Source organism: Pseudomonas sp. TH10 (assembly GCF_016651255.1).
In the GTDB taxonomy this organism is placed as follows: Bacteria; Pseudomonadota; Gammaproteobacteria; order Pseudomonadales; family Pseudomonadaceae; genus Aquipseudomonas.
In genome coordinates this window covers 1-44,943 of sequence record NZ_JAEKEG010000028.1, presented here as the reverse complement: position 1 = coordinate 44,943, position 44,943 = coordinate 1, and the positions used below count along the sequence as shown (strand labels likewise).

Below are 44,943 nucleotides of genomic sequence, written 5' to 3'. Positions count from 1 at the left end.
TCCCAGAGCTGATTGATCCACCCCTGAAACTGCAACCGGTACTCCCCATCCTGCTCATAATTCTTGCCGATGAACTCCGGCGGAATTTTCAGCTCCTGGAAGTGCACCACCACATCCTGCACGTTCCCGCACAACAGATCCCAATACCCCGGACGCCCGCCAGGATAGTGGATGGTCACGTTGACGATCGACTCCAGCTGCTCGCCCATCGCATCCAGCACAAACGCAATGCCGCCAGCCTTGGGCTTGAGCAGGTATTTGAACGGTGATTGCTGCTGCGCGTGCTTGCCTTCAGTGAAGCGCGTGCCTTCGACGAAGTTGAATATGCCCACCGGGTTGTTGCGAAACTTCGCGCAGGTCTTGCGCGTGGTTTCCAGGTCTTTGCCTTTCTTCTCCGGGTGCTTGGCCAGGTAAGCCTTGGAGTAGCGCTTCATGAACGGAAAGCCCAGTGCCCACCATGCCAAGCCGATCACCGGCACCCAGATCAGCTCTTGCTTGAGGAAGAACTTCAGCGGCTGAATGCGACGGTTGAGCACGTATTGCAGCACCAGAATATCGACCCAGCTCTGATGGTTGCTGGTGATCAGGTACGAGTGCTGGTAGTCGAGCCCTTGCAGGCCGCTGAGGTGCCAGCGCGTGCGGCGCACCAGGTTCATCCAGCCCTTGTTGTTGCTGATCCACGCTTCATGAGTGTGGCTCATCAGCCAGCCGGCGATGCGCTGGGTGAAGCCGAACGGCAAGGCCTTGACCAGTGCGACGCAGAACAGAAACGAGCAGAGCAGAATCGTATTGAGCGCCAACAACAGTGAGGCGATCACGCCGCGCAGTGGTGCAGGTAGAAAATCCAGCATTTACACATCCATAGGTCGGTTGGCGGCTTGAATCGCGGTGAGGGCGATGGTGTAGACGATGTCATCGACTTGCGCGCCGCGCGGCAAATCATTCACCGGTTTGCGCAGGCCTTGCAGCATCGGCCCGAGGCTGACGCAGTCGGCGCTGCGCTGCACGGCTTTGTGTGTGGTGTTGCCGGTGTTCAGGTCGGGAAACACGAACACCGTGGCGCGACCGGCGACCTGGCTGTTCGGCGCCAGTTGCCGGGCCACGGTTTCGTTGGCGGCAGCGTCGTACTGCAGGGGGCCATCGATCAGCAGCGAGTTCTGCTGTTCGTGGGCGAGCAATGTCGCTTCGCGGACTTTCTCGACTTCTTCACCGCTGGCGGATTCGCCGCTGGAATAGCTGATCATTGCCACGCGCGGAGTGATGCCGAACGCTGCGGCCGAGTCGGCGCTTTGCAGGGCAATCTCGGCCAGTTCGGCGGCGCTTGGGTGTGGGTTCATCACGCAGTCACCGTAAACCAGCACCTCCTCGGGGAACAGCATGAAGAATACGGATGACACCAGCGTGCAGCCCGGCGCCGTTTTAATCAGTTGCAAGGCCGGGCGGATGGTATTGGCGGTGGTGTTGATCACGCCGGAAACCAGGCCGTCGACTTCATCCAGTGCGAGCATCATGGTGCCGATCACTACGGTGTCTTCCAGTTGCTGCTCGGCCATCGGTGCGTTGAGGCTTTTAGTCTTGCGCAGCGCAACCATCGGCTCGACGTAGCGCTCGCGGATCAAGTCCGGATCGAGAATTTCCAGGCCCGGCGGCAGCACGATGCCTTGCGCGCGAGCCACGGCTTCGACGTCTTCCGGTTTGGCCAGCAATACGCAACGGGCAATCCCGCGCTCCTGGCAGATCGCCGCTGCTTGCACGGTGAACGGCTCGCTGCCTTCTGGCAGGACAATGCGCTTGTTCGCCGCTTGCGCGCGTTGGATCAACTGATAGCGGAACACGGCGGGCGACAGGCGCATTTCTCGCGGCGTGCCGCAACGCTGGTGCAGCCAGTTGGCGTCGAGATGGCTGGCGACGAAATCGGTGATGATCTCCGCGCGCTCGCGGTCATCGATCGGGATTTCCTTGTTCAAACCGTTGAGCAGGTTGGCAGTGTCGTAAGAACCGGTGCTCACCGACAACACCGGCAAACCGGCCTGCAAGGCGCCACGGCACAGATCCATGATGCGCGGGTCGGGCAGGGTATCGCTGGTCAATAACAGGCCGGCCAGCGGCACGCCGTTGATCGCTGCGAGACTGACCGCGAGGATGATGTCGTCGCGATCGCCGGGCGTCACCACCAACACGCCGGGCTTGAGCAACTCGACGGTGTTGCGCATGGTGCGCGCGCAAATGATGATTTTGGTCATCCGGCGAGTTTCGTAGTCGCCGGCGTTGAGCACTTGCGCGCCCATCAGGTCGGCAACGTCGCGGGTGCGCGGCGCATTGAGTTCCGGCTGGAACGGGATGCAGCCGAGCAGGCGGAAATCACCGCTGCGCAGGAGCGGCGAATGTTCTTTAAGGCGCGCGGCGAAGGCCTCCATGCTTTCGTCGGTTTTGACCTTGTTGAGGATCACACCGAGGACTTTCGGGTCTTTCGGGCCGCCAAACAACTGCGCCTGCAATTCGACGCGGCCGGACAATTCGGCGAGCACTTCGTTTTCCGGGGCCGAGACCAGAATGACTTCCGCATCCAGACTTTTGGCCAAATGCAGATTGACCCGCGCGGCATAGCTGGCGCTCCGGGTCGGCACCATGCCTTCGACGATGAGCACGTCCTTGCCGACGGCCGCTTGCTGATACAGGGCGATGATTTCTTCGAGCAACTCATCGAGCTGACCGTCACCGAGCATCCGCTCAACGTGGGCCAGACCCAGCGGCTGCGGCGGTTTCAGACCGTGAGTACGCGCCACCAGTTCGGTCGAGCGCTCAGGGCCGGTGTCGCCCGGATGCGGCTGGGCAATCGGCTTGAAGAAACCGACTTTCAGCCCGGCGCGCTCCAGCGTGCGTACCAGCCCGAGGCTGATGGAGGTCAGACCCACGCCAAAATCGGTGGGTGCGATAAAAAAAGTTTGCATGCGAATTCTCTAAGGGTGCATGGCAATGGCTGCCGTCTATAACTGACGATCTGCCGAAATTCAGTCGCCAAGGTTAGCGCTAACCGAGCCTTGTGCGCACCAACCGCAGGCAAAGGGTTGGCCTATTTTTTCAATACGTTGCGCCGGGTCAAGGACCCAGGCGCGCGATTGCCAGGGCGGCTGGTGACGCAGGTGCTGGGTGTGGCCGCAGGAAAGCTCGGCCACCCAATGGCCGTCTGCATCCTGATGGAAGCCGTTAATCGTCGAAACCCGTTTGTCCGGGTTGTGTTCGCTTTCGAGCGATTGCTTCGCTAAACTTGGCCTTTCTATATTCTTATGCAAAAGGTCTCGCCCCATGCTGATCGCCGCCAATAAGGCTGTCTCCATCGACTATACCCTGACCAACGACGCTGGTGAGGTCATCGACAGCTCCGCCGGCGGCGCTCCGCTGGTCTACCTGCAAGGCGCAGGCAACATCATCCCGGGCCTGGAAAAAGCTCTGGATGGCAAAGCTGTTGGTGACGAGCTGGAAGTCTCCGTTGAACCGGAAGACGCTTACGGCGAATACGCCGCTGAACTGGTCAGCACCCTGAGCCGCAGCATGTTCGAAGGCGTTGACGAGCTGGAAGTCGGCATGCAGTTCCACGCTTCGGCGCCGGACGGCCAGATGCAGATCGTCACCATTCGTGACCTCGATGGCGACGACGTAACTGTCGACGGCAACCACCCACTGGCCGGTCAGCGTCTGAACTTCAAAGTGAAGATCGTTGACATCCGTGACGCCAGCCAGGAAGAAATCGCTCATGGCCACGTCCATGGCGAAGGTGGCCATCACCACTGATTTCTGCGCTAAGCTTTCGAGAACTGGAGAGGCGCCCGCGGGCGCCTTTTTAGTCCGCGGCTGTCCTTGGTGGCCTCGCCAAGTGGCTGTTTCGAGAAGAACATCGGAATCCTGGAGTTCGTCATGAGTGCTTTTCACGACCTTAAGTTGACAGCCCTGGATGGTCAGGAGCTACCGCTGGCGCCTTTTAAAGGGCGCGTCGTGCTGGTGGTGAACGTTGCCTCCAAATGTGGCCTGACTCCGCAATACGCGGCGCTGGAAAACCTTTACCAGCAGTACAAGGACAAAGGTTTCAGCGTGCTGGGCCTGCCGTGCAACCAGTTCGCCGGTCAGGAACCTGGAAGCGAAAAGGAAATTCAGGATTTCTGCAGCCTCAACTATGGCGTGACGTTTCCGTTGTCGAGCAAGCTCGAAGTCAACGGTCACGAACGGCATCAGCTTTACCGTCTGCTGGCGGGCGAGGGCGCGGAGTTTCCCGGTGACATCACCTGGAATTTCGAGAAATTCCTGCTCGGCAAGGACGGCCGCGTGTTGGCGCGGTTTTCGCCGCGTACGGCGCCGGATGATCCGACCATTGTTCATGCGATTGAAAAAGCGCTGAGCTGATAAAGCAAGATCAAAAGATCGCAGCCTTCGGCAGCTCCTACAGGTGACCTCAAAACCCATGTAGGAGCTGCCGAAGGCTGCGATCTTTTGCTTTGCGTCTTCTAATCCTTAATCACCCAAATCAATAGTGCTGTTCAAGGGATTCTCGAATCAATATTATCGCCGTCATAAAGTCATTCCCTGTGGAGCCTTCCAATGCCGGTTCAAGCCTTGTTCAAACCGTTCCACCTCGGCGTCCTCGAACTGCCGACCCGTGTGGTCATGGCGCCGATGACTCGCTCTTTCTCCCCAGGTGGCGTGCCTGATTCGAAAGTCATCGAGTACTACCGTCGTCGTGCGGCGGCGGGTGTCGGCCTGATCATCACCGAAGGCACCACGGTCGGGCACAAGGCCTCCAATGGCTACCCGAACGTGCCGCACTTCTATGGTGAGGCGGCATTGGCCGGCTGGAAGAAAGTGGTCGATGCGGTGCACGCCGAAGGCGGCAAGATCGTGCCTCAGCTGTGGCATGTCGGCAGTGTGCGGCGCACCGGCACCGAGCCGGACGCCAGCGTGCCGGGCTACGGTCCCTCGGAAAAGCTGAAGGACGGTCAGGTCGTGGTTTACGGCATGAGCAAACAGGACATCCAGGAAGTCATCGGCGCATTTGCCCAGGCGGCCAAGGATGCACAAAGCATTGGCATGGACGGCGTGGAAATCCACGGGGCCCACGGCTATCTGGTCGATCAGTTCTTCTGGGAGGGCAGCAACCAGCGCACCGACGAGTACGGTGGCAGCCTGGCCAATCGTTCGCGCTTTGCCATCGAATTGATTCAAGCGGTGCGTGCAGCGGTCGGTGAAGGCTTCCCGATCATCTTCCGCTTCTCCCAGTGGAAGCAGCAGGACTACACCGCGCGCCTGGTGCAGACCCCGCAAGCGCTGGGTGAATTCCTCCAGCCGCTGTCCGACGCCGGCGTGGATATTTTCCATTGCTCGACGCGCCGCTTCTGGGAGCCTGAGTTCGACGGCTCCGAGCTGAACCTGGCCGGCTGGACGCGCAAACTCACCGGAAAACCGACCATCACCGTCGGCAGTGTGGGTCTGGACGGCGAGTTTCTGCAGTTCATGGTCAATACCGACAAAGTCGCGCAACCGGCCAGTCTGGAAAACCTGCTGGAGCGTTTGAACAACGATGAGTTTGACCTGGTGGCGGTAGGGCGCGCGCTGCTGGTGGATCCGGACTGGGCGCAGAAAGTGCGCGATGGGCGTGAGGAAGATATCCTGCCGTTCAGCCGTGAGGCGTTGATGACGCTGGTTTAAGCGTCAACCGGGAAGGCCCCATCGCCAGCAGGCTGGCTCCCACAGGTTTTGTGTACACCGCAGACCCCTTGTGGGAGCCAGCCTGCTGGCGATGACTGACTCAATGTCACCCTGGGCTCAGGGTGAGGTTGGTGCATTTGGCACCACGTGCTCCCCCTCACAAGCCCCCGCAACTGCCCCTCAAACTGCTCGATAATCGCCGGCCAGCCCTGGCGACTGGCATGCTGCCTGGCGTTCAGACGCACGCAGCGCAACGTCTCGCGCTCCTCCAGCAACCATGCCGCCGCATCGCAAAACGCATCTTCATCCCCAGGCATCGCCAGCACCCCGTTGTAGCCATGACGAATATGCTGGGCCGCCGCAGCTTGATCGTACGCCACCACGCCCAGGCCCGAAGCCAGCGCTTCCAGTACTACATTGCCGAAGGTCTCGGTCATGCTCGGAAACAAAAACACATCCCCCGATGCGTAGTGACTGGCCAGCACTTCCCCGCGCTGGGCACCGCAGAAGATCGCCTGTGGCAGTTCCTTCTCGAGCGCAGCCCGTTGCGGGCCGTCACCGATCACGATCAGTTTCAGATTCTTCTGTGGATAACTCGCCTTCAAGGTATCGAAACACCGCTTGAGCAGGCCCAGGTTCTTCTCCGGCGCCAGGCGACCGACATGGATCACCGCGATGTCGCGCTCGGCCAGGCCCCACTGTTCACGCAGCGTCGGCAAGCGCCGGGTCGGATGAAACAACTGGCTGTCGACCCCGCGGGACAGTAACGCCAACCGCTCGAAATGCCGACGCTCCAGCTCCATGCGCTGACTCACACTGGGCACCAGCGTCAGGCTCGAACGGTTGTGAAACCAGCGCAGGTAGTGAGTCAGCAGGCGGGTCAGCAGGCCAAAGCCATACTGGCTGGAGTACTGCTGGAAATTGGTGTGAAACCCGCTGACCACCGCAATGCCCAGGCGGCGTGCAGCACGCAGCGCGGACAATCCCAGCGGTCCTTCCGTAGCGATGTAGAGCACATCCGGGCGATGGTGCTGCCAGCGCCGCAGCAACTTGTGCATCGACGACTGCCCCCACTGCAACCCCGGATACCCCGGCAGCGGCCAACCTCGGCACAGCAGCAGCGCTTCATCTTCACTGCGCTGCGGATCCCCGGCCTGACGCGGCCGCACCAGTTCCACCTGATGCCCGCGCGCGCGCAGGCCATCGCACAAGCGGCCAAGGGTATTGGCCACGCCGTTGATTTCCGGTGGGAAGGTTTCGCTGATGAGGGTGATATGCAGAGCTGTCGTCATGACCCCAGTGTCGGCTGGGGCCATGTCGTCGGTGTGACGGAGAAATGATGGATTTGTGAACAGTCAGCGCTGGGTCACCAGGTTTTCCGCGCCACGTTCACGCACCCAGAACAACGTGGCGCCCGCGACGGCCGCCGGCATCATCAGGATATTGACCACCGGAATCAGCAGCATCAGGTAAACACTGCCGCCAAAACTCATGCTCTGCCAGCGCTTTTCGCGCAGCCAGGCAAGCATCTCGTTCCAGCCCAGCTTGTGGTTATCCGCCGGGTAGTCGATGTACTGGATCGCCATCATCCACACCCCGAACAGCAACCACAACGGCGCGGCGATGATGTTGACCACCGGGATGAACGACAGGATGAACAGCCCGAGCGCCCGTGGCAGGAAGTAGCCGAGCTTGCGCATTTCCCGGGCCAGGGTGCGCGGGATCATGGCGATCAGCTCACCCCAGCTGAAAGCCGGGAAGTCGTCGGTGCCGCGCACCACCACTTCGACTTTTTCCGCAAGGAAGCCGTTAAAGGGCGCAGCGATGATGTTGGCCAGCATGGTGAAGGTGAAAAACACCATCAACACCACCAGCACGACGAAAATCGGCCACAGGATGTAACTGAGGAAGCTCAGCCAGTCGGGCAGCGACGGCATCAGCGTATCGACCCAGAGGCTGAACTGGTGGCCGGCCAGATAAATCAATCCGACGAACAGCACCAGGTTGATCGCCAGCGGCAACAACACGAACAGGCGCAGGCCGGGGCTGAGGACCAGTTTTAGGCCTTCGCGCAGGTATTGCGGGCCGGACAGAACAGGGGCGGGCATAAGGTGCTCCGAGCAAAGGAAAACGCGCCGACCTTACCGACTTTGCCCGGGAGGCGAAAGCGCCGTGGCAGCCACGACATCAGCTTTAACAAATTAGTCTATACAGTCGCGGTACCGGATAGAGACGACCTATGAGCTGGATTGTTAAACCGTATTTCCTTAATCTTGCGCCCCTCGATACGCTGCACCCAACTTTTTACAGGACTGTCGAGCTCAAACCTTCCCCAAGGTTTTCCACGGTCCTTTTTTATTCCCGCCGGCAGTCCGGCGATCCGTGCCCGTTTTTCGGCCCGGTCAACAGGAGCAGGTCATGTCTGAAGTCCGTCATTCGCGAGTGATTATTCTCGGTTCCGGCCCTGCCGGTTACAGCGCTGCGGTATATGCGGCCCGTGCCAACCTCAAGCCACTGCTGATCACCGGCATGCAGGCTGGCGGTCAGCTGACCACCACTACCGAAGTCGACAACTGGCCGGGCGACGTCCACGGCCTGACCGGCCCGGCGTTGATGGAACGTATGAAAGAACACGCCGAGCGTTTTGAAACCGAGATCGTTTTCGATCACATCAACGCCGTCGACTTTGCTGCCAAGCCTTACACCCTGACCGGTGACAGCGCGACTTACACCTGCGACGCCCTGATCATCGCCACCGGCGCCAGCGCTCGCTACCTGGGCCTGCCGTCGGAAGAAGCGTTCATGGGCAAAGGCGTTTCGGCCTGCGCAACCTGCGACGGTTTCTTCTACCGCAACAAGCCAGTGGCGGTAGTGGGCGGCGGCAACACCGCGGTTGAAGAAGCGCTGTACCTGGCCAACATCGCCAGCACCGTGACCCTGATCCACCGTCGCGAAACCTTCCGCGCCGAGAAAATCCTGATCGACAAGCTCAATGCTCGCGTGGCTGAAGGCAAGATCATCCTCAAGTTGAACGCCAACCTCGACGAGGTGCTGGGCGACAACATGGGCGTGACCGGTGCACGCTTGAAGAACAACGACGGCAGCTTCGACGAAATCACTGTCGACGGCGTGTTCATCGCCATCGGCCACACCCCGAACACTTCGTTGTTTGAAGGTCAGTTGACGTTGAAAGACGGTTATCTGGTGGTGCAGGGCGGCCGTGACGGCAACGCTACCGCGACCAGCGTAGAAGGCATCTTCGCTGCCGGCGACGTGGCTGATCACGTTTACCGCCAGGCCATCACCTCCGCCGGTGCCGGCTGCATGGCGGCACTGGATGCCGAGCGCTACCTGGACGACCTGCAGAACGCCAAGTTCTGAGAGCGTTGAAATGAAAAAACCGGCTTCGGCCGTTTTTTTGTTCGTGGATCCTGTCAACACCCAACTGTAGGAGCGAGCTTGCTCACGAAAAACCTCCATGCGACACGTTTATCCAGCAAGCCCACATCATCATTGAGGTCCATCGCGAGCAAGCTTGCTCCTACAGTGAGATGCTTTACAGGCTCAACCCTTGATTCGTTCCTGCACGAAATCCATCACCTTCAACGACTGATAAATCGCATTCGCCGCGACCCGCCCAAACAGCCCGCCGTTCCAGTCCAGCAAGTAGGGTTTGAACAGCTCATACCGCCGGCTTTCCCCGCACACCGCCTCAGCGATGACGCGGCCGCCGATCGAGCCGGTATTCAACCCGTGCCCGCCAAATGAAGTACAGGCCCAGACACCCGGTTCCAGCAACCCGAGGTTGGGCATCTTGTTGGTTGAATAGCCCATCAGCCCGGACCAGGCCAGTTCGATTTTCACCGGGGCCAGCTGTGGGTAGACCGAGACCATGTCTGCCTTGAGCATGGCGGCCAGGGCCTGTTCGTTCTGTTCGTTCCGGGTGGTGATGCGTCCGCCCCAGAGCAGGCGATCGCTTTCCACTACCCGATAATAATCCGAAGCCCGACGGTCATCGGAGAACGCTGCGCCGGAATCGAGCACCGATTTGATCGAATCGCCCAGGTGCTCGGTCAGTACCACGTAAGTGGCAATTGGCAGGTAGGCGCGACTGAGCTTCTGCAGTTCCGGGCCACCGTAGCCGCCCGCGCAGAACACCAGGTGCTGGCAGCGTACGCTGCCGCGAGCCGTGCGGATCAACTTGTCCGTACCTGCGTGATGCCAGGCCAGCATTTTCGAGTGTTCGTGAATCTTGCCGCCCGCCGCTTCAATCGCCAGTGCCAGGCCCAGGCAGTAATTGAGCGGGTGAAAATGCAGGGCGTTCGGGTCTTCTACGCCCTGGAAGTAACGTTGGGTGTGAGCCCGCTGGCGAATCTGTGCGGTGTCGAGGTAATTGAGCTCGTAGCCGAAGTCGCGGCGCATCGTCTCGATGTGAGACTTGACGCCAGCGCCGTCGTCGTAGCGCTTTACCCGGATCGTGCCGGCGGACGGCTCGCAACCGCCCAGCGCCAATTCGGCGATATTATGACGCACGATCTGTACGCCTTCGACTGACATCTGAAACAGTGCCTTGGCCTGATCCAGCCCGAGCTTTTTGCGAATGGCCCCCGAGCCTTCAGCCCAGCCTGGCGAGACCACCCCCACCATTGCGTCCGGATGCGCCCCAGGCCACCTGGTGGGCTTCCAGCACGATCACCTCTTTTGCCGCGTCGGGTCAGTTCCAGGGCTGCGGTGAGGCCGGCGATGCCGGCACCGATGATGCACACGTCACAGTTCTCATCGGTATTGAGTTCAGGCCTGGCCGCGCGGGGCAGCGAGGTTTGGGAGTACCAGGTGTTGGGGAAGGACATGGGTCGATCCTTGGAAATAGTTGACTGCACATGCACGCACACATTCAACCCTGTAGGAGCGAGCTTGCTCGCGAGAAACCATGGACACCGCGTTCATTCAGGCTGCCCGCGTTAATCGTTGACGCCCATCGCGAGCGAGCTCGCTCCTACAAGGGAAACGGGTTACTTGACGGTCGAGTAATCGACGCCGTACCACTTGGTCGACAATTTCGTCAGCGTGCCGTCCTTGTGCATCTCGTCGATGATGGTGCCCAGCTTGGCCTTCAACTCCGGATCACCCTTGTCGGTAGCCACTGCCAGCGGCTCATAGAAAGCGACGACGTTGTCCACGGCGCGTAGCGGGTAGCCTTTTTTGACCGCCGCATCCAGGGTGCTGCGCTGGGTAAGGATGGCGTCCAGACGAGCGCCATCGCCCAGGCGCAGATCGTCCAGCGGCCCGACGGAACCGGCGTAGGTCTTCATTTTTTCGGTCTTGACGTCGTACACCACGGGCGGCACATCGCTGGTTTCGATGGCCAATGCCTGGTTGAGGAAGTCCTCGGAAGTGGTGCCCCTTCAACGCCGATCGTCTTGCCGTTCAAGGCTTTGTGGTCCGTGACCGTAGACTTGTCATGCACGGCAAACACGTAAGGCACGTAGTAATAAGTGCCCGGGAAGTCGAGGATGCGCGCGCGGCTTTTGGTTGCCGTCATCGAGCCCACGGACATGTCCCAGCGTCCGTTCCACTTGCCGGCGGTGATCACGTCCCAATCGGGCGTGATGAACTTGACCTCGACGCCCAGGCGCTTGGCGATTTCTTTCGAGACATCGATATCGAAGCCATCGATTTCATTCTTGTCGTTGATGAAGCCCTGTGGCGGCCAGGTGGCCGACGTGGCAACGGTCATCGTCTTGCTGCTCTGGATCTTGTCCAGCACCGCGCCGGCATGGGCGGCGCCGACAAACAACAGCGACATTGCGGCGGCGAGGGTGAGTACGCGTTTACTTCTGACCATGTCCATCTCCATGTCTCGTTATTGTTATGAAGGGCAAAGCGGTGTTCAGTGACCGATGATCTGCGATAGGAATTTCTGCGCACGTTCGGTCTGCGGGTTATTGAAAAATTCGGCCGGGGTGGCCTGTTCGATAACCTGCCCCTGATCCATGAACAGCACGCGGTCGGCGACCTTGCTGGCAAAGCCCATTTCATGGGTGACGCAGATCATGGTCATGCCGTCGGTGGCCAGTTCGCCCATCACGTCCAGTACTTCATGGACCATTTCCGGGTCCAGGGCCGAGGTCGGTTCATCGAACAGCATCACTTTGGGATTCATGCACAACGCCCTGGCAATCGCCACTCGCTGCTGCTGGCCGCCGGATAGTTGCGACGGGTATTTGTCGGCATGCTCGGCAATGCGCACCCGCTCCAGGTACACCTGCGCGCGCTTCTTCGCTTCCCCAGCCGACACGCCTTGCACCAGTTGCGGCGCCAGGGTCAGGTTGTCCATCACGCTGAGGTGCGGGAACAGGTTGAAGCTCTGGAACACCATGCCGATTTCACTGCGCACGGCGCTGACACTTTCTGCCTCGCTGGTGAGGAGGATGCCGTTGACCTTGATCTGGCCTTTCTGGAAATTTTCCAGATGGTTGATGCAGCGAATCATGGTCGACTTGCCCGAGCCCGAGGGCCCGCACACCACCAGGATTTCACCGGTGGCGACGTTCAGGTCGACATCGCGTAGCGCATGAAAATTGCCGTACCACTTGTTCAGGCCGGTGATGGAAATCATCGAGGGATTGGCTGGCGCAGCAGGGGCCAGGTCGAGACGTTCTGCGGTACTGGTGAGAGTCATCAGCCATCAACCTCTTGCCGTGGATCGGTTCACCCGTTTTTCGATTCGCGCCTGCACCCGCTCGAGAATGAACGACAGTGCCCAGTAGATCATCGCGGCGGTGATCAGCATTTCCAGGTGGCGGAAGTCCGCACGGCCCTGGGTCTTGGCCAGGTACATCAACTCCCACACGCCGATCACCGAAACCAGGGAGCTGTCCTTGAGCATGGCGATGAACTGGTTGCCGGTGGGCGGGATAATCACGCGCAGCGCCTGGGGCATGATCACCCGGCTCAAGGTCTTGAACGGGCTGATATTCAGCGCCCGGGAGGCTTCCCACTGACCCACCGGAATGCTCTGGATGCCGGCGCGGAAAATCTCGGTCATGTAAGCGCCGTAGCACAGCGACAAGGCGAGGATGCCCGCCGGGACTGCGTCGACCACATACCCCAGCTGCGGCAGGCCGAGGTAGATCAGGTAGATCTGGATCAGCAACGGCACGCCGCGAAAGAACGAGGTGTAGAACGAAGCGAGGGCGTTGGCCAGACCGTTGTTCGACAGCTTGGCGACTGCGCCGATCAACGCCAGCACGAAGGCAATCACGATCGCCACCGCCGAAATGTACAGCGTGGTGGCGGCGCCCTGGACGACCAGGAAACCGACTTTGTCGAGGATGAAGCTGTAGGACAGGTCGAAGGTGTCGAAGAACGCGAGGAACAGGATCAGCAGTTCAATCCAGACCACCGTGGTCTGCACCTTGAACTTGAGGCGTCCGAGGATGTGGAAGTTCAGCGTCCCCAGCGCGGCGATGGCCAGGCCAATGGCGATGTTGCGGGTAGTCAGGCTGTCGGGGGCATTGCCCAGCAGTGGATGCAGAACGTTACCGAGGGCGCTGTTGCCCAGGTTCATCAGGTAGGCGCCGAGGAACAGTACAACGGCTACGCCGAGCAGGAATTGAGGATCGTTGGACTTCTTCTTATAAATTATATTGTCGTGATACATGCATGCCTCGGCGTTTAAATGGTGATGATCTCGCTGATAAAGTGGGGTTGGTCAGGATTTGAACTGTAGGAGCCGGTGTGCCGGTGATGGCGATTTCAAGTACGCCATCGCCGGCAATCCGGCTCCTACCGTTCGAAATCGGGTGTCTTCGATGAGTATTGCGACGCAAATTCAGGGACTGCAAGCGACCATAATTCGCTACGTCAGTCCCTGAGCTCATTTTGCCATCAGGTCAGTTGTGCCAGGCAGGACTCGAGGATGTCCAGGCCTTCCTCCAGCACGGCGGCCTCGGTGGTCAACGGCGCCAGCAGCCTGATGATGTGGCGCGACTTGCCACTGGGCATCAGCAACAAGCCGGCATCCCGGGCCAGGGCCAGCAATTGGGTGAGCTGCGCGGCAGCCGGCGTGCCGTCAGGATGAGTCAGCTCGATGCCGCGCATGGCGCCGACACCGGTCAGGCGCCCGAGGAAGGGCGACAGCTGGCGCGTGTGCCAGGACTGATAGCGGCTGACGATGGCTTCTTCCTGCTGCGCACCCCAGCTGTGCAATCGGGCGTCGGTCATTTCGTCAAGGGTCGCCAGCGCAGCCGCGCAGGCTATGGGGTTGCCGGAATAGGTGCCACCCAGCCCGCCCTTGGGCAGTACGTCCAGCAGCTCCTTGCGCCCGACCACCGCTCCCAGTGGCACTCCGCCGGCGATGCTTTTGCCCAGCAGAATCAGGTCCGGCTCGATGCCAAGGCGCGAAAAGCCGAAGCGCTGGCCGGTACGGCCAAAGCCCGACTGGATCTCGTCGGCGATCAGCACAATACCCTTGTCATCGCACAAACGTCGCAGCGCTCTGGGCGAACGCCGGGTCCATCGCGAGAAAGCCCGCTTCGCCCTGCACCGGTTCGAAGATGAAACAGGCGACGTCAGCAATGTCGATTTCCACGCTGAACAGACGGTCCATGGCTTTGAGGGCTTCAGCGCAGGTCACGCCATTGTCGTGGCTCGGATAGGGCAAGTGGTAAACAGGCCCGGGCAGCAGGCCAACTTTTTGTTTGTAGGGCGCGACTTTACCGTTGAGGTTGAGGGTGGCCAGGGTACGGCCGTGAAACGCGCCGTCGAAAGCAATCACGGCGCTACGTCCGGTGGCGCCGCGGACGATCTTCAAGGCGTTTTCTGCGGCTTCTGCGCCACTGTTGGTGAGCATTCCGCTGACCGGGTAGTCGACGGGGATGAAGGCGCTGAGGCGCTCCATCAAATCGATGTAGGGCTGGTGTGGGGCGGCGTTGAATGCGTAATGGGTCAGCCGTGTGGCCTGATCGCGAATGGCTTCGACGATGCGCGGGTGGCAATGACCGAGGTTGAGCACGCCGATACCACCGACGAAGTCGATGTAGCGCTTGCCCTCGGTGTCCCAGACCTCGGCATTTTTGCCATGGCTGAGGGTGACGGGATGAACCACGTTGATCGAACGGCTGATGCTTTCGCTGCTCATGGGTGACCGACTCTGAAGAAGGGATGCTTCTTTTTATCTAAGCCGTGAGCGGTGGTGGCGGGCAAACGAAATAAAGTCGCCGGGTCAATCTTAAAAGTCGGGATGTTTTTGAAGATCAAAAGATCGTCCGAACGCGGCCCGATCTTTTGCTTTTGCTGTTAGGTCAACGACGAGTCAGCGGCTGCGCACTGAACTTCACACCCGCCAGCCCGTGGGTAATCAACGCCCGGATATTGCCATGATCACTGCCCTCAGGCGTCGCCACCACCGAGCGGTAATGTTCACCGAACGCCAGCAGAGCCTCTTCATCGCTCAGGCCTTCCAGCAGCGCCAGGCCCAGGGTCTTGCACGAGCCTTCGTTCTGGCCGGCAGCGTTGTCCACGCCGCCGTTGCTGAAGACCTGGGGTTGGTAGTCGTACCCGGCGGCGATAAACGCCAGAGTGTCGGCGAAAGCGTGTTCACCGCTCTTGAGGCTGGCGCGCAGGGTGTTCAGGTCACTCATGGGTTTTTCCTTTGGCGAACGCCGCTTGTTGTTCGGCGCTGGCTTCTTGCTGAAATTGGGCTTTCCACTCGGCGTACGGCATGCCGTAAACCACTTCGCGGGCGTCATCGAGGCTGACGTCTATCTGGCGCTCGTCGGCTTCGGCCTTGTACCACTTCGACAGGCAGTTGCGGCAGAACCCGGCGAGGTTCATCAGGTCGATGTTCTGCACGTCCTTGCGGCTGTCCAGGTGGGCGACCAGCCGGCGGAAGGCGGCGGCTTCGAGTTCGAGGCGTTGTTGCTCGGTCATGGAGGTCTCTTCGAGACAGCTTCAAGCGGCGAGCTTCAAGCTGCAAGTTTGGATTGTGGGTGGCTGTAGCTTAACGCTTGCGGCTCGAAGCTTGAAGCTCAGCGGCTCGCCGCGAGCGTTATTGACACCGACTCGGCAAAACGCAGTGCGTGCGGCTTGTCGACTTCGACTTCGGCGTACAGCACCGAACCATTGCTCATTACCAGATCCAGCAATTCCTGAGTCAGCCGTTCGAGCAGCGCAAAGCGGTTGCCCTCGACGTGGGCGATGATCGCCTTGGTGATCGTGCGGTAATTCAGTGCGTGGTCGATGTCGTTATCGCGCACCGCTTCCTGCGCGGCATACAGGATGGTCAGATTGATCAGCACATCCTGCTTGTTGAGGATCTCGTCCTCGTTGATCCCGATAAAGGTGCGCAAGCGCAGATCCTTGACCCGGATGCGCGCCATTCCCGGCTGAAGTTGTGGCATTTACTTGCTCCGTCCAATCAATTGCAGGAACTCCTGGCGGGTGTTGCTCGACTCGCGGAAGGCGCCGAGCATGACCGAGGTGTTCATCGTCGAATTCTGTTTTTCCACGCCGCGCATCATCATGCACATGTGCTTGGCTTCGATGACCACGGCGACGCCGGCGGCATCGGTGACCTGTTGCACCGCATCGGCAATTTGCCGCGTGAGGTTTTCCTGAATCTGCAGGCGCCGCGCGAACATGTCCACCAGCCGCGCGATTTTCGACAGGCCCAGCACCTTGCCTGTCGGAATATAAGCCACATGGGCCTTGCCGATGAAGGGCAGCAGGTGATGTTCGCACAACGAGTACAACTCGATGTCAGCGACGATGATCATCTCGTCGCTGTCAGAGGCAAACAACGCGCCATTGACGATCTCGTCAACGCTCTGTTCGTAGCCGTGACACAGGTATTGCATGGCCTTGGCCGCTCGCGCCGGAGTATCGATCAGGCCTTCACGGTCGGGGTTTTCACCAATGCCGATGAGGATGTCGCGATAGCTCTGGGACAGGGCGTTGCGGGGTAGCGTTAGAGTCATGCAAGATCCTCTCGGGGCGGCGTTATTTGACGTGCCGTCCGCCGTTGACGGTCAGGGTCGTGCCGGTGACATACGGGTTGTCGAGCAGGTAGCGCAGGCTCTGATAGATCACTTCGCTGCCCGGTTCGATGCCCAGCGCGGATTTGGCCAGGGCTTTGGCGCGGTACGCCGCGTTGTCGTCGGGGTTGAACAATAGCAGGGCCGGCGCGACGGTGTTGACCTTGATGGCCGGCGCATAGCGGGCGGCGAAGGACAGGGTCAGGCTGTCGAGCCCGGCTTTGCTGGCGCAATAGCCGATGTGCTTGCTGCTGCCCTTGCGCGTGACGTCGTCGCTGATATGGATGATGTCGGCAGGCGTCGAGCGTTGCAGCAGCTCCGCGCAGTGCAGGTTGATCAGGTACGGCGCAAGCATGTGCAGATTGAACATGCGCGTGAACGCTTCGGCCTCGCTGTCCGGGGTTTCGGCCAGCCATTCTGAGGCGTTGTGGACGATGGCGCGCAGGCTGTCGGTGTGGGTGTTGAGTTCGCCGATGAAGGCAAGGATGCCGGCTTCGCTGGAGAAGTCGGCGAACAGGCCGATGGCACCCAGATCACGCAGGGCCTGCACACCGGGGCGTTCGCTGCGATAGCTGAAGATGACCGGCTGACCTTCCTCGAGCAGACGCTGCGCACAATGCAGACCGACACGTTGGCCGGCACCGGTGATGAGGATCGGGGCTGCGCAAGAGGTCATGTCGGGCTCGCTTTGCGGTAAGAGCCAAACTATACCAGCGCCGGGGTGGATCTACCTCCGTCCTGTGGACTCAAGGATTGAGGATTGAGGGATTCAGTACTGCGACCTGAGCACTGGGGGAGCAAAGCTTGCTCGCGATGGTCGGCAGGTCGCGGCAGCCACCCTGTTGCCCCGCGTCATCGTTGGCGACCATCGCGAGCGAGCTCGCTCCTACCTCGCAGTGGTGGTGGCTTCAATGATTCTGCGCAGACGCCTTCACCGCCACCCGCCGGGCAGCATTACCACTCAGCCATCCCGCCAGGACTCGCGTCGACAGCGGAATAAAGAAATAAACCATCAACGGCGTCAGGCACAGCGTACTGACCAGCACCCGGGGCAACAGGCTCAGCTCGCCCAGCAACGGCTCCAGCAAAAAGTTGAACAACAACGACACCGGGAAGAACGCCAGCCAGATAGCCACCGCCTGTTTCCAGCGCGGCGGACGTGCGCCTGCGGCGCCGAACCAGCCTTCAATGCCGCTGACCCGATGCTCCTTGGGGTGGGCAAACAGGTCGCTGCCACGCGCCAGCCAGGCTGTGCGGGAAGCCGAATGCTCCCAGGCATGCAAAGTCTGTTCGTCGACGAAGCGGAAAATGATTTGAAACTCGTTATCGCCAGGCGGCGGAGCCAGCACGCCAGAGCCGAGATAGCCGGGGAAGTCGGTGGCCAGTTGTTCGCCTTCGCGCAGCCAGTCCATCAGGTCCTGATAGCGGCCATCGGCGACGCGACGCGCAACCATCAGCGTGACGGGGGAAGTAGACATTGTGTATCTCCGTATTACGAACGCGTTGCTCCGGGTAGGAGTTTCGCCAGACGCAGGCCGGGGTAGTGGCCTGCGTTTTATTACAAGCAAGGATTATTCCTGATTCTGCATAATTCACCAGCGCCTTCGGTCATTCATGAATTTCTTGAGTGGTCGTGGGGCAGGGGAGTTAAGATAAGTACCGATTCGTACACGGACGTGGGCCGCGAAATGCCTGTATTGACTGACATCGCTCCTTCTACGCTGCAAGCCCGTTCGCTGGAGCGCGAAGACCTGTTTCCCATTCGGGAGGTCTCGCGCCTGACCGGAATCAATCCGGTGACCCTCCGAGCCTGGGAGCGTCGTTATGGGCTGCTTCAGCCCACGCGCACCGAAAGCGGGCATCGGCTGTACTCCATGGCCGATATCGAAAAGGTCCGCAGTATCCTCGGCTGGATCGAGCGCGGTGTAGCGGTCAGCAAGGTCGGCAAGATCCTGGCCAAGGCCGAGCCCCTCCAGGCCCTGGCGAAAATCATCCCTGACGAACTGGTGCTCGCCGACTATGCCCAGTGGCAGCAGCAAGTGCAGGCGGCGGTCAGTGGTTTTGATGAAGTGCTGCTGGAACAGATCTACGGCCAGATCTTTTCGAGTTATCCACTGGCGGTGGTCTTTCAGGACATCCTCATGCCGTTATGGCAACAGTTGCTGCTGCGCCATGATGGGTTCGGGCAAACCAGCGAATGGCTATTTCTCGACGGTTTCCTGCGCTCCCGGGTGTTGCAGCGCCTGCAACTGATGCGCGTCATGCAACCGCGCCGGGTGATTGTCTGCGCCTTGGGCGACCAGGCCCGTGAGCTTGAGGTACTGGTCACGGCGCTGTATCTCGGCCATGTCGACTCGGCCATTCAGTTCCTGTCGATCGGCCAGCCTTTTGACGAACTCACCCTGGTCTGCGAGCGGGTCAAGCCGCAGGCACTGGTACTGGTGTCCAATCACGCGCCGGCTGCTGACTTTCCTCGACGTCTGAATCGTCTGGCCCTGAGCCTGGATTGTCAGTTATTCCTGGCCGGTGATGCGTCTGACCTGGCGCAAGAAAGCCTGGCCGAGTCGTCGATCGGTTGCCTGGGCAGTGAAGGCGTAGTGATGCGCCAGCGCCTGAAACAATTTCTGGCGGGCAATCTCGATACGTAGATCAGAGGTGCAGGGCGGGGTGGGTCAGGCGATGTTGCTGAAGGATGAACTGGCGCAGCCGCTCGGTTTCGTCCTTGTCGCTCTGACTTAACTGATAAGCAAAAAAGCCGCTTTCGGTTTCTTTCTCGAATGTTCCGCGCAACGCGATCCGTTCATAGCCGGACGGGCTGAACCACAAGGCGAAGTGTTTCGGCGGTTTGGTCTTGTTGCGCACTTCCAGCAGTACACCTTTGAACGACACCTCATGCACCCACAGGGTACCTGGCTGGCCGTTCGCGTTTTCCAGTGCTACGGGCTCCTCGAGCACCAGGCGCCAAGGCCTGACCATCGGCCCGTCTTCATAGATGCTGGGCACGCCAAGGCGCAGGTGCAGCGCATGGAATTCGTCTTCGACCAGGTGCAACGGAAAAGTCATCTGCTGGTTTTCGAAATTGGCCTGGATGGTGACTTGCTCATGAGCGGCCAGGCGCGTGAGCAGATCACGAATTTGCGAACCGCCATTAACCAGCAGACTCGACGTCGCATCCCGCACGTTTAGCTGCGGGTTGTGCTGCATGGTCTGGATAAAATCCAGCTCATCCTGAGTGAGGAGGGCGTCGCGTTGCATGGCTCGCTCGAAAGAAATAGTTACAAAGTCATTGGTGATTGTAGTTAATGACAATTAGTTCGCTGTTTTGTTTGAACCGTTCGTCGATTTCAGTGCGGCCAGCTCTGACTGCAGGGCTGCAACCTCGGCTTCCAGTTGCGCGACGCGCTGCTGAGCCTTGACCTGAACCGTCACATCCTTTTGCACACCGACGAAGTACGTCATGCCGTCGTCAGCATTTTTTACTGTCGAAAGCGACAGCTCATTCCAGAATGGCGTGCCGTCCTTGCGATAGTTACGCAGGATCTGCCGGCACGATCCATTGTTGCGCAGCACCTCGCGAATCAGCTCAAGCCCTTGCTGGTCGCGGTCTCCGGCCTGCAGAAAGCGGCAGTCCTGATAGAGGATTTCTTCGCTGTTGTAACCCGTCATGCGCTCGAAGGCCGGGTTGACGTAAATCAGGATGTTGTCCTGTTCGCCTTCCTTTTCTGCCACCACGATTCCATCGTTCGAAGCATTGATCACCATTTGCAGCAGATTGGCATTGATCATCTGTGAGTCCATTCAGAATTGCCGAAGGCTCGCATTCTAGAAGAACCGCCGGCGCTGTCTACTGGCCATTAGGGCCAGTTGAGATCCAATCGCAGCTTTGCGGCCCGGGCTGTTACTATCGCCGCTCATTTTTTTCAGTTTCAGGATCAGATTGATGAAAGTCGCCATCCTCTCCGGTTCGGTCTACGGCACCGCCGAAGAAGTCGCCCGCCACGCCCAGAACCTGCTGAAAGCCGCTGGCCTTGAAACCTTCTACAACGCGCGCGCCAGCCTGGCGGACATACAAGCGTTCGCTCCCGAGGCATTCCTCGCGGTGACCTCGACCACCGGCATGGGCGAGTTACCGGACAACCTGCAACCGTTGTACTCGGCTATCCGCGATCAATTGCCCGCCGCCTGGCGCGGTCTGCCGGGCGCGGTCATTGCACTCGGCGACGCCAGTTATGGCGACACCTTCTGCGGTGGTGGCGAGCAGATGCGCGAACTCTTCGCAGAGTTGGGCGTGCGCGAAGTGCAGGAAATGCTGCGCATCGATGCCAGCGAAAGCGTGACCCCGGAAACCGACGCCGAGCCTTGGCTGGCAGAACTGGTGGAGGCGTTACGTAACTGACTCGCTCGGCCATCAAGCTGGCTGCCAATGCAACTACGCGAATCCCGGAGGCTGACTAGACTGCTGTCACGTGCAAAACAATAAGAACAGGAGTTCCTTGTCGTGAGCGTAGCCCCCGTCTCGTCACCGCCTGACGTCAAAGATCAGGTCAGCGCCGCCGAATGGCAGGCTCGTGTCGATCTCGCCGCTTGTTATCGTCTGGTCGCGCTGCATGGCTGGGACGATCTGATCTTCACGCACATTTCCGCGAAAGTGCCGGGCACCGAAGATTTCTTGATCAACCCGTTCGGTCTGATGTTCCATGAAATCACCGCGTCGAGCCTGGTGAAAGTCGACCAAGCGGGCAACAAACTCATGGACAGCCCGTACGAGATCAATCCCGCTGGTTACACCATCCACAGCGCCGTACACGAAGTGCGGCACGATGTGGTTTGCGTGCTGCATACGCACACCGCCTCTGGTGTCGCGGTGTCGGCGCAAAAGCAGGGCGTATTGCCGATCAGCCAGCAGTCGCTGTTCGTGCTGTCGAGCCTGGCCTATCACGCCTATGAAGGCGTGGCGCTGAACCACGAAGAAAAGGCGCGCTTGCAGGCCGACCTCGGTGAGAACAATTTCCTGATGCTGCACAACCACGGTCTGCTGACTTGTGGCGGCACCATCGCCGACACCTTTCTGATGATGTTCACCTTCCAGCGTGCCTGCGATATTCAGGTCATGGCACAGACCGGTGGTGCTGAACTCATCGCCATCGAACCGCAAATTCTGGCGGGTGCCAAAGCGATGATCGCTGGCGTCACCAAAAGTGCGCAAGGCATGGGTGGCGCGCTGGCCTGGCCAGCGCTGCTGCGCAAACTCGATAAACAAGACCCCGGATATAAACTCTAATGCCTCTTGCCGAGATTCCTCTGTGTGTCTGGCGTAAACGCAGCCAGACGTTTGTCTTTCGTGGCCAGCCCATTCGTTACTGGACGACAGGGCAGGGCGAGCCGTTGTTGCTGATCCATGGCTTCCCGACCGCCAGTTGGGATTGGCATTACCTGTGGCAGCCATTGGCCCAGCGGTATCGGGTGATTGCCTGCGACATGCTCGGTTTCGGCGATTCGGCCAAGCCCGCCCAGCATGACTACAGCCTGCTGGAGCAAGCCGACTTGCAGCAAGCGCTGCTCGCGCACCTGCAAGTCGCAGACCCGGTGCATGTGCTTGCCCACGATTACGGTGACAGCGTTGCCCAGGAACTGTTGGCGCGGCACCACGAGACGCGCATCGAGCTGGCCAGCTGCGTATTTCTCAATGGCGGCCTGTTTCCTGAAACCCATCGTGCCTTGCTGGTACAGAAACTGCTGCTCAGCCCCTTGGGCTGGATGATCGGGCGGGCCTTTAACCGAGACGCGCTGGTGAAGAGCTTCCGGCATGTCTTCGGCCCTCACAGTGGCCCGAGCGAGAGCGAGATGGACGACTTCTGGAGTCTGGTGGAAAGCAACCGTGGCCCGCGCATCATGCACAAACTCATTGGCTACATTCCCGAGCGCCGCGCGCAGCGTGATCGCTGGGTCGCCGCCATGCAACGCAACGAAGTGCCCTTGCGGGTGATCGATGGCGAGGCCGATCCCATTTCCGGGGCCACATGGTCGAACGCTATCGCCAGCTGATACCCAACCCCGATACGGTCGTGCTGCCCGGTATTGGTCACTATCCACAAATCGAAGCGCCTGCGCAGGTGCTCAAGCACTACCTGGCGTTCCGCGACAATTGCGTGTTACTGCCGCGCAAGGTCGCCTGTTCGTAAATCTGCGGTAAATATCGCTGTCTGCGTTTCTGCAGGAACTGCCGAAGGCTGCGAGCTTTAACGCATCATCCCCCTGCCTTATCGAGCACTATTCAGCCCCAGCCGTTTTCATTGTGACACGCAGCCCCGTGCCTGACACTCGGGCTCATGTCCCTTTGGCCTGGAGTTGTCCCCCATGAGTGAGTCTGTGCGCTTCGAAGATAAAGTCGTGATCATTACCGGTGCCGGCGGCGGCCTCGGTCGCGCCCACGCGTTGCTGTTCGCCAGTCAGGGCGCGAAGGTTCTGGTTAACGACCTGGGAGGTTCGGCCCAGGGGAGGGCGCCAACGCTTCGGCGGCTGATCGAGTGGTAGCGCAAATTCGCGAAGCGGGCGGCATCGCCGAAGCCAACCACGACTCCGTCACTGACGGCGACAAAATCGTCCAGCACGCCATGGACGCCTTCGGCCGGGTCGATGTAGTCGTCAATAACGCCGGGATCCTGCGCGACAAAACCTTCCACAAAATGGACGACGCCGACTGGGATCTGGTCTACCGCGTCCACGTCGAAGGCGCCTACAAAGTCACCCGCGCCGCGTGGCCGCATCTGCGCGAGCAAAACTACGGCCGGGTGATCTTCACCGCCTCGACCTCGGGCATCTACGGCAACTTCGGCCAATCCAACTACGGCATGGCCAAACTCGGCCTCTACGGCCTGACCCGCACCTTGGCCATCGAAGGTCGCAAGAACAACATTCTAGTCAACGCCATCGCGCCAACCGGCGGCACGCGCATGACCGAAGGCCTGATCCCGCCACAAGTGTTCGAGCAACTGAAGCCGGAACTGGTCAGCCCGCTGGTGGTGTACCTCGCCAGTGAAAACTGCCAGGAAACTTCAGGGCTGTTCGAGGTAGGGGGTGGCTGGATGGGCAAAGTTCGCTGGGAACGCAGCCTGGGCGTCGGGTTTGATCCGCGGGCGGGATTCTCGCCGGAAGATGTGGCGGCGAATTGGCAGCAGATTTGTGATTTCGAGGGGGCCGCGCATCCCAAGGATAATATCGACGCGCTGAAGGAGATGATGGGGAATTTGCAGAAGTACTCGTTGTAAACGCAGGTTTTTTCTCTGTGGCCACACCTGGGGGAGCAAAGCGTTGCTCCCACAAAAACGCCCATAAAAAAGGCCGCTGCAAACGCAGCGGCCAAAGTAAGACGTTCGATTAAGGAGCTACAAATCAACGTCTGTGTACAGGGTGCAACGAACCGAAAAAGCTTCGATTCATCTGAATCTGGTCAACGATGCAGTGGACAACAACACACCGCCATCGATCCGCGCTTCCAGCCTGTTCCCCTGAAAGCCCGCCCAGAATAAAGCCTTGTTCCCAAAGGAAAAATAGCGATTACCGACATGCACTGTTGCAGCATCGGCAACAGTGCATGCGCGGCGCATCCACGCCCCTGATACCGCCCCATCCACCTCGCGCATACCCCGCGCGAAGTCCTGGGCGCTCAGGCTGCCATCTTTTTGGCGGATCACGCCCAGGCGTTCGTGCTGCTGCGCGATGCGGAGCGTTTGATGCAGCAACGGCAGATCGCCGACACCTTTTACCTTGGCGTGCGGTTTCAGGTCAGCAGTCAGTCTGTTGCCTCATCCTGAGGTCACTGGGCAGGGGCGGGCTCAAAGCCCATGCGCCAGCTGACGGCGCGGGTAGCGGCCAGCAATCGCTGCGCTGCGGGGCCGTCTTCATCGGCGTGGAACAACGACGCCGGGCCGACAATGGTCATTACCGCCACCACCTGGCCCACGGCGTTGAACACCGGCGCCGACAATGCATCCACGCCGGGCATCAATAACCCGTGCACGTGATGCAGGCCGCGGTCGCGGATGCGTTCACACAGCGTCGCGTAGGCCTGGTCGTCCGCCAGCGGGTGGGGTTTGCCTGCCTGTAGTTCCATCTCGCGCAGATCCACGGTTTCGCGCTTGGGCAAGAAGGCACCAAATACCAGGCCGGTGGACGAGCTGAGCAGTGGCAACACCGAGCCCAATTGCGTCACCACCGTCACCGCACGCACCGCGGGCTCAATGTGCACCACGGTCGCGCCTTGATTGCCCCACACCGCGAGGAAACAGGTTTCGTTGAGTTCGTCGCGCAGTTCGGCCAACGGCAGGGCGGCAATTTTCAGCACGTCCATACTGTTGAGTGCGGCCAGGCCTACGCGCAGGGCTTCACGGCCGAGACCGTAATGGTTGGTTGCGGCGTTCTGCTCGGCGAATCCCGAGGCGATCAGCGCCTGCAAGTAGCGATGCACTTTACTGGCTGGCATCTGCACATGTTCGGCCAGGCGCGACAGCGAAGTCGACGGTGACAACTCGGCCAGGGCCTTGAGGATGTCGGTGCCGACTTCGGCGGAGCGGACTTTCTGTTTGCCGTTACTGTCGCTGGTTTTTTCCATGGTGCGGCCGTGTTCCAAAACGAATGGGCGTCTTTATAGCTTGACGCTGGATAGCGAGCAAATTACGTTATGCGTAATCGAATTACGATAATAACAACCCCGGCGTGCCGAAACCTCTGAGCCAGAGCGATGGGCCACTGCCGACTCCCTGTTCAGGAGGCTCCATGAACCTCGATTCAACCGCTCAGGCGCTGGCGTATCAGTCCGGTTTCGGCAACGAATTCAGCACTGAAGCGTTGCCCGGTGCGCTGCCCGTCGGCCAGAACTCACCGCAAAAGGCCCCCTACGGTCTTTACACCGAATTGTTTTCCGGCACCGCGTTCACCATGACCCGCAGTGAAGCGCGGCGCACCTGGATGTACCGCATTCAGCCGTCGGCCAATCACCCGGCATTCGTCAAACTCGAGCGACAACTAGCCGGTGGCCCGCTGGGTGAAGTGACGCCCAATCGCCTGCGCTGGAACCCGTTGGACATGCCCGCCGAACCGACCGACTTTATCGACGGCCTGGTGAGCATGGCGGCCAATTCTGGCGCCGAGAAGCCGGCAGGCATCAGCATCTATAACTACGCCGCCAACCGCTCGATGGAACGCGTGTTCTTCAACGCCGACGGCGAAATGCTGCTGGTGCCACAACTCGGACGTCTGCGTATCGCCACCGAATTGGGTGTGTTGGAAGTCGCGCCGCTGGAAATCGCCGTGCTGCCACGCGGGCTGAAATTTCGCGTTGAACTGCTCGACCCACAGGCGCGCGGCTATATCGCCGAGAACCATGGCGCGCCACTGCGCCTGCCGGATCTGGGGCCGATCGGCAGCAACGGCCTGGCCAATCCGCGCGACTTCCTGAGCCCGGTCGCCGCTTACGAAAACCTGCAACAACCGACCACTCTGGTACAGAAATTCCTTGGCCAGTTGTGGGCTACCGAGCTCAACCACTCGCCGCTCAACGTGGTCGCGTGGCACGGCAATAACGTCCCGTACAAATACGATCTGCGTCGTTTCAACACCATTGGCACGGTCAGTTTTGATCACCCGGATCCGTCGATCTTCACCGTGCTGACCTCGCCGACCAGCGTGCACGGTCTGGCCAACCTCGACTTCGTGATCTTCCCGCCACGCTGGATGGTCGCCGAAAACACCTTCCGTCCGCCGTGGTTCCACCGCAACCTGATGAACGAGTTCATGGGCTTGATCCAGGGCGAGTACGACGCCAAGGCCGAAGGTTTCGTGCCGGGCGGTGCGTCCCTGCACAGCTGTATGAGCGCCCATGGGCCCGACGGCGAAACCTGCACCCGGGCAATCAACGCTGAACTGGCGCCGGCGAAAATCGATAACACCATGGCCTTCATGTTCGAAACCTGCCAGGTCCTGCGCCCGAGCCGGTTCGCCCTGGAGTGCCCGCAATTACAGAAAAACTACGACACTTGCTGGGCCACGCTGCCCGCCACTTTCGACCCGACCCGGAGATAACCCATGACTCAGACTTCCACTACTCGCAGCTGGGTTGCTTCGGCCAACGGCCATGTCGATTTTCCGTTGCAGAACTTGCCACTGGGCGTGTTCAGCATCGACGGCGGGGCACCGCGCAGTGGCGTGGCCATCGGCGATCACATCTTCGATCTGGAAGCGGCGCTGGATGCCGGCCTGTTCGAAGGCGATGCCAAAGCGGCGGCCGAGGCCACCTGCGGCGGGCAACTGAATACTTTTTCCAGGCCGGTACGCCAGCGCGCAAGGCGTTGCGTGAGCGGCTGCTGCAGTTGCTGGCAGAAGGCAGCACCCTGCACGGCAAAATCGAAGCCCAGGGCGCCAGGTTGCTGCCGCTGGCGGCAAACTGCGTGATGCACCTGCCGGCGAAAATCAGCGATTACACCGACTTCTACGTCGGCATCGAGCATGCGCAGAACGTCGGCAAATTGTTCCGCCCGGATAACCCGCTGCTGCCGAACTACAAGCATGTGCCGATCGGTTATCACGGTCGCGCTTCCACTGTGCGCGCCTCCGGTACCGACGTGCGTCGGCCGAAAGGTCAGACCTTGCCGGCCGGGCAGACTGAGCCGACCTTCGGCCCCTGCGCGCGTCTGGACTATGAACTGGAACTGGGCATCTGGATCGGCCAGGGCAACGAGATGGGCGACTCGATTGCCATCGCTGACGCCGCTGAGCACATTGCCGGTTTTTGTCTGCTCAACGATTGGTCGGCGCGCGACATCCAGGCCTGGGAATATCAGCCACTGGGTCCGTTCCTGTCCAAGAGCTTCATCACCAGCGTCTCGCCGTGGGTGGTGACTGCCGAAGCGCTTGAGCCGTTCCGCACCGCGCAACCGGCGCGTCCTGAAGGTGATCCGCAACCATTGCCGTATCTGTTCGATAAACGCGATCAGGACGGCGGTGCGTTCGACATCGAACTGGAGGTGTTACTGCTCACCGAGCGTATGCGCGAACTGAATCTGCCGGCCCATCGCCTGACCTTGAGCAACACCCGCTACATGTACTGGACCGTCGCGCAAATGGTCGCGCACCACAGCGTCAACGGTTGCCAATTGCAGCCCGGTGACCTGTTCGGTTCGGGCACGTTGTCCGGCCCTGAAAACGGTCAGTTCGGCAGCCTGCTGGAAATCACCGAGGGCGGTAAAAAGCCGATCGAACTGGCTTCTGGCGAAGTGCGCAAGTTCCTTGAAGACGGCGACGAAATCATCCTGCGCGCCCGTTGCGCCCGCGACGGTTTTGCCTCCATCGGCTTCGGTGAATGCCGCGGCAAAGTGCTGGCGGCGCGCTGACAGGAGCGGATCATGGATCTCTACACGTATTACCGCTCGACCTCGTCGTACCGGGTGCGCATCGCGCTGGCACTCAAGGGCCTCGATTATCAGGCGCTGCCGATCAACCTGATCGCGCCGCCGGGTGGCGAGCATCGGCAAGCGGCGTATCTGGCGATCAATCCACAGGGCCGCGTGCCGGCGCTGCGTACCGATGACGGTGAGTTGCTGATTCAATCGCCGGCCATCATCGAGTACCTGGAGGAACGTTATCCACAGGTGCCGCTGTTACCCGAAGACCATGCGGCTCGCGCACAGGTGCGTGGCGTGGCGGCAGTGATCGGTTGCGATGTGCATCCGCTGCACAACGTCAGCGTGCTCAATCGACTGCGCCAGTTGGGGCACGACGAACCGCAGGTGGTGGAGTGGATCAACCACTGGATCAGCCAAGGGCTGGCGGCGGTGGAGCAGTTGATCGGTGATCAGGGGTACTGTTTCGGATCGCAACCTGGGGTGGCGGATGTTTATCTGATACCGCAGCTGTATGCGGCTGAGCGCTTCAACATCTCCCCGCAGGCCTGGCCGCGGATTCGTCGAGTGGCGGCGCTGGCAGCGGCTCACCCGGCATTCATCAAGTCACACCCGGCCAATCAGCCAGACACTCCTTGACTGCACACGCCAATATAAACATCCGGCAACCTGTGGGAGCACAGCTTGCTCGCGATGGCGGTGTGTCATTCAACATCAATGTCTACTGACACAACGCCCTCGCGAGCAAGCTTTACTCCCACAGGATTGGGTGTCAGTGGACGATGGTGTTTGGCGGCAAGTGCCCCAGCCGTTCGGTCAGGCGAATCCGCTGGATCGGATCTTCGCTGAGCATCAATGCATGCTCCAGGTCGAAGCGTTCGGCATTGGGACAGTCCAGTCTTTGATACAGGCTCGCCCGGGCCAGGTAGTCGGCGGCGCTGGCGTTGCCCAGTTCCAGTACCCGCTCGGCATCGATCAGGGCACCGATATAATCATCGTGAGCCAGATGCAGTTGGCGCAGGTTGCGGGACAGACGTTGCAGCATCTGCTGCGGTTCGGCGGTGACCAGATGCTCGGCGCTCAGCTTCATGTTCGGACCGTATTGGCGATGCAGCAACTCCCGGCAATCATTCGGGTACAGACGCCGCCCGCCGCAAGGATCAAGCAGGTGGTCGGCGCCCGGAACCCGGAGTAGAAAATGCCCCGGGAAATTGACCCCGACCATCGGTATTTCCAGGCGCCGGGCCAGCTCAAGCGCGATCAAGCCCAGCGCCAGGGGTTGTCCGCGTCGGCGTGTCAGCACCTTGTCCAGCAATGCCGCCTGCGGACGCAGCGGCGTGAAGTCGTCCTGGGCAAACCCCAGGTCATTCATGCGGCGCAGCAACAGGTTGCGCCAACTCGCTTACCGGCAACATGGGCAAACCATGGCTAACCCGCTGCTGCAGATCCCTGAACCCAGCCAGTAGGGATTCGACGTTCAGCTCCTGGTCATGCTCGACACAGATCCACAGCGCCGCCTCGAACAGCGCGGGCGGTGATCGTTGCAGGCACTCAAAGAAGCATTGGCGGGGCGTCATCAAAATCTCCCGGGACATGCCTCGTTTTAGCCCCGTCTCCCTCATTCGTCCAGTGCCCCGAAAGGTTATGTCCGAATCCCTTAACCCGAGCGCTGCTTATTCCGGCGTGCTTCAGCAAAATTCAGGCGCGAGCCTATACTGGCGACTACAAGAAGTGATTTTCGGGAGCCTTACGATGTTCGCTCTCATGCAAAGCAATCGCCTTGAATCGCTGCATCTGAGCGTCGACCCGGTTTCCGGGTTGAAGGCGGTCATTGCCATTCATGACAGTCGCCTCGGGCCAGCTCTGGGCGGGTGCCGTTATCTTGCCTATCCCAACGATGAATCCGCCGTTGAGGATGCCATTCGCCTCGCTCAGGGCATGAGCTACAAAGCCGCTCTGGCGGGCCTGCCTCAGGGCGGTGGCGTTGCGGTGATCGTGCGCCCGATACATGTCGAGAACCGGGGTGCGCTGTTCGAAGCCTTCGGCCGTTGCGTCGACCAACTCGACGGGCGCTACATCACCGCTATCGACAGCGGCACTTCGGTAGCCGACATGGATTGCATCGCCCAACAGACCCAGCATGTCACCAGCACCACCTCGGCGGGCGACCCGGCGCCACACGCGGCAATGGGCGTGTTCACCGGGATTCGCGCGACCGCCATGGCTCGCTTGGGCAGCGATAACCTCGAAGGCTTGCGGATCGCGATTCAGGGCTTGGGCAATGTCGGTTTTGCACTGGCCGAGCAACTGCACGCGGCGGGCGCCGAGCTGTTGGTCAGTGATATCGATCATGGCAAGGTGCAACTGGCGATGGAGCAACTCAATGCGCATCCGATTGCCAATGATGCATTGCTCAGTACGCCTTGCGACATTCTCGCTCCCTGCGGCCTGGGCGGTGTACTCAACAGTCACACCGTCACACAACTGCGCTGCTCGGCGGTGGCGGGCTCGGCGAACAATCAGTTGACCCATGTCGAAGTCGCCGACTTGCTTGAGCGGCGGGGGATTTTGTACGCCCCCGATTATGTGATCAATGCCGGCGGGTTGATCTATGTCTCGCTCAAGCACCGTGGTGAAGAGCTGACCACCATTACCGCGCACCTGTCGAAAATCAGCTCCCGTCTCACCGAGGTGTTCGCCCATGCCCAGGCGGAAAAGCGTTCCCCTGCGCGGGTGGCAGATGAGCTGGCGGAGCGGGTGTTGTATCGCTGATGCCCAGGCATGAAAAAGGCCCTGAGTCGCTGGACTCAGGGCCTGTTCAATTCGGGCGCTGATTACTTTGGTGCTTTTGCCGCCTTTGCAGGTTTGGCGGGGGCAGCGGGTTCAACCGCTTCAGGTTCTTGCGCTACTTCAGCGGGGGCAACCACTTCGGCCGGTGCGTTGAGCAGTTCCGACAGGGCGTCAGGCTGGCTCTTGAACGCACGGGCAAACACATCGCGATTCTTCGCCATGTAGATCCCGGCTTCTTCCACTTGCTGTTCAGTCAGCGACGGAACGGCTTTTTGCAACACATCGGCCAGATATTCGGCCAGCTCGAGCATTTTGTCATGACGGTCAGCTTCGGCTTTATCCATGAACAAGCGCTCCAGATCTCGGCTGCTGCGGTATACCACTTCGACGGCCATTCACCACCTCACATGCCTTCACATTAAGTTGTCTTGACGACTACTGTATCCATATACAGCGAAAAGGATAAGCGAATCCCTGCGCCATGGGTAGTGGCTTTTCAATGTAGACCGGATTTTGACTGGGGAGTGGCGGGTTGTTGGTGACCCCAAAGTGCCTCCCATCACCCGGCCGCCATCTCACCTTCCAACCCCTGGCCTTTTTTCTGCATGCCAAACAACCGTCACGTCCAACACGCATCATCCGCTCGAATCGGGCTAAGGAACATCATCGTGAAAATAAACTGGGCCGAGAAACTGCGGCAAAACGTGCATCAACTGGCCGAGTCCCTGGGCAACCTGTTCGTCGAAACCTTCCACTACCTGGCGTTGTTCGCCATCGGTGCGGTGACGGCGTGGGCGGCGGTGATGGAGTTTCTCGGGATGCTCGAGGAAGGCCACATCAAGATCGATGACATTCTGTTGCTGTTCATCTATCTGGAACTCGGGGCGATGGTCGGGATTTATTTCAAGACCAACCACATGCCGGTGCGCTTCCTGATCTACGTGGCGATCACTGCGCTGACGCGCCTGCTGATCTCCAACGTTTCGCACCACAACCCGCCGGACATGGGCATCATCTACCTGTGCGGCGGGATTCTGCTGCTGGCGTTCTCGATTCTGGTGGTGCGTTACGCTTCGTCACAATTTCCCTCGGTGAAGATCGAGAAACCGCAGCGCAAGTTGGGTGCGGGTTCTGGTGAACATCCCGAGGTCGAGAAGGGCGAACTCTAAAGCCCGGCGACTTGCCGAGGCTGGTCGAGCGATTGTGGCGGTGGCGGGGTGAGTCCGTCGCCGCTGGTCATCGCTTCGAGGATCGCCATGGCGCTGTGACCCTGTTCGATGGCGATGCCGAATTGAATGCTTTGCACCAGACGCTTGAGGCGTTTGGGGTCGTTGCGCTGTTCGGCGCTGATCATCCGTTTGGCCACGATGCGGCCACTGTTGGACAGGGTCAGCATGATGCTGCCGTCCAGGCCCTGAATGCTCAGGTTGATCTGATAGTCCGGCGCGAAGGCATCGGTAATGATCTGAAAAGGATTGTCCATGATGCGTCACCGCCTGATTGAACGTGCAGTTGTTGACCGGCCGTGATCGGGTTGGTTCGCCATACCAGACCATCGGCTGGCCGCTCGCGATCTCTCCGGGGAACGTAGCAAGCGGCATGCCGGAAAGATTGTCGAACAAAAGCACAACCCTGCAGGACCGAGCTTGCTCGCGAAAAACCCGAGAACGGCGCGGGCTGCAAGCTTTCCCCCGCGTTGACGATCATCCTTGATCGCCGCCCGGAGCTAGCGCACACCTGCAGCGCCTGGCGATTTCCGCCCGTTTCAGGGCAGGAATGAATAGATGATCGCTGACAGTGCAATCAGACCGATCAGCACCACAAACACGTTGGAAGCCTGACCCGAATACTGGCGCAAGGCCGGCACGCGGCGGATGGCGTACATCGGCATCAGGAACAGCAGGCAGGCAATCACCGGCCCGCCGAGGGTTTCGATCATGCCGAGAATGCTCGGGTTGAACGTGGCCACAGCCCAGCAACTGAGGATCATGAATAGCGCGGTCGCGCGGTTCAGCCAGCTCGCCGACATTACCTTGCCACGGCCGCGCAGGCTTTTCACGATCATGCCCTGAAAGCCTTCGCTGGCGCCGATGTAGTGGCCGAGGAAGGATTTGGTGATCGCCACCAGCGCAATCAGCGGCGCCGCGTAAGCGATCACTGGTGTCTGGAAGTGATTGGCCAGGTAAGACAGGATCGAGATGTTCTGTGCCTTCGCCGCCGCCAGGTCAGCCGGGGACAGCGCCAGCACGCAGCTGAAGCAAAAGAACATCACTGTCACGACCATCATTGCCGTTAGCAATGGCGAGAATGCCGCTGCTCTTGGCTTCGGCCTGTTCGCCGTAGCGCTGTTTCTGATCCACCGCGAAAGCCGAGATGATCGGCGAATGGTTGAACGAGAACACCATTACCGGGATTGCCAGCCACAGGGTCTTGAAGAACACCGACATCGGCATTGCTTCTTGCGCACTGGCGAAGAACGCGCCGTTCCAGTTCGGTATCAGGCTGAGCGCGAGTAGCAGCAACGCCGCGACGAACGGATAAACCAGCACGCTCATGGCTTTGACGATCACGTTCTGGCCGCAACGGACGATGGTCATCAGGCCGAGAATCAACGCCAGCGAGAGGATCGCCCGTGGCGGCGGGGCGATGTGCAGTTGGTGTTCGAGGAAGCTGCTCAGGGTGTTGGTCAGCGCCACGCTGTAAACCAGCAGGATCGGGAAGATCGCGAAGAAATACAGCAGCGTGATCAGCTTGCCGGCACCGATGCCGAAGTGTTCTTCGACCACTTCGGTGATGTCCCCGGAGCGCCCGGACAGGACGAAACGGGTCAGGCCACGGTGGGCGAAGAAGGTCATCGGGAACGCCAGCACCGCGAGAATCAGCAGCGGCCAGAAACCGCCGACACCGGCGTTGATCGGCAGGAACAAAGTACCGGCACCGATGGCGGTACCGTACAGGCCAAGCATCCAGGTGGTGTCGGATTTGCTCCAGCCCTTGTGGGCCGTTGCGGATTTGCCTGTCAGGTCTACAGCGGGATTTTCGGCAGCAGGTGTACGTACATCGGTCATCGTTATCGCCTCGTTATTATTCTTGCTCGGGCTCACGGTTGGCAGGCCGTCGGGTGCGGCCTGCCGGGGCGTTCAGGGAATGCGCCTCAGCACTCCACCCAGTTCACAGCCAGGCCGCCCCGTGAAGTCTCTTTGTATTTGTCATGCATGTCGGCGCCGGTATCGCGCATGGTGCGGATCACCCGGTCGAGGGAAATGAAGTGGTTGCCGTCGCCGCGCAGGGCCATTTGCGTGGCGTTGATCGCCTTCACCGCAGCGATCGCATTGCGCTCGATGCACGGCACTTGCACGAGGCCACCGACGGGGTCGCAGGTCAGGCCAAGGTTGTGCTCAAGGCCGATTTCGGCGGCGTTTTCCAGTTGCTCTGGCGTGGCGCCGAGCACGTCGGCGAGACCGGCAGCGGCCATGGCGCAGGCCGAACCGACTTCGCCCTGACAGCCAACTTCGGCGCCGGAAATCGAGGCATTTTTTTTACACAGAATGCCGACGGCGGCCGCGCCCAAAAAGAACGCGACGACGTCATCGTCAGACGCCTCCGGGTTGAATTTCATGTAGTAGTGCAGAACGGCCGGAATGATCCCCGCCGCGCCGTTGGTCGGCGCGGTGACCATGCGCCCGCCGGCAGCGTTCTCTTCGTTGACCGCGAGGGCGAACAGGTTGACCCACTCCATCGCCGACAGCGTGGAGGTGATGACATTGGGCTTGCCGATTTCCAGCAGGGCACGGTGCAATTTCGCCGCCCGACGTGGCACGTTCAGGCCGCCCGGCAGGATGCCCTCGTGACGCAGGCCCTGCTCGACGCATTCGCGCATCACCGACCAGATATGCAGCAGGCCCTGGCGAATCTCGGTTTCGCTGCGCCAGGCCAGTTCGTTGGCCATCATCAGCTCGGAAACCCGCAGGCCGTTCTGGTTACACAGCTTGAGCAATTCGGCGGCGCTGGAGAAATCGTAAGGCAATACGACGTCGCTGGACGGTGCGATGCCCGACTCGGCCTCGGCCGCCTCGATGATGAAACCGCCGCCTATCGAGTAATACGTCTGCTCGGCCAGTTCGCCGGTTTCGCCGAAGGCGGTCAGGGACATCGCGTTGGGGTGGTAAGGCAGGCTCTCGTCGAGCAGCAGCAGGTCGGTTTGCCAGTCGAACGCTATGGTGGTTTTCCCGGCCAGCTTCAGCTCGCGGGTTTTCAACAGTGTGTTGATCCGGTCTTCGATGCAGGTCGGGTCGATGCTGTCTGGCCACTCGCCCATCAGCCCCATCACGCACGCGCGGTCGGTCGCGTGGCCGACGCCGGTGGCCGACAGCGAACCGTACAGACGGATTTCGACACGGCGCACATCGTTGAGCAAATGCTGGTCGATCAGCGCTTGGGCGAAGGTTGCAGCGGCGCGCATCGGGCCGACGGTGTGGGAGCTGGACGGACCGATGCCGACTTTGAATAGATCGAAAACACTGATAGCCATGCTAAAGCCTTACAAGCAATGGAAGAAAAATCGCCGCCATTTTTTGTAGGACAAGCGCAATGTCGGCGATACTGCCTACCTCGGTCCGACGTGACTAACGAAACTTCCTAAGTAAGCCTTTAGCAGGACTAAACGATGAGTCGTCAATTGCATGCCCAGACCTACGTCTGGCTGCAGGTGTTTTCCTGTGCCGCGCGGCACCTGTCATTTACCCGTTGCGCAGAAGAACTGCACATCACACCGGGGGCGGTCAGCCAGCAAATTCGTCAGTTGGAAGAGCGTCTCGGGTTTCGCTTGTTCCACCGGCGCGCTCGCGGCGTGGAGCTGAGTGCGGAAGGGCAACGCCTGGCCATTACCGTCAACGAGGCGTACGGCAGCATTGATGCGGAGCTGCGCCGACTCGACGCCGGGATGATCAGCGGGATTTTGCGTCTGCGATCGATTCCGTCGTTCCTCAGCAAATGGCTGACGCCGCGTCTGCCACGCTTGCAACAGCGCTATCCGGACATCCAGTTGCGGCTGGTCGCCGAGGACAGCAGCGTGCCGTTGCATGAGGGCGACTTTGATCTGGCGATTGATCTGAACGACGGCAGTTATCCAGGGTTGTTATCCACAGCCTTGCTCGACGAGCAGATTTTCCCGGTGTGTGCGCCGAGTCTGTTGCGCGGACGTCCGCCGCTGCATGGCCCGGCGGACCTGCTGCATTTCCCGTTACTGCACGACATCACTGCCTGGCGCGGCAGTTACGAATATGCGGAGTGGGAGTTTTATCTGAATGCGATCGGTTTTGAAGGGGCCGACGTACGGCGCGGGCATACCTTCAATCGGAATCATCTGACCATCGAAGCGGCGATTGCCGGTATGGGCGTGGCGATTGCCCGGCGCACGCTGCTCAATGATGAGCTGGAACGAGGGACGTTGATCGTGCCGTTCGGGCTGTCAGTGCCTAACCACAAACGTTACGTATTGCTCTATGCACCTGGGGCGTTGAGCCATCCGGGCGTGCGTGCGGTGCATGATTGGCTGGTCGAAGAGGCGGGGATTTTTCGCAGTTTGCACCCGTTGAATGACGGGCAATTGTGAGCAAATTTTGCAGGGTTGCGAGGCGACCCAACTCCCGACCTTACCAGCGCTTTGCTTGGTTGTCCGGCTTTTTTTGCGAATGAATATTTTTCTTTTTTCAGGGGTTGAAATGTTTGGCAGTCGGGCCGATTGTTGTAACCAAGGGGTCAGGAAATTCAATTCAAGGCCCCTCGCGAGCTAGCTGAAATAAGGGATGAACTATGCAAATCCAAGTCAACAGCGATAACCATATTCAAAGTAGTCAACGACTGGAGGAGTGGGTACGTACAACCATTGAGAGCACGCTCGAACGTTATGAAGAAGACCTGACCCGTGTCGAAGTCCACCTGAGCGACGAGAACGGTGACAAACCTGGTCCCCATGACATGCGCTGCCAACTGGAAGCGCGGCCAAAAGGCCATCAACCGATTTCCGTGACCCACAAAGCCGATTCGCTGGAACAGGCGATCGACGGCGCCGCCGAAAAACTCGAGCACGCCCTGGAGCACCTTTTCGGCAAACTGCGAGGTAAACCACGCGCCGCGATCGTGCCGTTCGAAAGGGTTCAGGCTGATGCACTGCTCGAAGACGAGTTTCTCGAGAACGAACAGGCTGCGCAAAACGGCTGACGCCTGATGTGATCTTTTCCAGCCAACGACAAACGGGCCTGCATATGCAGGCCCGTTTTTATTTGGGTGGGGCGCGAACCCTTTGAGAGCGAGCTTGCTGCGGGCGGCGGTCTGACTCAAGTCTCATCGAACTCTTTTGCGTATGAGAATATTTATCATTATTATTGGCGCCTGCTTAGCCGCGTGATGATCGCGCAGCTCCACTGTTTCAAGGCCGAAACATGAAAGTCAAAACCAGAGCGCTCCCCGTTTCTTATCGACTGGCGGTCACCTCGCGGGTGCTTGCCGCCGTGGTGGGTGGCTATGTGGTCGCCGCATTGGCCAGTGTCAGCGTGACCCTTTGGCTGCCGATGCCGCGCGCCGAAGCGGTGGTGACCGGGATGATGATCTCGTTTCTGGTGTACCTGTGCGCCGTGCTGTGGTGCTTTGCCTGCCGCAGTGCGTGGCAGGCCTGGTACGGCTTGATTGTTCCAGCCCTGGTGCTGGCGGCAGTTTCCGGTGTGGCTTACTGGATGGGGCAGGCATGAAAGAGGGTTTTCGTCAGGCGATGGCCTGGTTGCACACCTGGACGGGACTGATCTTCGGCTGGCTGTTGTTCGCGATTTTCCTGACCGGCACCCTGGCCTACTTCAAGGATGAAATCAGTCACTGGATGCAGCCGGAAATTGCGGCGCGGTCGGTCTCCTCGGAACACAGCCTCGATCTTGCCCAGCACTATCTGCAGGAGCACGCACCGGGAGCTTCGCGCTGGCTGATCGACCTGCCGAGCGCTCGTCAACCGGCACTGACGGTGCGCTGGCAACAGTCGCCCGCCAAGCGCGGTGAGCGTGGCCAGTTCAGTGAAAAAAGCCTCGACCCCCAAACCGGTACTGAAGTGCAGGAGCGGGAGACCCGTGGCGGCGAGTTCTTTTACCGCTTTCATTTCCAGTTGCAGATGCCTTATCCGTGGGGACGCTGGCTGTCGACCATCGCGGCCATGGTGATGTTTGTCGCACTGATCACCGGGATCATCACCCACAAGAAAATCTTCAAGGACTTCTTCACCTTCCGACCGCGCAAAGGCCAGCGTTCCTGGCTCGACGGGCATAACGCCGTGGGCGTGCTGGTGTTGCCGTTTCACTTGATGATCACCTACAGCAGCCTGGTGATTTTCATGGCGATGGTCATGCCGGCGAGCATCCTCGCTTCCTACAAAGGCGATGTGCGGGCGTTCTACGATGAGGTCTTCCCTGCCTCCAGCACGCCGGAACTCGCCGGTACCCCGGGTCAGTTGGCGCCGATGGCGCCGCTGCTGGAGCGGGCGCGGGAGCAGTGGGCCGGGGGCGTGTGGCGCGCTTGACGGTGAATAATCCGGCAGATGCCAATGCCTCGGTCGTGCTGGTGCGCGACGGTGCCGATCGGGTAGTGCACGATGCGAGCAGTGCCGTGACCTTCAATGGCGTCACCGGCCAACTGCTCAGTGCCACGCCCGAGCAACCGGCAGCGATGGCTGTCGCCGGCAGTTTCTACGGCTTGCATATGGGCCGTTTTGCCGGCCCGGTGTTGCGTTGGCTGTACTTTATCTGCGGCCTGGCGAGCACGGCGGTGATAGGCACCGGGCTGGTGATCTGGCTGGGCAAGCGCCAACTCAAGCATGCAAAGAGTGGCGTGATGCCGTTCGAGTTGCGGCTGGTGGAAGTCCTGAACATTGCCAGCATGGCCGGGCTGACGGTCGCGGTGGCGGCGTTCTTCTGGGCCAACCGCCTGCTGCCGGTGCACATGACTGGCCGAGCGGACTGGGAGATCAACAGCTTCTTTATCCTGTGGGGCCTGAGTGTGATTCATGCCGGGATCCGCCCTGGGCGCAGCGCCTGGGTTGAGCAACTGATCCTGGCTGCGCTGCTGTTCTGCGGCATTCCATTGCTCAATGCGCTGACCACCTCGCATCACCTGGTAGCGGCCCTGACCCAAGGTGATTGGGCGATGGCCGGATTTGACCTGGCTTGCCTGGGTAGCGGCCTGTTCCTGGCCTGGGCCGCATGGAAAATGCGCCGCAGCGGCCGGGTTGCAACCACCACCCGCCAACGTGCACCGGCCGTCAGCCTAGAGCGAGAGGTGAACTGAATGCTGCTGGCCCTGTTGCTCTGCTACAGCGGTTTTACCGTGTTGTGTCTGTCGATGGACCGGCATCACGCCGAACTGCTCGGTCACAGGCCCACAGCGGGTCGCCGCAAGCTCCTGAAGCTGGCCGGTTGGTCGCTGCTGGCTGTTTCGCCATGGACTCTGGTGAGCCGGATCGGTTGGGGCCTTGGCCTGGTCGAATGGTTTGCGGTACTGATGCTCAGTGCCTTGTTGCTGGTGCTGTTGTTGCCCTATCGCCCGCGCCTGGTGCTGGCGCTCGCAGGCCTGAGCCTGCTCGCCAGCCCTGTTGCCGTGCTCGCGCAGTCATGACTCGATGATCGGCGTCCCGCCCGAATCCAGTGAAGACGAACAACAAGGCGAGGGACGCGCGCATTTCCTGCAAGTGTTCCTGTCCCAGCGCTCGCAAATGGAGGCATTGGTCAGCCGGCGGGTGGGCTGTCGGGCGACGGCCGCCGATCTGGTGCAGGACTTGTTCCTGCGTTTCTGGCGGCGGCCATTGGTGCAGGTCGAGGAACTGAGTACCTACCTGCTGCGTTGTGCCGGCAACATTGCCATCGACCATTTGCGCAGCGAAGGCGCAAGGGTGCGCAGCAACGAGGGGTGGTTGCCGGACCAGCCGGACAGCCATGGCAGCGAGCCCGAGGCGGCGCTGGAAGCCGGCAATGATCTGCGCCACGTCGAGGCGGCGTTGCGCGCATTGCCCGAGCGCACGCGGCAGATTTTTCTGCTCAATCGCATCCACGGTCGCAAATACGCGGAAATCGCCAAAGCCATGGGCCTGTCCCAAAGTGCCGTGGAAAAACATATGATGCGCGCCCTCGAGGCCTGCAAGGCCAGCCTGCGCGAACCCGCGCCACGCACGCCAGGGAAAGCACCGTGACTCACATCGACCGCGTCAGCCCGACGCCCGCTCAGGAGCAGGCGGCTTTTGCCTGGCTGAGCCTGTTGCATGATCGGCCGAGCGCTGGCGATCAACTGATTTTCAGCCAATGGCTGCGTGCAGATCCGGCGCATGCCGAGGCGTACGCCCAGGCCCAGGTCGTGTGGGAATTGAGCGAAGCTCCGGCGCGCACCCTGGCCGCCGAAGATGCGCTTGCCTTGCAGGGTTACCTCGATGCGATGAATCGTTCCGGCCAGTACCCTGTGCGGCGCTGGGCCGGTGGATTGGCAGTGGCGGCTTGTCTGTTGTTGATGGTCGGCATGAGCGTCGGTTGGCAGCCGATGCGCTGGCTGGATGACCTGGGGGCGGACTATGTGTCGGCTCCGGGGGAGATCCGCACGGTGACGCTGGCTGATCAGTCCCAGGTGACGCTCGATGCGGACAGCGCCATCGCTGTGGATTTCACTGGCGGTGAACGGCACGTGCATTTGCGTCGCGGCGCCGGTTTTTTCAGTGTCGTTCATACCGGCGAGCCTTTTGTCGTCGACGCCGAACAAGGTCAGGCGCGGGTATTGGGCACGCAGTTCGAGGTACGCCTGCAACCTGTTGGCGCTCAGGTGACGGTGCTGTCGGGGCGCGTCGGTGTCACGGCGCACAGGCAGGCTGCGCAGCAGATTGTCGGCGCGGGCCAGCAGGTGACTTACGGCGCCGGCTCTGCGGAGCAACTCCAGAGTGTGGACAGTGAAGCGCAACTGGCCTGGCGCCAGGGCTGGCTCAATTACTACAGGCGCCGCTGGCGGATGTGGTGAGTGACCTTGGACGCTATTACCCGGGGCGGATCCTGTTGCTGAACGATGAACTGGCGGCACGCCGGGTCAGCGGCAGTTTCCCGAGCAAGGATCCCCGGGCGGTGTTGAGTTCATTGCAGGGGGTGTTGGGGTTTGAGCAGACCGAGGTGTTCGGGCATCTGATTATTTTGCGGTAGAGCAAGATCAAAAGATCGTCCGAACGCGGCCCGAGCCTTCGGACGATCTTTTGATCTTCTACAAATATTTCAAAAATCAAGGTGAGGTAAACCCGAGTCCCATCCGTGTAGTGACTGAAACTGCGAGTCATTCGCATCCGTTGCGGTTCTACACAGGTCATTGAGCAATGAAGTCCAGGGCAAAATCGGGTTCGGTCAAACAGTGGTTGGGCGTGTCGGCGTTGAGTTTTTCGGCGTTGGCGCTGTTGCCGATGAGCGTCGCTCTCGCGGCTGAAACCGTCAGCAGTCAGGCGCAGAAACAGTTCAATTTCGCACTGGGTGCCAAGCCGTTGCCGCAAGCCCTGAACGACTTCAGTCGGGTCACCGGGCAAAGCGTGGTCTACACCGATGAAGCGCCTTACGGTCTCACTGCCCCTGCGGTCAATGGTCAGATGAGCGCCGAGCAAGCGCTGCAACGGCTGCTCAGCGGCTCGGGTCTGAGCTTCCGTCGTACCGACAGCCACACTCTGGCGCTGGAGCCAAAACCGACCGAGGGCGCGCTCAACCTCGGCGCCACCACCATCACCTCGATGCGCGATGATTCGATGAGTTATCAGCCGCCGGAAACCAGTTCGGTGATGCGCTCCTCGGCGTCGTTGCAGGAAACGCCGCAGACCGTCAACGTCATCCCGGCGCAGGTCATCCGCGATCAGGCGCCGCGCAACCTCGACGATGCACTCGCCAACGTCAGCGGCATCACTCAAGGGAATACGTTGGGCAGCACCCAGGATTCGGTGATGACGCGTGGTTTCGGCGACAACCGCAACGGCTCGATCATGCGTGACGGCATGCCGATCGTGCAGGGCCGTGGCATGAACGCCACGGTCGATCGCGTCGAAGTGCTCAAGGGGCCGGCCTCCTTGCTCTACGGGATCCAAGACCCGGGCGGCGTGGTCAACATGGTCAGCAAAAAGCCTCAGCTGGCCCAGTACAACGCCCTGACCTTGCGCGGTTCGACCTATGGCGACGGCAAGAACGGCAGCGGCGGCACCTTCGACAGCACTGGCGCACTGGGCGATTCCGGGCTGGCCTATCGCATGGTGCTGGATCACGAAGATGAAGATTACTGGCGCAATTTTGGCACTCACCGCGAAACGTTGATCGCCCCTTCGCTGGCCTGGTTCGGCGAAAACACCCAGCTGACGTTCGGCTACGAACACCGTGAATTTCTCACGCCGTTCGACCGTGGCACGCTGATCGATCCGCGCACCAATCACCCACTGGACATCTCGCGCAACGAGCGCCTCGACGAGCCGTTCAACAACATGGAAGGCCGCTCGGATCTGTACCACTTCGAAGCTGACCATGAACTGAATGACGACTGGAAAGCTCACTTCGGCTACAGCTGGAACCGCGAAACCTACGACGCCAGTCAAGTGCGCGTAACCGCTATCGACACCAAGAAAGGCACGCTGACCCGCAGCATGGACGGCACGCAAAACGCGATCAGCACCGACCGTTTCATCACGGCCAGCCTCGAAGGCAAAGTCAATGTGCTGGGCATGCAGCATGATCTGGTGTTTGGCGTTGACGACGAGTACCGCAAGATCTACCGCGCCGACCTGATCCGCCAGAAAAGCCTGAGCACCTTCAGCTACGTCAATCCGGTCTATGGCCGTGAAGTCGCAGGCACCACGGTCAGTGCCGCCGACAGCGCGCAGACCGATGAACTGCGCAGCGATTCGGTGTTCATGCAGGACTCGATTCACCTCACCGATCAGTGGATTCTGGTCGCGGGCGGGCGCTTTCAGGAGTACGACCAGTACGCCGGCAAAGGCGTGCCGTTCAAGGCCAACACCGACAGCAACGGGCAGAAATGGGTACCTCGTGCGGGTCTGGTCTATCGCTACACCGACGCCTTGTCGTTCTACGGCAGCTACACCGAATCGTTCAAACCCAATTCGACGATCGCGCCGCTGAGTGGCAGCAGCACGGTGCTCGATGGCAGCATCGCCCCCGAGGAGGCCAAGTCATGGGAGGTCGGCGCCAAGCTGGATCTGCCGGGGAGAATCACCGGCAACATCGCGCTGTTCGACATCAAGAAACGCAACGTGCTGGTGGCCAACGCTGAAGGCCCGACGACGATCTACAGCGCCGCAGGCGAAGTGCGTTCGCGTGGTCTTGAACTGGATCTGAGCGGTCAACTGAGTGAGCGCTGGAGCATGATCGGCAGCTACGCCTACACCGATGCCGAAGTCACCGAAGACCCGGATTACAAAGGCAAGCGTTTGCAGAACGTAGCGAAGAACAGCGGCTCATTGTCGGCGGTGTATGACTTCGGCAGTGTGATCGGTGGCGATCAATTGCGCATCGGCGCCGGGGCGCGTTATGTCGGCGAACGTGCGGGCAACGCGGTGAATGATTTTGATCTGCCGAGCTACACCGTGGCCGATGCGTTTGCCACGTATGACACCAAAGTCGAGGGGCAGAAGTTCAAGTTTCAGCTCAACGTGAAGAACCTGTTTGATCGCACTTATTACACCTCGGCGGCGAGCCGGTTCTTTGTGTCGATGGGGGATTCGCGGCAGGTGATGCTATCGAGTACGTTGGAGTTCTGACGAAGGCGGCAGCACAGGCGCCAACCCCCAAGCCTAGCGTAAAAACGCTTGGCGATATTCGCCAGGCGTCCCACCCAACACCTGCTTGAAGCGATTGGTAAAGTGGCTCGCACTGGCAAACCCACAGGCCAGCGCAATTTCCCCCAACGGCAATGCCGTGCTGCGCAACAACTCCCGCGCTCGACTCAAGCGTCGCGCCAGCACGTACTGATGCGGCGGCAAACCGAAGCTCACGCGAAACATTCGCGCAAAGTGATATTCCGATAACGCACACAAACCGGCGAGTTGCCCAAGGCTGATCGGTTCGGCCAACTGACTGTCGATGAACTCGACCAATTGCCGACGCTGATGCGGTGCGAGGCCGCCCTTCAGCCGCAAGCCCTGACGCGCGCCAACCTGGCTGAGCAATGTGTGGCTGATCAGTTCGTGGGCGAGGCTGCTGGTCAGCAGACGTTCAGCGGGTTCGTCCCAGTTCAGCGTCAGTAACTGCCGAAAGCGTTGAGCCTGCTGCGGGTCTTCGAGAAAGGTCTGCTCGCGCAACTGCATTTCTCGGGGTTCGCGATCAAGCAACGTGACACAACCGAGGGCAAATTGTTCTGCGCTGAAATACAGGTGCGCGAGACGAATGTCGCCATTGATCACCCAACCCGATTGGTGATCGGCCGGCAGAATGCACAATTTGTCCGGCCCACCCTTGAGGCCCGGTTGACCACGACGAAACGTGCCGGTGCCGCCGGCGATGTAGCAGGACAGCGTGTGGTGGCTGGGCGCTTCGTATTCCTGGGCGTCGTGGTGGTTGGTCCACAGCGCTGCAGACAAGCCGTCACCGAGCTCGGCGCTGTGCACAAGGCGAGCGTTCTGCGAGCGGTTAAGGGCTTGAAAGACTTGCAGGCTATCGATTGCGGTCATGATCGGTTCTCTCCAACGCCTTGCATCCTACTCCGTAGGCGTCGCGCTGCCAGCCAGCCGGCCGACAAAAGCGCAAGATTGTGCAAGTGCGCCGAAACCCGACGCAGGACACTGAGCTCCTATTCAGGAGTTTTGATCATGAACCTTTCGTTGTATTTGCTGACCGTGCTGATCTGGGGCACCACCTGGATTGCCTTGAAATGGCAGTTGGGCGTGGTCGCTATCCCGGTGTCGATCGTCTATCGCTTCGGCCTCGCCGCGCTGGTGCTGTTCGTGATGTTGCTGCTCACCCGACGCCTGCAGGTGATGA

The 44,943-nt window shown here is 60.3% G+C and carries 36 protein-coding genes and 13 pseudogenes; 23 read left to right on the top strand and 26 right to left on the bottom strand.

What is annotated here, in order from left to right:
- The 3 genes from JFT80_RS03760 to JFT80_RS03750 all read right to left on the bottom strand — a co-directional run.
- The coding region (locus tag JFT80_RS03760) for an acyltransferase (RefSeq protein ID WP_201146963.1) at window positions 1–851 on the bottom strand (851 nt) is incomplete at its 3' end.
- Window positions 852–2,951: a phosphate acetyltransferase gene (gene pta, locus JFT80_RS03755; RefSeq protein ID WP_201146962.1), complete on the bottom strand. Its 2,100-nt coding sequence runs from the start codon at window positions 2,949–2,951 to the stop codon at window positions 852–854.
- A gap of 60 nt (window positions 2,952–3,011) precedes the next feature.
- Window positions 3,012–3,338, bottom strand: coding sequence for a DUF3565 domain-containing protein (locus JFT80_RS03750; RefSeq protein WP_201146961.1), 327 nt, complete (start codon window positions 3,336–3,338; stop codon window positions 3,012–3,014).
- On the opposite strand from JFT80_RS03750, the gene JFT80_RS03745 reads away from it, so the two are divergent.
- From JFT80_RS03745 to JFT80_RS03735, 3 genes are all read left to right on the top strand, one after another.
- Window positions 3,307–3,792 carry a peptidylprolyl isomerase gene (locus tag JFT80_RS03745; protein ID WP_008085027.1) on the top strand — a complete coding sequence of 162 codons (486 nt, stop codon included), beginning with the start codon at window positions 3,307–3,309 and terminating at the stop codon, window positions 3,790–3,792. The genes JFT80_RS03750 and JFT80_RS03745 overlap by 32 nt on opposite strands.
- 123 nt (window positions 3,793–3,915) lie before the next feature.
- On the top strand, window positions 3,916–4,398 hold the full coding sequence (locus tag JFT80_RS03740; protein WP_201146960.1) for a glutathione peroxidase: 483 nt from the start codon (window positions 3,916–3,918) through the stop codon (window positions 4,396–4,398).
- Between the two features lie 195 nt (window positions 4,399–4,593).
- A complete protein-coding gene (locus tag JFT80_RS03735; protein ID WP_201146959.1) occupies window positions 4,594–5,697 on the top strand; it encodes an NADH:flavin oxidoreductase in 1,104 nt (367 codons plus the stop codon).
- 117 nt (window positions 5,698–5,814) lie between these two features.
- Here JFT80_RS03735 and JFT80_RS03730 read toward each other — a convergent pair.
- Window positions 5,815–7,013, bottom strand: a pseudogene (locus tag JFT80_RS03730) (glycosyltransferase family 4 protein).
- Window positions 7,014–7,052: 39 nt separating this feature from the next.
- Window positions 7,053–7,805 (bottom strand): sulfate transporter CysZ, encoded by a 753-nt coding sequence (gene cysZ / locus JFT80_RS03725; protein WP_201146958.1) that lies wholly within the window; start codon window positions 7,803–7,805, stop codon window positions 7,053–7,055.
- A gap of 310 nt (window positions 7,806–8,115) precedes the next feature.
- On the opposite strand from cysZ, the gene trxB reads away from it, so the two are divergent.
- Window positions 8,116–9,078 (top strand): thioredoxin-disulfide reductase, encoded by a 963-nt coding sequence (trxB, locus tag JFT80_RS03720; protein WP_201146957.1) that lies wholly within the window; start codon window positions 8,116–8,118, stop codon window positions 9,076–9,078.
- A gap of 183 nt (window positions 9,079–9,261) precedes the next feature.
- Here trxB and JFT80_RS03715 read toward each other — a convergent pair.
- The 11 genes and pseudogenes from JFT80_RS03715 to JFT80_RS03665 all read right to left on the bottom strand — a co-directional run bounded on the left by JFT80_RS03715 (window position 9,262) and on the right by JFT80_RS03665 (window position 18,211).
- Window positions 9,262–10,547 (bottom strand): annotated as a pseudogene (locus tag JFT80_RS03715) (NAD(P)/FAD-dependent oxidoreductase).
- Window positions 10,548–10,709: 162 nt separating this feature from the next.
- Window positions 10,710–11,542 (bottom strand): annotated as a pseudogene (locus tag JFT80_RS25025) (transporter substrate-binding domain-containing protein).
- A 45-nt stretch (window positions 11,543–11,587) separates the two neighbouring features.
- The gene (locus tag JFT80_RS03705) at window positions 11,588–12,379 is read right to left on the bottom strand and encodes an amino acid ABC transporter ATP-binding protein (RefSeq protein ID WP_274610155.1); all 792 of its coding nucleotides are present in this window, start codon (window positions 12,377–12,379) and stop codon (window positions 11,588–11,590) included.
- A gap of 6 nt (window positions 12,380–12,385) precedes the next feature.
- Complete coding sequence (locus JFT80_RS03700) at window positions 12,386–13,360, bottom strand: amino acid ABC transporter permease (RefSeq protein ID WP_122837537.1); 975 nt, start codon at window positions 13,358–13,360, stop codon at window positions 12,386–12,388.
- Window positions 13,361–13,587: 227 nt separating this feature from the next.
- A pseudogene (locus tag JFT80_RS03695) lies at window positions 13,588–14,839 on the bottom strand (aspartate aminotransferase family protein).
- A 163-nt stretch (window positions 14,840–15,002) separates the two neighbouring features.
- Window positions 15,003–15,341, bottom strand: a complete 339-nt coding sequence (locus JFT80_RS03690) for a HopJ type III effector protein (RefSeq protein ID WP_201146956.1) — start codon at window positions 15,339–15,341, stop codon at window positions 15,003–15,005.
- The gene (locus JFT80_RS03685) at window positions 15,334–15,630 is read right to left on the bottom strand and encodes a DUF1244 domain-containing protein (protein ID WP_201146955.1); all 297 of its coding nucleotides are present in this window, start codon (window positions 15,628–15,630) and stop codon (window positions 15,334–15,336) included. The genes JFT80_RS03690 and JFT80_RS03685 overlap by 8 nt, the downstream gene beginning before the upstream one ends.
- A 98-nt stretch (window positions 15,631–15,728) precedes the next feature.
- Window positions 15,729–16,100 carry a dihydroneopterin triphosphate 2'-epimerase gene (gene folX, locus JFT80_RS03680; RefSeq protein ID WP_007914273.1) on the bottom strand — a complete coding sequence of 124 codons (372 nt, stop codon included), beginning with the start codon at window positions 16,098–16,100 and terminating at the stop codon, window positions 15,729–15,731.
- Window positions 16,101–16,676: a GTP cyclohydrolase I FolE gene (gene folE, locus JFT80_RS03675; RefSeq protein ID WP_201146954.1), complete on the bottom strand. Its 576-nt coding sequence runs from the start codon at window positions 16,674–16,676 to the stop codon at window positions 16,101–16,103.
- Between the two features lie 22 nt (window positions 16,677–16,698).
- The gene (gene folM, locus JFT80_RS03670; RefSeq protein ID WP_201146953.1) at window positions 16,699–17,409 is read right to left on the bottom strand and encodes a dihydromonapterin reductase; all 711 of its coding nucleotides are present in this window, start codon (window positions 17,407–17,409) and stop codon (window positions 16,699–16,701) included.
- 232 nt (window positions 17,410–17,641) lie between these two features.
- On the bottom strand, window positions 17,642–18,211 hold the full coding sequence (locus JFT80_RS03665; protein ID WP_201146952.1) for an antibiotic biosynthesis monooxygenase: 570 nt from the start codon (window positions 18,209–18,211) through the stop codon (window positions 17,642–17,644).
- 210 nt (window positions 18,212–18,421) lie between these two features.
- On the opposite strand from JFT80_RS03665, the gene JFT80_RS03660 reads away from it, so the two are divergent.
- Complete coding sequence (locus JFT80_RS03660; RefSeq protein WP_122837543.1) at window positions 18,422–19,381, top strand: MerR family transcriptional regulator; 960 nt, start codon at window positions 18,422–18,424, stop codon at window positions 19,379–19,381.
- A 1-nt stretch (window position 19,382) separates the two neighbouring features.
- Here JFT80_RS03660 and JFT80_RS03655 read toward each other — a convergent pair whose 3' ends face one another.
- On the bottom strand, window positions 19,383–19,988 hold the full coding sequence (locus JFT80_RS03655) for a hypothetical protein (protein ID WP_201146951.1): 606 nt from the start codon (window positions 19,986–19,988) through the stop codon (window positions 19,383–19,385).
- Between the two features lie 54 nt (window positions 19,989–20,042).
- The gene (locus JFT80_RS03650; RefSeq protein WP_201146950.1) at window positions 20,043–20,519 is read right to left on the bottom strand and encodes a PAS domain-containing protein; all 477 of its coding nucleotides are present in this window, start codon (window positions 20,517–20,519) and stop codon (window positions 20,043–20,045) included.
- A gap of 154 nt (window positions 20,520–20,673) precedes the next feature.
- On the opposite strand from JFT80_RS03650, the gene JFT80_RS03645 reads away from it, so the two are divergent.
- From JFT80_RS03645 to JFT80_RS03630, 4 genes and pseudogenes are all read left to right on the top strand, one after another.
- Entirely contained in the window at window positions 20,674–21,129 is a 456-nt protein-coding gene (locus JFT80_RS03645) for a flavodoxin (RefSeq protein ID WP_201146949.1), read from the top strand.
- A 102-nt stretch (window positions 21,130–21,231) separates the two neighbouring features.
- Window positions 21,232–22,014: a class II aldolase/adducin family protein gene (locus tag JFT80_RS03640; protein ID WP_201146948.1), complete on the top strand. Its 783-nt coding sequence runs from the start codon at window positions 21,232–21,234 to the stop codon at window positions 22,012–22,014.
- A pseudogene (locus JFT80_RS03635) lies at window positions 22,014–22,915 on the top strand (alpha/beta fold hydrolase). Before JFT80_RS03640 ends, JFT80_RS03635 begins: the two are co-directional and overlap by 1 nt.
- 175 nt (window positions 22,916–23,090) lie before the next feature.
- Window positions 23,091–24,001 (top strand): annotated as a pseudogene (locus tag JFT80_RS03630) (SDR family oxidoreductase).
- Between the two features lie 168 nt (window positions 24,002–24,169).
- Here the strand turns inward: JFT80_RS03630 and JFT80_RS03625 are convergent.
- Both JFT80_RS03625 and JFT80_RS03620 read right to left on the bottom strand, forming a co-directional pair.
- Complete coding sequence (locus JFT80_RS03625) at window positions 24,170–24,475, bottom strand: hypothetical protein (protein ID WP_201146947.1); 306 nt, start codon at window positions 24,473–24,475, stop codon at window positions 24,170–24,172.
- 74 nt (window positions 24,476–24,549) lie between these two features.
- Complete coding sequence (locus JFT80_RS03620; RefSeq protein ID WP_201146946.1) at window positions 24,550–25,344, bottom strand: IclR family transcriptional regulator; 795 nt, start codon at window positions 25,342–25,344, stop codon at window positions 24,550–24,552.
- A 164-nt stretch (window positions 25,345–25,508) separates the two neighbouring features.
- Between JFT80_RS03620 and hmgA the strand changes: the two genes are divergently transcribed.
- From hmgA to maiA, 3 genes and pseudogenes are all read left to right on the top strand, one after another.
- Entirely contained in the window at window positions 25,509–26,813 is a 1,305-nt protein-coding gene (gene hmgA, locus JFT80_RS03615; protein ID WP_201146945.1) for a homogentisate 1,2-dioxygenase, read from the top strand.
- 3 nt (window positions 26,814–26,816) lie between these two features.
- Window positions 26,817–28,120 (top strand): annotated as a pseudogene (gene fahA, locus JFT80_RS03610) (fumarylacetoacetase).
- Between the two features lie 12 nt (window positions 28,121–28,132).
- Entirely contained in the window at window positions 28,133–28,768 is a 636-nt protein-coding gene (gene maiA, locus JFT80_RS03605; protein ID WP_201146944.1) for a maleylacetoacetate isomerase, read from the top strand.
- A 133-nt stretch (window positions 28,769–28,901) separates the two neighbouring features.
- Here the strand turns inward: maiA and JFT80_RS03600 are convergent.
- Window positions 28,902–29,706, bottom strand: a pseudogene (locus JFT80_RS03600) (SirB1 family protein).
- A 175-nt stretch (window positions 29,707–29,881) separates the two neighbouring features.
- Between JFT80_RS03600 and JFT80_RS03595 the strand changes: the two are divergent.
- The gene (locus tag JFT80_RS03595) at window positions 29,882–30,901 is read left to right on the top strand and encodes a Glu/Leu/Phe/Val dehydrogenase (protein ID WP_201146943.1); all 1,020 of its coding nucleotides are present in this window, start codon (window positions 29,882–29,884) and stop codon (window positions 30,899–30,901) included.
- A gap of 158 nt (window positions 30,902–31,059) precedes the next feature.
- Here JFT80_RS03595 and JFT80_RS03590 read toward each other — a convergent pair.
- Window positions 31,060–31,314: pseudogene (locus JFT80_RS03590) on the bottom strand (YebG family protein); the annotation flags it as partial.
- A 273-nt stretch (window positions 31,315–31,587) separates the two neighbouring features.
- Here JFT80_RS03590 and JFT80_RS03585 point away from each other — a divergent pair.
- A complete protein-coding gene (locus JFT80_RS03585; RefSeq protein WP_095188769.1) occupies window positions 31,588–32,088 on the top strand; it encodes a phosphate-starvation-inducible protein PsiE in 501 nt (166 codons plus the stop codon).
- Here the strand turns inward: JFT80_RS03585 and JFT80_RS03580 are convergent.
- The 3 genes and pseudogenes from JFT80_RS03580 to JFT80_RS03570 form a co-directional block, all read right to left on the bottom strand.
- Window positions 32,085–32,402, bottom strand: coding sequence for a DUF3509 domain-containing protein (locus tag JFT80_RS03580; protein WP_201146941.1), 318 nt, complete (start codon window positions 32,400–32,402; stop codon window positions 32,085–32,087). The two genes, JFT80_RS03585 and JFT80_RS03580, sit on opposite strands and share 4 nt — an antisense overlap.
- Window positions 32,403–32,684: 282 nt before the next feature.
- A pseudogene (locus tag JFT80_RS03575) lies at window positions 32,685–33,987 on the bottom strand (serine/threonine transporter).
- Between the two features lie 86 nt (window positions 33,988–34,073).
- Window positions 34,074–35,450: an L-serine ammonia-lyase gene (locus JFT80_RS03570; protein WP_201146940.1), complete on the bottom strand. Its 1,377-nt coding sequence runs from the start codon at window positions 35,448–35,450 to the stop codon at window positions 34,074–34,076.
- A gap of 135 nt (window positions 35,451–35,585) precedes the next feature.
- On the opposite strand from JFT80_RS03570, the gene JFT80_RS03565 reads away from it, so the two are divergent.
- The 8 genes and pseudogenes from JFT80_RS03565 to JFT80_RS03530 all read left to right on the top strand — a co-directional run bounded on the left by JFT80_RS03565 (window position 35,586) and on the right by JFT80_RS03530 (window position 43,724).
- On the top strand, window positions 35,586–36,533 hold the full coding sequence (locus tag JFT80_RS03565; protein ID WP_201146939.1) for a LysR substrate-binding domain-containing protein: 948 nt from the start codon (window positions 35,586–35,588) through the stop codon (window positions 36,531–36,533).
- A gap of 200 nt (window positions 36,534–36,733) precedes the next feature.
- The gene (locus JFT80_RS03560) at window positions 36,734–37,141 is read left to right on the top strand and encodes an HPF/RaiA family ribosome-associated protein (RefSeq protein ID WP_201146938.1); all 408 of its coding nucleotides are present in this window, start codon (window positions 36,734–36,736) and stop codon (window positions 37,139–37,141) included.
- 221 nt (window positions 37,142–37,362) lie between these two features.
- Window positions 37,363–37,668, top strand: coding sequence for a DUF3649 domain-containing protein (locus JFT80_RS03555; RefSeq protein ID WP_122837558.1), 306 nt, complete (start codon window positions 37,363–37,365; stop codon window positions 37,666–37,668).
- Window positions 37,665–39,244, top strand: a pseudogene (locus JFT80_RS03550) (PepSY-associated TM helix domain-containing protein). The gene JFT80_RS03555 and the pseudogene JFT80_RS03550 overlap by 4 nt, the downstream one beginning before the upstream one ends.
- A complete protein-coding gene (locus tag JFT80_RS03545; protein WP_201146937.1) occupies window positions 39,245–39,571 on the top strand; it encodes a DUF3325 domain-containing protein in 327 nt (108 codons plus the stop codon).
- Between the two features lie 4 nt (window positions 39,572–39,575).
- The gene (locus JFT80_RS03540; RefSeq protein ID WP_201146936.1) at window positions 39,576–40,142 is read left to right on the top strand and encodes an RNA polymerase sigma factor; all 567 of its coding nucleotides are present in this window, start codon (window positions 39,576–39,578) and stop codon (window positions 40,140–40,142) included.
- A pseudogene (locus tag JFT80_RS03535) lies at window positions 40,139–41,127 on the top strand (FecR domain-containing protein). Before JFT80_RS03540 ends, JFT80_RS03535 begins: the two are co-directional and overlap by 4 nt.
- A gap of 167 nt (window positions 41,128–41,294) precedes the next feature.
- Entirely contained in the window at window positions 41,295–43,724 is a 2,430-nt protein-coding gene (locus JFT80_RS03530; protein ID WP_201146935.1) for a TonB-dependent receptor, read from the top strand.
- Window positions 43,725–43,757: 33 nt separating this feature from the next.
- Here the strand turns inward: JFT80_RS03530 and JFT80_RS03525 are convergent, their stop codons facing one another.
- Window positions 43,758–44,633, bottom strand: coding sequence for a helix-turn-helix domain-containing protein (locus JFT80_RS03525; protein ID WP_201146934.1), 876 nt, complete (start codon window positions 44,631–44,633; stop codon window positions 43,758–43,760).
- 138 nt (window positions 44,634–44,771) lie between these two features.
- On the opposite strand from JFT80_RS03525, the pseudogene JFT80_RS03520 reads away from it, so the two are divergent.
- Window positions 44,772–44,943 (top strand): annotated as a pseudogene (locus tag JFT80_RS03520) (EamA family transporter); the annotation flags it as partial.

What these genes read in the sequence shown, in the direction of transcription:
- pta (WP_201146962.1), bottom strand. Translation starts at nt 2,951, where the DNA reads ATGCAAACTTTTTTTATCGCACCCACCGATTTTGGCGTGGGTCTGACC.
- JFT80_RS03745 (WP_008085027.1), top strand. Translation starts at nt 3,307, where the DNA reads ATGCTGATCGCCGCCAATAAGGCTGTCTCCATCGACTATACCCTGACC.
- JFT80_RS03750 (WP_201146961.1), bottom strand. Translation starts at nt 3,338, where the DNA reads ATGGAGACAGCCTTATTGGCGGCGATCAGCATGGGGCGAGACCTTTTG.
- JFT80_RS03740 (WP_201146960.1), top strand. Translation starts at nt 3,916, where the DNA reads ATGAGTGCTTTTCACGACCTTAAGTTGACAGCCCTGGATGGTCAGGAG.
- JFT80_RS03735 (WP_201146959.1), top strand. Translation starts at nt 4,594, where the DNA reads ATGCCGGTTCAAGCCTTGTTCAAACCGTTCCACCTCGGCGTCCTCGAA.
- cysZ (WP_201146958.1), bottom strand. Translation starts at nt 7,805, where the DNA reads ATGCCCGCCCCTGTTCTGTCCGGCCCGCAATACCTGCGCGAAGGCCTA.
- trxB (WP_201146957.1), top strand. Translation starts at nt 8,116, where the DNA reads ATGTCTGAAGTCCGTCATTCGCGAGTGATTATTCTCGGTTCCGGCCCT.
- JFT80_RS03705 (WP_274610155.1), bottom strand. Translation starts at nt 12,379, where the DNA reads ATGACTCTCACCAGTACCGCAGAACGTCTCGACCTGGCCCCTGCTGCG.
- JFT80_RS03700 (WP_122837537.1), bottom strand. Translation starts at nt 13,360, where the DNA reads ATGTATCACGACAATATAATTTATAAGAAGAAGTCCAACGATCCTCAA.
- JFT80_RS03690 (WP_201146956.1), bottom strand. Translation starts at nt 15,341, where the DNA reads ATGAGTGACCTGAACACCCTGCGCGCCAGCCTCAAGAGCGGTGAACAC.
- JFT80_RS03685 (WP_201146955.1), bottom strand. Translation starts at nt 15,630, where the DNA reads ATGACCGAGCAACAACGCCTCGAACTCGAAGCCGCCGCCTTCCGCCGG.
- folX (WP_007914273.1), bottom strand. Translation starts at nt 16,100, where the DNA reads ATGCCACAACTTCAGCCGGGAATGGCGCGCATCCGGGTCAAGGATCTG.
- folE (WP_201146954.1), bottom strand. Translation starts at nt 16,676, where the DNA reads ATGACTCTAACGCTACCCCGCAACGCCCTGTCCCAGAGCTATCGCGAC.
- folM (WP_201146953.1), bottom strand. Translation starts at nt 17,409, where the DNA reads ATGACCTCTTGCGCAGCCCCGATCCTCATCACCGGTGCCGGCCAACGT.
- JFT80_RS03665 (WP_201146952.1), bottom strand. Translation starts at nt 18,211, where the DNA reads ATGTCTACTTCCCCCGTCACGCTGATGGTTGCGCGTCGCGTCGCCGAT.
- JFT80_RS03660 (WP_122837543.1), top strand. Translation starts at nt 18,422, where the DNA reads ATGCCTGTATTGACTGACATCGCTCCTTCTACGCTGCAAGCCCGTTCG.
- JFT80_RS03655 (WP_201146951.1), bottom strand. Translation starts at nt 19,988, where the DNA reads ATGCAACGCGACGCCCTCCTCACTCAGGATGAGCTGGATTTTATCCAG.
- JFT80_RS03650 (WP_201146950.1), bottom strand. Translation starts at nt 20,519, where the DNA reads ATGATCAATGCCAATCTGCTGCAAATGGTGATCAATGCTTCGAACGAT.
- JFT80_RS03645 (WP_201146949.1), top strand. Translation starts at nt 20,674, where the DNA reads ATGAAAGTCGCCATCCTCTCCGGTTCGGTCTACGGCACCGCCGAAGAA.
- JFT80_RS03620 (WP_201146946.1), bottom strand. Translation starts at nt 25,344, where the DNA reads ATGGAAAAAACCAGCGACAGTAACGGCAAACAGAAAGTCCGCTCCGCC.
- hmgA (WP_201146945.1), top strand. Translation starts at nt 25,509, where the DNA reads ATGAACCTCGATTCAACCGCTCAGGCGCTGGCGTATCAGTCCGGTTTC.
- maiA (WP_201146944.1), top strand. Translation starts at nt 28,133, where the DNA reads ATGGATCTCTACACGTATTACCGCTCGACCTCGTCGTACCGGGTGCGC.
- JFT80_RS03595 (WP_201146943.1), top strand. Translation starts at nt 29,882, where the DNA reads ATGTTCGCTCTCATGCAAAGCAATCGCCTTGAATCGCTGCATCTGAGC.
- JFT80_RS03580 (WP_201146941.1), bottom strand. Translation starts at nt 32,402, where the DNA reads ATGGACAATCCTTTTCAGATCATTACCGATGCCTTCGCGCCGGACTAT.
- JFT80_RS03570 (WP_201146940.1), bottom strand. Translation starts at nt 35,450, where the DNA reads ATGGCTATCAGTGTTTTCGATCTATTCAAAGTCGGCATCGGTCCGTCC.
- JFT80_RS03565 (WP_201146939.1), top strand. Translation starts at nt 35,586, where the DNA reads ATGAGTCGTCAATTGCATGCCCAGACCTACGTCTGGCTGCAGGTGTTT.
- JFT80_RS03560 (WP_201146938.1), top strand. Translation starts at nt 36,734, where the DNA reads ATGCAAATCCAAGTCAACAGCGATAACCATATTCAAAGTAGTCAACGA.
- JFT80_RS03555 (WP_122837558.1), top strand. Translation starts at nt 37,363, where the DNA reads ATGAAAGTCAAAACCAGAGCGCTCCCCGTTTCTTATCGACTGGCGGTC.
- JFT80_RS03545 (WP_201146937.1), top strand. Translation starts at nt 39,245, where the DNA reads ATGCTGCTGGCCCTGTTGCTCTGCTACAGCGGTTTTACCGTGTTGTGT.
- JFT80_RS03540 (WP_201146936.1), top strand. Translation starts at nt 39,576, where the DNA reads ATGATCGGCGTCCCGCCCGAATCCAGTGAAGACGAACAACAAGGCGAG.
- JFT80_RS03530 (WP_201146935.1), top strand. Translation starts at nt 41,295, where the DNA reads ATGAAGTCCAGGGCAAAATCGGGTTCGGTCAAACAGTGGTTGGGCGTG.
- JFT80_RS03525 (WP_201146934.1), bottom strand. Translation starts at nt 44,633, where the DNA reads ATGACCGCAATCGATAGCCTGCAAGTCTTTCAAGCCCTTAACCGCTCG.